This is a genomic window from Bombilactobacillus folatiphilus, from assembly GCF_023380265.1.
Lineage (GTDB): Bacteria > Bacillota > Bacilli > Lactobacillales > Lactobacillaceae > Bombilactobacillus > Bombilactobacillus folatiphilus.
Genome location: NZ_CP093366.1, coordinates 1,326,446 through 1,384,116 on the forward strand (window position 1 = coordinate 1,326,446; position 57,671 = coordinate 1,384,116).

The 57,671-nt window shown below is 39.4% G+C and carries 56 protein-coding genes, 1 tRNA gene and 2 pseudogenes (2 of these 59 running past the window's edge); 15 read left to right on the forward strand and 44 right to left on the reverse strand.

Going from position 1 to position 57,671, the window contains the following annotated elements; genetic code table 11:
- Window positions 1-292 carry the end of an asparagine synthase (glutamine-hydrolyzing) gene (gene asnB / locus MOO45_RS06710; RefSeq protein ID WP_249514147.1) on the forward strand. It extends 1,652 nt beyond the left edge of the window, so 292 of the gene's 1,944 nt are visible here — the last part of the coding sequence; the start codon falls outside the window, past its left edge; it ends in the stop codon at window positions 290-292.
- Between the two features lie 51 nt (window positions 293-343).
- Here asnB and MOO45_RS06715 read toward each other — a convergent pair whose 3' ends face one another.
- The 3 genes from MOO45_RS06715 to MOO45_RS06725 form a co-directional block, all read right to left on the reverse strand.
- On the reverse strand, window positions 344-1,735 hold the full coding sequence (locus MOO45_RS06715) for a DHA2 family efflux MFS transporter permease subunit (protein ID WP_249514148.1): 1,392 nt from the start codon (window positions 1,733-1,735) through the stop codon (window positions 344-346).
- Between the two features lie 2 nt (window positions 1,736-1,737).
- On the reverse strand, window positions 1,738-2,157 hold the full coding sequence (locus MOO45_RS06720) for a MarR family winged helix-turn-helix transcriptional regulator (protein WP_249514149.1): 420 nt from the start codon (window positions 2,155-2,157) through the stop codon (window positions 1,738-1,740).
- A gap of 117 nt (window positions 2,158-2,274) precedes the next feature.
- Window positions 2,275-3,582 (reverse strand): cytosine permease, encoded by a 1,308-nt coding sequence (locus MOO45_RS06725; RefSeq protein WP_249515184.1) that lies wholly within the window; start codon window positions 3,580-3,582, stop codon window positions 2,275-2,277.
- 272 nt (window positions 3,583-3,854) lie between these two features.
- Here MOO45_RS06725 and MOO45_RS06730 point away from each other — a divergent pair, with 272 nt between their 5' ends.
- Complete coding sequence (locus MOO45_RS06730) at window positions 3,855-5,261, forward strand: basic amino acid/polyamine antiporter (protein WP_249514150.1); 1,407 nt, start codon at window positions 3,855-3,857, stop codon at window positions 5,259-5,261.
- A gap of 71 nt (window positions 5,262-5,332) precedes the next feature.
- On the opposite strand, the gene MOO45_RS06735 is transcribed toward MOO45_RS06730, so the two are convergent.
- The 9 genes from MOO45_RS06735 to MOO45_RS06775 form a co-directional block, all read right to left on the reverse strand.
- Complete coding sequence (locus MOO45_RS06735) at window positions 5,333-6,070, reverse strand: amino acid ABC transporter ATP-binding protein (protein WP_249514151.1); 738 nt, start codon at window positions 6,068-6,070, stop codon at window positions 5,333-5,335.
- On the reverse strand, window positions 6,067-8,211 hold the full coding sequence (locus tag MOO45_RS06740; protein ID WP_249514152.1) for an ABC transporter permease subunit: 2,145 nt from the start codon (window positions 8,209-8,211) through the stop codon (window positions 6,067-6,069). Before MOO45_RS06740 ends, MOO45_RS06735 begins: the two co-directional genes overlap by 4 nt.
- Window positions 8,212-8,427: 216 nt before the next feature.
- Window positions 8,428-9,786 carry a threonine/serine exporter ThrE family protein gene (locus MOO45_RS06745; RefSeq protein WP_396022406.1) on the reverse strand — a complete coding sequence of 453 codons (1,359 nt, stop codon included), beginning with the start codon at window positions 9,784-9,786 and terminating at the stop codon, window positions 8,428-8,430.
- 116 nt (window positions 9,787-9,902) lie between these two features.
- Window positions 9,903-10,202 (reverse strand): glycine cleavage system protein H, encoded by a 300-nt coding sequence (locus MOO45_RS06750; protein ID WP_249514153.1) that lies wholly within the window; start codon window positions 10,200-10,202, stop codon window positions 9,903-9,905.
- A 55-nt stretch (window positions 10,203-10,257) separates the two neighbouring features.
- Window positions 10,258-11,385 carry a 5-methyltetrahydropteroyltriglutamate--homocysteine S-methyltransferase gene (locus MOO45_RS06755; protein WP_249514154.1) on the reverse strand — a complete coding sequence of 376 codons (1,128 nt, stop codon included), beginning with the start codon at window positions 11,383-11,385 and terminating at the stop codon, window positions 10,258-10,260.
- Between the two features lie 287 nt (window positions 11,386-11,672).
- Entirely contained in the window at window positions 11,673-12,821 is a 1,149-nt protein-coding gene (locus MOO45_RS06760) for an ArgE/DapE family deacylase (RefSeq protein ID WP_249514155.1), read from the reverse strand.
- A 12-nt stretch (window positions 12,822-12,833) separates the two neighbouring features.
- On the reverse strand, window positions 12,834-13,583 hold the full coding sequence (locus MOO45_RS06765) for an amino acid ABC transporter ATP-binding protein (protein WP_249514156.1): 750 nt from the start codon (window positions 13,581-13,583) through the stop codon (window positions 12,834-12,836).
- On the reverse strand, window positions 13,570-15,069 hold the full coding sequence (locus MOO45_RS06770; protein WP_249514157.1) for an ABC transporter substrate-binding protein/permease: 1,500 nt from the start codon (window positions 15,067-15,069) through the stop codon (window positions 13,570-13,572). Before MOO45_RS06770 ends, MOO45_RS06765 begins: the two co-directional genes overlap by 14 nt.
- A gap of 121 nt (window positions 15,070-15,190) precedes the next feature.
- Window positions 15,191-16,114, reverse strand: coding sequence for an NlpC/P60 family protein (locus MOO45_RS06775; RefSeq protein WP_249514158.1), 924 nt, complete (start codon window positions 16,112-16,114; stop codon window positions 15,191-15,193).
- 170 nt (window positions 16,115-16,284) lie between these two features.
- Here MOO45_RS06775 and MOO45_RS06780 point away from each other — a divergent pair, with 170 nt between their 5' ends.
- The 4 genes from MOO45_RS06780 to MOO45_RS06795 all read left to right on the forward strand — a co-directional run bounded on the left by MOO45_RS06780 (window position 16,285) and on the right by MOO45_RS06795 (window position 21,768).
- Window positions 16,285-17,310 carry a threonine aldolase family protein gene (locus tag MOO45_RS06780; RefSeq protein WP_249514159.1) on the forward strand — a complete coding sequence of 342 codons (1,026 nt, stop codon included), beginning with the start codon at window positions 16,285-16,287 and terminating at the stop codon, window positions 17,308-17,310.
- A 111-nt stretch (window positions 17,311-17,421) separates the two neighbouring features.
- Window positions 17,422-18,129, forward strand: coding sequence for a trehalose operon repressor (treR, locus tag MOO45_RS06785; protein ID WP_249514160.1), 708 nt, complete (start codon window positions 17,422-17,424; stop codon window positions 18,127-18,129).
- A 22-nt stretch (window positions 18,130-18,151) separates the two neighbouring features.
- Complete coding sequence (locus MOO45_RS06790) at window positions 18,152-19,801, forward strand: alpha,alpha-phosphotrehalase (RefSeq protein ID WP_249514161.1); 1,650 nt, start codon at window positions 18,152-18,154, stop codon at window positions 19,799-19,801.
- A gap of 2 nt (window positions 19,802-19,803) precedes the next feature.
- Complete coding sequence (locus tag MOO45_RS06795) at window positions 19,804-21,768, forward strand: glucose PTS transporter subunit IIA (protein ID WP_249514162.1); 1,965 nt, start codon at window positions 19,804-19,806, stop codon at window positions 21,766-21,768.
- A gap of 70 nt (window positions 21,769-21,838) precedes the next feature.
- On the opposite strand, the gene MOO45_RS06800 is transcribed toward MOO45_RS06795, so the two are convergent.
- The 3 genes from MOO45_RS06800 to MOO45_RS06810 all read right to left on the reverse strand — a co-directional run bounded on the left by MOO45_RS06800 (window position 21,839) and on the right by MOO45_RS06810 (window position 24,173).
- Window positions 21,839-22,186 carry an iron-sulfur cluster biosynthesis family protein gene (locus MOO45_RS06800; protein ID WP_249514163.1) on the reverse strand — a complete coding sequence of 116 codons (348 nt, stop codon included), beginning with the start codon at window positions 22,184-22,186 and terminating at the stop codon, window positions 21,839-21,841.
- A gap of 731 nt (window positions 22,187-22,917) precedes the next feature.
- Window positions 22,918-23,394 (reverse strand): hypothetical protein, encoded by a 477-nt coding sequence (locus MOO45_RS06805; protein WP_249514164.1) that lies wholly within the window; start codon window positions 23,392-23,394, stop codon window positions 22,918-22,920.
- A gap of 14 nt (window positions 23,395-23,408) precedes the next feature.
- Entirely contained in the window at window positions 23,409-24,173 is a 765-nt protein-coding gene (locus MOO45_RS06810) for a DUF6731 family protein (protein ID WP_249514165.1), read from the reverse strand.
- Between the two features lie 23 nt (window positions 24,174-24,196).
- On the opposite strand from MOO45_RS06810, the gene MOO45_RS08190 reads away from it, so the two are divergent.
- Window positions 24,197-24,397 carry a DUF6978 family protein gene (locus tag MOO45_RS08190; RefSeq protein WP_396022407.1) on the forward strand — a complete coding sequence of 67 codons (201 nt, stop codon included), beginning with the start codon at window positions 24,197-24,199 and terminating at the stop codon, window positions 24,395-24,397.
- A gap of 5 nt (window positions 24,398-24,402) precedes the next feature.
- Window positions 24,403-25,185 carry a DUF1828 domain-containing protein gene (locus MOO45_RS06815; protein ID WP_249514166.1) on the forward strand — a complete coding sequence of 261 codons (783 nt, stop codon included), beginning with the start codon at window positions 24,403-24,405 and terminating at the stop codon, window positions 25,183-25,185.
- Window positions 25,186-25,249: 64 nt separating this feature from the next.
- Here the strand turns inward: MOO45_RS06815 and MOO45_RS06820 are convergent, their stop codons facing one another.
- From MOO45_RS06820 to MOO45_RS06840, 4 genes and pseudogenes are all read right to left on the reverse strand, one after another.
- Complete coding sequence (locus MOO45_RS06820) at window positions 25,250-25,441, reverse strand: hypothetical protein (protein WP_249514167.1); 192 nt, start codon at window positions 25,439-25,441, stop codon at window positions 25,250-25,252.
- Window positions 25,442-25,551: 110 nt separating this feature from the next.
- Window positions 25,552-26,868 (reverse strand): MucBP domain-containing protein, encoded by a 1,317-nt coding sequence (locus MOO45_RS06825; protein WP_249514168.1) that lies wholly within the window; start codon window positions 26,866-26,868, stop codon window positions 25,552-25,554.
- A gap of 507 nt (window positions 26,869-27,375) precedes the next feature.
- A pseudogene (locus MOO45_RS06830) lies at window positions 27,376-27,896 on the reverse strand (alpha/beta hydrolase).
- A gap of 128 nt (window positions 27,897-28,024) precedes the next feature.
- Window positions 28,025-28,879: an aldo/keto reductase gene (locus tag MOO45_RS06840; protein ID WP_396022408.1), complete on the reverse strand. Its 855-nt coding sequence runs from the start codon at window positions 28,877-28,879 to the stop codon at window positions 28,025-28,027.
- 110 nt (window positions 28,880-28,989) lie between these two features.
- Here MOO45_RS06840 and MOO45_RS06845 point away from each other — a divergent pair, with 110 nt between their 5' ends.
- Window positions 28,990-29,388, forward strand: a complete 399-nt coding sequence (locus MOO45_RS06845; RefSeq protein WP_249515187.1) for a MerR family transcriptional regulator — start codon at window positions 28,990-28,992, stop codon at window positions 29,386-29,388.
- A 51-nt stretch (window positions 29,389-29,439) separates the two neighbouring features.
- On the opposite strand, the gene MOO45_RS06850 is transcribed toward MOO45_RS06845, so the two are convergent.
- Window positions 29,440-30,840 carry an MFS transporter gene (locus tag MOO45_RS06850; protein ID WP_249514171.1) on the reverse strand — a complete coding sequence of 467 codons (1,401 nt, stop codon included), beginning with the start codon at window positions 30,838-30,840 and terminating at the stop codon, window positions 29,440-29,442.
- A gap of 160 nt (window positions 30,841-31,000) precedes the next feature.
- Between MOO45_RS06850 and MOO45_RS06855 the strand changes: the two genes are divergently transcribed.
- Complete coding sequence (locus tag MOO45_RS06855) at window positions 31,001-31,702, forward strand: hypothetical protein (RefSeq protein WP_249514172.1); 702 nt, start codon at window positions 31,001-31,003, stop codon at window positions 31,700-31,702.
- A gap of 15 nt (window positions 31,703-31,717) precedes the next feature.
- Entirely contained in the window at window positions 31,718-32,929 is a 1,212-nt protein-coding gene (gene coaBC / locus MOO45_RS06860; RefSeq protein ID WP_249514173.1) for a bifunctional phosphopantothenoylcysteine decarboxylase/phosphopantothenate--cysteine ligase CoaBC, read from the forward strand.
- 119 nt (window positions 32,930-33,048) lie between these two features.
- Here the strand turns inward: coaBC and MOO45_RS06865 are convergent, their stop codons facing one another.
- From MOO45_RS06865 to MOO45_RS06900, 8 genes and pseudogenes are all read right to left on the reverse strand, one after another.
- Window positions 33,049-33,726, reverse strand: coding sequence for a fructose-6-phosphate aldolase (locus MOO45_RS06865; RefSeq protein ID WP_249514174.1), 678 nt, complete (start codon window positions 33,724-33,726; stop codon window positions 33,049-33,051).
- A 15-nt stretch (window positions 33,727-33,741) separates the two neighbouring features.
- A complete protein-coding gene (locus MOO45_RS06870) occupies window positions 33,742-34,125 on the reverse strand; it encodes a PTS glucitol/sorbitol transporter subunit IIA (RefSeq protein WP_249514175.1) in 384 nt (127 codons plus the stop codon).
- A gap of 39 nt (window positions 34,126-34,164) precedes the next feature.
- Window positions 34,165-35,166: a PTS glucitol/sorbitol transporter subunit IIB gene (gene srlE / locus MOO45_RS06875; RefSeq protein ID WP_249514176.1), complete on the reverse strand. Its 1,002-nt coding sequence runs from the start codon at window positions 35,164-35,166 to the stop codon at window positions 34,165-34,167.
- An 18-nt stretch (window positions 35,167-35,184) separates the two neighbouring features.
- Window positions 35,185-35,748: a PTS glucitol/sorbitol transporter subunit IIC gene (gene srlA / locus MOO45_RS06880; protein ID WP_249514177.1), complete on the reverse strand. Its 564-nt coding sequence runs from the start codon at window positions 35,746-35,748 to the stop codon at window positions 35,185-35,187.
- Between the two features lie 24 nt (window positions 35,749-35,772).
- Window positions 35,773-36,252, reverse strand: coding sequence for a transcriptional regulator GutM (locus MOO45_RS06885; protein WP_249514178.1), 480 nt, complete (start codon window positions 36,250-36,252; stop codon window positions 35,773-35,775).
- Window positions 36,253-36,254: 2 nt separating this feature from the next.
- Window positions 36,255-38,123 carry a BglG family transcription antiterminator gene (locus tag MOO45_RS06890; RefSeq protein ID WP_249514179.1) on the reverse strand — a complete coding sequence of 623 codons (1,869 nt, stop codon included), beginning with the start codon at window positions 38,121-38,123 and terminating at the stop codon, window positions 36,255-36,257.
- A gap of 12 nt (window positions 38,124-38,135) precedes the next feature.
- Window positions 38,136-38,940: pseudogene (locus MOO45_RS06895) on the reverse strand (SDR family oxidoreductase).
- Window positions 38,941-39,353: 413 nt separating this feature from the next.
- On the reverse strand, window positions 39,354-39,716 hold the full coding sequence (locus MOO45_RS06900) for a MerR family transcriptional regulator (RefSeq protein WP_249514180.1): 363 nt from the start codon (window positions 39,714-39,716) through the stop codon (window positions 39,354-39,356).
- Window positions 39,717-39,944: 228 nt separating this feature from the next.
- Here MOO45_RS06900 and MOO45_RS06905 point away from each other — a divergent pair, with 228 nt between their 5' ends.
- Entirely contained in the window at window positions 39,945-40,724 is a 780-nt protein-coding gene (locus MOO45_RS06905; RefSeq protein WP_249514181.1) for an SDR family NAD(P)-dependent oxidoreductase, read from the forward strand.
- 136 nt (window positions 40,725-40,860) lie between these two features.
- Here the strand turns inward: MOO45_RS06905 and guaA are convergent, their stop codons facing one another.
- Both guaA and MOO45_RS06915 read right to left on the reverse strand, forming a co-directional pair.
- A complete protein-coding gene (guaA, locus tag MOO45_RS06910) occupies window positions 40,861-42,408 on the reverse strand; it encodes a glutamine-hydrolyzing GMP synthase (protein ID WP_249514182.1) in 1,548 nt (515 codons plus the stop codon).
- Between the two features lie 80 nt (window positions 42,409-42,488).
- Window positions 42,489-43,160, reverse strand: a complete 672-nt coding sequence (locus tag MOO45_RS06915) for a CPBP family glutamic-type intramembrane protease (RefSeq protein WP_249514183.1) — start codon at window positions 43,158-43,160, stop codon at window positions 42,489-42,491.
- A gap of 162 nt (window positions 43,161-43,322) precedes the next feature.
- Here MOO45_RS06915 and MOO45_RS06920 point away from each other — a divergent pair, with 162 nt between their 5' ends.
- Window positions 43,323-44,027, forward strand: coding sequence for a hypothetical protein (locus MOO45_RS06920; protein ID WP_249514184.1), 705 nt, complete (start codon window positions 43,323-43,325; stop codon window positions 44,025-44,027).
- 44 nt (window positions 44,028-44,071) lie between these two features.
- Here the strand turns inward: MOO45_RS06920 and MOO45_RS06925 are convergent, their stop codons facing one another.
- Window positions 44,072-44,503: a MerR family transcriptional regulator gene (locus MOO45_RS06925; protein WP_249514185.1), complete on the reverse strand. Its 432-nt coding sequence runs from the start codon at window positions 44,501-44,503 to the stop codon at window positions 44,072-44,074.
- A 97-nt stretch (window positions 44,504-44,600) separates the two neighbouring features.
- Between MOO45_RS06925 and MOO45_RS06930 the strand changes: the two genes are divergently transcribed.
- Window positions 44,601-45,461, forward strand: a complete 861-nt coding sequence (locus tag MOO45_RS06930; RefSeq protein WP_249515188.1) for an aldo/keto reductase — start codon at window positions 44,601-44,603, stop codon at window positions 45,459-45,461.
- A 62-nt stretch (window positions 45,462-45,523) separates the two neighbouring features.
- On the opposite strand, the gene MOO45_RS06935 is transcribed toward MOO45_RS06930, so the two are convergent.
- The 3 genes from MOO45_RS06935 to MOO45_RS06945 form a co-directional block, all read right to left on the reverse strand.
- Window positions 45,524-46,528, reverse strand: a complete 1,005-nt coding sequence (locus MOO45_RS06935) for an aldo/keto reductase (protein WP_249514186.1) — start codon at window positions 46,526-46,528, stop codon at window positions 45,524-45,526.
- A 127-nt stretch (window positions 46,529-46,655) separates the two neighbouring features.
- A tRNA-Thr gene (locus MOO45_RS06940) sits at window positions 46,656-46,728 on the reverse strand.
- Between the two features lie 62 nt (window positions 46,729-46,790).
- Window positions 46,791-47,306, reverse strand: coding sequence for an HdeD family acid-resistance protein (locus MOO45_RS06945; protein ID WP_249514187.1), 516 nt, complete (start codon window positions 47,304-47,306; stop codon window positions 46,791-46,793).
- Window positions 47,307-47,407: 101 nt separating this feature from the next.
- On the opposite strand from MOO45_RS06945, the gene MOO45_RS06950 reads away from it, so the two are divergent.
- Window positions 47,408-48,058, forward strand: coding sequence for a metal-dependent transcriptional regulator (locus MOO45_RS06950; RefSeq protein ID WP_249514188.1), 651 nt, complete (start codon window positions 47,408-47,410; stop codon window positions 48,056-48,058).
- Between the two features lie 31 nt (window positions 48,059-48,089).
- Here MOO45_RS06950 and MOO45_RS06955 read toward each other — a convergent pair whose 3' ends face one another.
- The 10 genes from MOO45_RS06955 to citE all read right to left on the reverse strand — a co-directional run.
- The gene (locus tag MOO45_RS06955; protein ID WP_249514189.1) at window positions 48,090-48,836 is read right to left on the reverse strand and encodes a DUF975 family protein; all 747 of its coding nucleotides are present in this window, start codon (window positions 48,834-48,836) and stop codon (window positions 48,090-48,092) included.
- 27 nt (window positions 48,837-48,863) lie between these two features.
- Window positions 48,864-50,126 (reverse strand): tyrosine--tRNA ligase, encoded by a 1,263-nt coding sequence (tyrS, locus tag MOO45_RS06960; RefSeq protein WP_249514190.1) that lies wholly within the window; start codon window positions 50,124-50,126, stop codon window positions 48,864-48,866.
- Between the two features lie 21 nt (window positions 50,127-50,147).
- Window positions 50,148-51,104 (reverse strand): glycosyltransferase family 2 protein, encoded by a 957-nt coding sequence (locus MOO45_RS06965; RefSeq protein ID WP_249514191.1) that lies wholly within the window; start codon window positions 51,102-51,104, stop codon window positions 50,148-50,150.
- On the reverse strand, window positions 51,097-52,545 hold the full coding sequence (locus MOO45_RS06970; RefSeq protein WP_249514192.1) for a hypothetical protein: 1,449 nt from the start codon (window positions 52,543-52,545) through the stop codon (window positions 51,097-51,099). The genes MOO45_RS06965 and MOO45_RS06970 overlap by 8 nt, the downstream gene beginning before the upstream one ends.
- 5 nt (window positions 52,546-52,550) lie before the next feature.
- Window positions 52,551-53,726, reverse strand: a complete 1,176-nt coding sequence (locus MOO45_RS06975) for an aminotransferase class I/II-fold pyridoxal phosphate-dependent enzyme (RefSeq protein ID WP_249514193.1) — start codon at window positions 53,724-53,726, stop codon at window positions 52,551-52,553.
- A gap of 87 nt (window positions 53,727-53,813) precedes the next feature.
- Window positions 53,814-54,605 carry an alpha/beta fold hydrolase gene (locus MOO45_RS06980; RefSeq protein WP_249514194.1) on the reverse strand — a complete coding sequence of 264 codons (792 nt, stop codon included), beginning with the start codon at window positions 54,603-54,605 and terminating at the stop codon, window positions 53,814-53,816.
- The gene (citG, locus tag MOO45_RS06985; RefSeq protein WP_249515189.1) at window positions 54,602-55,450 is read right to left on the reverse strand and encodes a triphosphoribosyl-dephospho-CoA synthase CitG; all 849 of its coding nucleotides are present in this window, start codon (window positions 55,448-55,450) and stop codon (window positions 54,602-54,604) included. Before citG ends, MOO45_RS06980 begins: the two co-directional genes overlap by 4 nt.
- On the reverse strand, window positions 55,450-55,998 hold the full coding sequence (gene citX, locus MOO45_RS06990; RefSeq protein WP_249514195.1) for a citrate lyase holo-[acyl-carrier protein] synthase: 549 nt from the start codon (window positions 55,996-55,998) through the stop codon (window positions 55,450-55,452). The genes citG and citX overlap by 1 nt, the downstream gene beginning before the upstream one ends.
- A gap of 113 nt (window positions 55,999-56,111) precedes the next feature.
- Window positions 56,112-57,611, reverse strand: a complete 1,500-nt coding sequence (gene citF / locus MOO45_RS06995; protein ID WP_396022430.1) for a citrate lyase subunit alpha — start codon at window positions 57,609-57,611, stop codon at window positions 56,112-56,114.
- Between the two features lie 28 nt (window positions 57,612-57,639).
- Window positions 57,640-57,671 carry the 3' end of a citrate (pro-3S)-lyase subunit beta gene (gene citE, locus MOO45_RS07000; protein WP_249514197.1) on the reverse strand. 883 nt of this gene lie beyond the right edge of the window, so 32 of the gene's 915 nt are visible here — the last part of the coding sequence; its start codon lies beyond the right edge, outside the window; the stop codon is at window positions 57,640-57,642.

Genomic DNA, 57,671 nt, shown 5'->3' on the forward strand with positions numbered 1-57,671 from the left:
GAAGCGACCGAAGCTGGGCTTCCCAGTGCCAATTAAAAGTTGGTTACACGAAGAAAAGTATTACCAAATTGTTAAAAATTTGTTTTCCCAAGATTGGGTTGCACAATTTTTTGATCAAGATAAAATTTTACAATTATTGCAAGATAATTATGAAGATAAAGTGGACGCGCGACGCCAAATTTGGAACATTTATACATTCTTAACTTGGTATCAGTTATACTTTATTGATTTTGACCAAACCGTGCAGCAATACAATCATCTCCAACCAGATGTTGAAAAAATTTATGGTTAAACTTCATCTATATGTAAATAGTCAGTGTCGACAGACGCTGGCTATTTTAATTTATTTTGTTTGATGAGGAACTGATTTAAATAACAAAACAAGCACTAGGATAATCAAAATCGCTAAAATCCAAAAGGCATGTTGTGTCCCGATTGTCGTGGCGTGCATTGGGCTAACGTGGCCTTGCCCCTGGCTTTGAGCCACAATTGCTGCTACCAAGGACGTCCCTACTGCTCCAGCCAGCTGTTGCAAAGTATTCAAAAAGGCATTGCCATCAGCCTGTTGTTGCTGATTTAATTGCTGCAACGAGCTCGTCATCACATTGCCAAAACAAATTCCGACGCCGCCCATGTAGAGTAAATACAAACCAACGATGAGTCCCGAATGCAACTGAGCGGTCAACAGACTAAAACTTAGCAAACTCAAGGTTAATAAAATTGTTCCAGTTAAAATCGGAATGCGCGCGCCCAAGCGATCCAATAATTGACCGCCAACTGGCGACAAAATTGCACCCAATGCTGCCCCTGGCAATACTAACAAACCTGCAATTGTCGCTGTTTGCTGATTCACTAATTGAATATAATTTGGTAAAAGGAACGAAACACCTAAACTGGAAACTTGAATCAAGAAAAAGCTGACAATTTGACCGGTAAAGGAACGATTTTTGAGTAAACTCAAATTTAAAATGGGATTAGAGACGCGGCGATAATTCCAAACTAATAGAATTAAGCCAACACAGGCTAACAACCAAGCCCCGCCAACTGACCAACTCCATAGACTATGATTTCCCAAGTTGCTAAAACCGAGAATCAAGCCAACAAAAAAGATAATAATCGCTAGCAAACCCATCCAATTAAAGGCCGTCTTTTCAACCTGACTGATTTGTTGAATGCAACTCAAACCTAAGAGCAATGACAGCAATAAAACGGGAACCAATAACCAAAATATATAACGCCAACCAAGCGCATTCACCACAATGCCACCAAAAGTCGGGCCCACTGCTGGCGCAACAGCTGTGATCAGCGAACCAATTCCCATCATCACGCCAATTTTTTGCCGAGGTGACTCTTCCAAAATAATGTTGAACATTAACGGTAACGCAATCCCCGTGCCAATTCCTTGGATCATGCGTCCCAGCAGTAACAACCAAAATACTGGCGCACTTGCATCTAAGACTACACCAATAATAAAGAACAAATTCGCCGTGACAAATAACGACTTTGTTTTAAAATTGCGTTTCAAAATCGCCGACAACGGCACCACACAAGCGACGACTAATAAATAAATTGTGGTCATCCATTGTACGGTTGCGGTTGGTATGTGAAATTCTTTCATCAAAGTGGGAAAAGTAATATTCATCGCAGTTTCAATAACCACGCCACAAAATGACAATAAACCAGCGGCGACAATCGCCCCAATAAACCGTCCTGTAATTTTCTTTTCAGATTGCATATTTAATTCTCCTGTTGTTGATAATAACGTAAAATTTTTTCAAAAATGGCAATTTCTGCTGTACTAAAGTTATATTCTAATTTTTGTTGCTGTTGCTGCATATAATTTTGGACAACCGTTACGATTGCTTGACTTTGATCAGTTAAACTCACTGCTCGTTGCCGTGCATCTTGTTTTGCGGGTTGCCGCTTAACCAGCGACTTTTTTTCCATTCTTTGCAAAATCAAAGTTGCTGTGGAACGCTGAATATTAAATTCTTGTTCCAAATCGCGTTGCAAAACTTCCGTATCACAATGATCATTTAAATAATCAATAAAAGACATTTGCGCACCCGTTAGTTGATAATGTTGAGCAAACAAATCAAAGTTATGGGTCAAATTACGAGCCGCAATTTTCAAATGACGCGCAGTATCTTGTTTCATAATTCGCCTCCAAATCGTTAGCTAACTAACTTTACAATCAATATATTGTACGCAAGAATTTAATTTTGTCAACAAAAAACACGGTAACTGAACAGCTACCGTGTTATCATTATAAGTCTATTGTTTCTTGTGAAAACTAAGCATCCACTGCCAATAAAGCACGGCGGTCACAAGCATCGCTGGAAAAGTCGCGCCCAACGTCTGATTAATCACCGGTAACTGACGTAATAAGAAATAAAGCACCACGCCAAGAGCCCACGAAGTGATTGCCACCAAATTAAAACCATGGACATACCAATAAGGTCCTTGCGGCTGATCAAACGCATCTATTTGATAGTTTCTTTTTTTCAAGACAAAATAATCAATCAAAAAGATTGCAATTTCTGGTCCCAAAAACATTCCGACACCGTCCAAAAACAGTTCAAAAGTCTCTAAGAAAGTGGCTACGTAAGCTGGAATAAAAGTCACTAAAGTTGCAATCAACGTTACGATCCATAGCGCCGGTTTTAGCTTCAGCTTCTTAAAAATATTCGTCGCTGCCGAACCCGCCGCCATCAAATTCACTGCATTCGCCGTCGTGCTTGTTAACATAATGACAATTAACGCTAATGCCCCCAAGCCTAATTTGGCTGCAATCGTACTGGGATCAGAATTATTCGGATCAAATTTTTGCAATGTAATCGCCGTGGCAATCGTCGCAATGATTCCCATCAGTGCAAACCAGATTAAGCCTAAATTAGCGCCGATAAACGACCAAATCGTAGCACCTGATTTTTTCTTCGCAAAGCGACTAAAATCGGCGGCCGCCGTCACCCACGCCAAGTTAAAGGCAGCCAAGGTATCCACTGCCATTCCCGCGGGCAAATGTAAATGCTTGGGTGGCTGCCAAGTCATAATCTGATGTAAAGGCACCATTTTGAGCACAATCACGGATTCCCAAAGTACAAAAATAGTTACTAAAACAATGCCAATACGTTCAATCCACTTGACTGATTTTTCACCTAAAGAAATACTGATTAAATGCAGAATCGACATAATGATAATACCAGCAAATAAGCCGATGCGATCCATCGTTTGATTCTTTGCTGACCAACCAAAGACCTCGCGTAAAACCAAACTCACTGACACGGCCGCAATATACGTATTCACTGCTGCCCAACCAACAAATTGCACTATATTGATTAACGATGGGACAATAGAACCTTTGACCCCAAAGGAACCGCGCATCAACGACATCGTATTCAAGCCCGTTTCATAACCAGAAATGGAAACTAAAGCCAAAAAAACGTACGATAAAAGACCAACAATCACTAGTAAGGTCGAAGAGGTAACAAAACCACAAGCTGCTATTACGCCGCCAACATACCACGTCCCGTTATTCGCATTGGCACCAATCCAAGTCGCAAATAGATCCCAATTCGACATATTACGGGCTGAATCTTGTATGACATTTCGCTGTTTAAATCCCAATTTTTTAGCTCCCTTGCTAAATTTGCCGACAAAAAAAGCCCGCAGGCTACACCTCGAGCATCATTTTCCTGCTCCCTTCTTAACCTCACAGGATTAAGTTAAAAGGCTTCAACTTGATACTTAGACTACTGATTTTCAGTATAAAAGTCAATACTGATTTGAAACAGCGTCCCACTTAACTTCAAAGTTTGTTATTATAGATAAGAGTTTTTAGGAGAATATTAGTAATGAACACAAAACACAAAAAAATTAATGGTTTTACTTTAACAACTTTGGTTGTCACCACCGCTATCGGTTCCGGGATTTTCGCTTTAAGCAGTGATCTCGCCAAAGCTGCCGCGCCTGGTCCCGCTTTATTAGCCTGGCTCGTGATTAGTTGCGGGATTTTGCCGTTAGCCGCTACTTTCAATAATTTATTGCGCCGACATCCTGAACTGGAAGGCATCTACGCTTACGGTCAACAAGGTTTTGGTGATTTTGTCGGCTTTATCAGCGGTTGGGGCTACTGGATGTCAGGTTGGTTGGGGAATGTGGCTTTTTCCACCGTTTTTATTAGCACTTTGGGATATTTTTTCCCTATTTTTCAACAAGCCAATGGTTGGCCGGCTATTCTCGCCGCTAGCGTCTGCTCCTGGTTTTTAACTTGGTTGGTGAACCAAGGTCTTGAAAACGCCGCAATTATCAACTCCGTGATCACCTTATGCAAATTAATTCCAATTATAACTTTTATTATCTGCAGTCTATTCGCTTTCCGATTATCTGTTTTTACGCATAATTTCTGGGGCAATTTTCAAAATAACTTTACTTGGAGCAGTGTTCTTCTCCAAATTAAAAGCTGTTTCATGGTGATGATGTGGCTCTTCGTCGGTATCGAAGGGGCCACTGTCTTGTCATCGCGTGCCAAAAGTCAGCGCACAGCGGGTCGTGCAACCATCATTGGCGTCATCTGTTTACTGCTCATTGATACCCTCGCGTCCATCTTGCCTTACGGCTATTTTACACGCGCACAACTCATTCACGCACCACAACCAGCAATGGCCTATCTCTTAGCCAAATTAGTTGGTCCTTGGGGTGGTCGTTTCATTAGTATTGGCTTGTTAATTTCAATTTTTGGAGCTTGGATTTCTTGGACGATGCTCCCTGCCGAAACATTGAGCTCCATGGCCACCCAAAAATTACTACCAGCACGTTTAGGCAAAACTAATCACCATCAAGCTCCCACCTTAGCACTCGTTATCACCGGCGTGGTGGTCCAAATCTTTTTAATCACACTTCTCTTTACCAAGCAAGCTTACGAATTAGCTTATAGTCTCAGTACCGCCGCAGTCATTGTTAGCTACATCATCGTGGCCGCTTACCAAATTAAAGATGCACACAAAAACCATTTGACAGGTGCTTTATTGTTAGGGATCGGCACCTTAATCTTCGAACTGGGTGGCATGTTGTGCGCTGGGATCAAATATTTGTTTTTGTGTACCATTATCTATTTGCCGGGAATTTACCTCTACTACCGCGTCCAACATCACGAATTACAGCAAGACTTAACTAAACACGAACGTTACAGCTCCACTGGCATTATTCTTTTGGGAACCTTAGCGTTGGTTTTAGTCTGTAGCGGTCAATTAAATTTTTAGAATTCAAAAAACGGTCCATAACAAAAAAGCTCAGTAATCTTAAAATAGATTGCTGAGCTTCTTTTCGTGAATTAAACATTTAATACTTTATTCAAAAATTCCTGCAGACGTGCATTTTGAGGATGGTCAAACACCTGTTGCGGTGTACCTTCTTCTTGAATCCGACCATCGTCCACAAAAACAACCCGATCGGCAACTTCTTTGGCAAAACCCATTTCATGAGTCACCACAATCATTGTCATCCCTTTTTTAGCTAAATCTTTCATGACAGCTAGTACATCACCGACCATTTCTGGATCTAGTGCGGAAGTTGGTTCATCGAACAACATAATATCAGGATTCATCGCTAACGCACGGGCAATGGCGACCCGCTGCTGTTGTCCCCCAGACAAGGATTGTACTGTTGCGCCAATTTTATCAGATAAGCCGACTGTTGCCAACAATTCCTGAGCCTGCTGATACGCTTGCTCTTTAGTGGCTTTTTTTAGTTCTACGGGAGCTAAAACAATATTTTGTCCCACCGTCAAATTATTAAAAAGATTGAAATGTTGAAAGACCATACCAATATTTTCGCGGACATGATTCAAGTCTGCTTTACTATCCGCAATATTGACACCATCAACAGTCACAAGGCCTGACGTTGGCTCCTCCAGTTTATTCAAAGTACGCAACAAAGTACTCTTACCAGAACCAGACGGACCAATAATAACAACCACTTCATTTTCTTGAACAGTGAGATCAATTCCCTTTAACACTTCATTCGTGCCATAAGTCTTGACTAAATCTTTCACTTCAACTTTTGCACTCATCCTTCTGTTCTCCTTTGTACCCAATTTGAAGCCCAAGTTAACAACGTAATCACCACAACATAAATCACAGCAATAATTGTCCAAACTTTAAAGCCTTCCAAATTTCGTGCAATGATGATTTTACCAGTTTGCGTCAATTCCAAGATGCCGATTACCGAAAGAATTGACGTATCTTTTAGCGTAATAATAAATTGGTTAATAAAGGACGGGATCATAATTTTCATTCCTTGCGGCAAGATGACCTTGCGCATTGCTTTTCCAAACGGCAAACCCAGACTGCGGGCTGCTTCCATCTGGCCTTGATCCACGGCTTCAATTCCCCCTTTGACAAAGGCCGCAATATACGCACCTTCATTCAAAGTCAGAGTAATTGTTCCTGCCACAAAAGCCGGGATCTTTTGGCCCGTCAAACTCGGAATTCCCGTGTAAATAAAGAGTGCCAAAACTAGTAAAGGCATTCCGCGGAACAAATAAATAATAATACTGGATAGCCAATTAAAGAATTTCACCGGTACTACACCCATTAGTCCCACAATAATTCCCAAAATTGTCGCAAAGATGATGGATATTACCGTCAGCCACATGGTTTGTACAAAACCTGACCATAAAGCATCTTTGTTTTGTTTAATTAACCCGATAAAAGTCCGATCCTCATTACTTTGCGGTTCACTCACAGACTTTTTCTGCTGATCTTCCCCCAGATATTTAGCTTTAATATCATTATAAGTGCCACTAGCTTTGATATTACTCAACCCTTTATTAAAGGCCGTCAATAATTCTTGATTTGTTCCTTTCTTGACAGCAAAGCCATACGGAGCTTTCAACTGCGGCTTAGTCACAATCTTCAAGTTCGTACCTTTTTTGATGGCATAACGCATTACGGGTTGATCCTCGAAACACGCCGCTGAATTACCCGTCAACACATCTTGATACATATTATTGGAGTCATCAAAAGTGACTGTCTTAAAGCCGTATTTTTTCTTAATACTATTAGCGTATTGGGCCCCTGCAGTTCCTGTTTTTATCGCAACTTTTTTGCCACGTAACTGCTTTAAGTTTTTCACTTGTCCTTTTTCTGACGTTGCCATAACTACCCCAGAGGTAAAATAAGGCTTGGAGAAATCTAATTTGGCCTGGCGCTCTGGTGTAATCGACATTCCTGCCATGACCGCATCAATTTGACCCGATTCCACAGCTTGGACAGAAGAATTAAAGCCTAAGGGTTTAACTTTGACATGAAAGCCTTGATCTTGGGCAATTTTTTTCAATAAATCAATATCAATCCCGACATAACGATTATTTTTATTCGCAAATTCAAACGGTGGGAAAGTAACATCCGTCCCAATTGTGAAGGTCTTGCCCTTAACTGCCGACTTACCATCATTGCCTAAATACTTAGCAACAATTTTATCGTAAGTACCGTTTTTCTTAATTTTTTTGAAACCAACGTTAAATTGCCGAATCAGCTCTTTATGTGTACCCTTTTTGACAGCAAAGCCATACCAACCACCATTAGCTGGTTTAGTCACAATCTTCAGTTTCATCCCTTGATTAATCGCATATTGCATTACGGGTTGATCTTCAAAACACGCTACTGAATTGCCTGTCAGCACATCTTGGTACATATTATTCGAATCATCAAACGTAACCGTTTTGAAACCATACTTCTTCTTGAGACTATTCGCATATTGGGCAGCCGCCGTTCCGGTTTTTAATGCTACCCGTTTGCCCTTAAGTTGCTTCAAACTAGTAATAGAACTATCTTTGCCAACAGCCATGATCACACCAGTTTTAAAATAAGGTGTACCAAAATCAAATTTAGCCTGCCGATCTTTAGTAATTGTCATCCCAGCAATAATTCCATCCAATTGTCCTGCTTGTGCAGACTGAACAGCTGCGTTAAAACCAACTTGCTTGGTATTGACTTTAAAACCTTCAGCTTTAGCCACCGCATTGATGATATCAATATCAATCCCGACATATTTATTCTGATCATTCGCAAATTCAAACGGTGGGTAAGTAACATCCGTGCCAATCTGATAAGTTTTGGCTTGCGTATTAACTGTTGTCAACAACCAACTCATGACCAACAGACCGATTAAACAGAATCTACGACCCCATTTTACTAACTGACTTTTCATATGCACCACTCCAATATTTATCAAATTATCCTCCGGTTCTAACGGTCAGTAAGTTACTAAAATTAAAATTTGTGACATAATCCTCATGCGGCTCACGTCTATGAAATAACTTAAACTCTAATTTTACCGCAAAGATACAAAATTGTCATTAAAAGTTATCATTAACAATAATATTCATATTAAAATATATTAACCAAGCCATATCAACTAAATTTGCTAGCTCGAATAACGCCAATCCGCATCCATTAAAATCCGTGCGAAAATCAATCCAAATGGTAAGAAAACAAAAATCATCAACGCATTCAATAACCACTGTGCACCTGAGGCAATCGAACCCACGCCTAAATAATAGGCTGCACGATACATGTATAAGCCGGGAACCATGATCACAATCGCCGGTACAGTCAAACTAATTCGTGGATAACCGATTTTTTTATGAACCACCGACGCCAATAAACCGGCTGTCAATGCTCCAAAAAATGCCGCTGCTGCGGGCGGTAATGCCGTCAAATCGACTAATTCCAATCGCAACGTATTGGCAATCGCCCCCAAACATGCGGCACTAGCTGCCATTTTTTTGGAACTATTAAACATGACGGAAAAACCGAAGACGCCCACAAAACTAGCTGGCAAGCGCAACAAACATAATTGCCACGGCGTTAAATTCAGTGGCACGAAATTATCTGGACGCAAATCACTGGCTAAAGCAACTAGCCAACCAACTAATGTTGCGACAATAATGATTGTCGCCGCGTGCACCATGCGTTCAATTCCCGAACGCATATCAGATTTAGCAATGTCTAAACCACTAGTAATAAATGGAAAACCAGGGATGGCAAAGAGCATCGACCCAATATAGCCCGCTTCATGTGCCACATTAATTCCCAACGAAAATTCCAACAAACGTGAAACTAATAAATAGGTCAAACAAGCCACTGCCACACCGGTCGCCAAACCTGCAAACAATGTGAGATGATGTTTATTCATTGTTGCCCGCGTATAATTGCCTAAACCAGCGCCTAAAAAAGTACAAAACATTTCCACTGGACCCCCGCCCAACAAAAATACGAACGCGCTACAAGCACAAGCCGCAGCCAATCCTAATAATAATGGCGTATAATTTGTCGGTTTGTTTTGAATTTTATCCAACAAATGATGAACTTCTTGCACACTTAAAAATGCTCCTTCAGATTCAAAGAGCGTAATAAAATTTTCCATTGCTGCCAATTTATCCGTGTTGACACCACTTTTAGGTAATGACAATGCTTCCGTCACACTATGATGTTCTTGCGCATCAAAGCAGCTATATGAAAGCGAAACCAAGCCAATATCAGCAGAACAACTTACTTGCAAAATCCTTGCCATTGTATTCATTGAATCTCGAACGCGCCACGCCCCGGTTCCACAAGCTAACATGATCATTCCAACGCGCCCAATCACAGACGACTTTTCTGTCAAAGTTGCTTGGGTTACCGGCTGATGAGCATCTGGTTTGATCACCTTAGACCAAGGTATTTCCATGTGATTTTGCATTTTGAAGTGAAATTTTTGCTTTGATTGTTTCGTTTTTGCCATTAAATTGCTTAACCTCTAATTCTTTTGCATTCCTGACTTTTAATTATAGCATATCTAATTTTCACACTTTTTCAGACCAAACAAAAAGGCAGCCCTTCAGCTGCCCAGCAAATTAATTACGCAATTTCAACCAACCAATTGGCCTGGTGACTATCCTGATTTAATTGTTCAGGATGCTCAACCAAAGCTTGATTAAATTTGACCACGGTTCCAGACTTTGGTGTATGCAATTCCGTAACCGCTTTTTCACTTTCCACGGAAAGTAATGTATCTTGAGTTCTCAACTCCTGCACGTTCGGAAAATCCACAAAACTGGCCTCCCCAATCGCCTCTTGACCAGCCGGCGCCAAACCAATCACCGTATGCCCGTTAGTTAAGACTTCTTGCCAAAAATATTTTTGTTCTGTTTCATCCATTACTGCCACCTCAAAGTTGTTAACGTTTTACTATATTATAACGCATTTCAACTTTTTAGTGCCATATTTCCCGGGCAATATCTTCAATCAGACGAATTTTGGCCCATTGCTGTTCGGCAGTCAAGACATTACCTTCTTCGGTTGAAGCAAAACCACATTGTGGACTCAAAGCCAAATTTTCTAACGGAATATATTGACTAGCTTCGTACACACGTTGAATAATCGTAGCCTGATCTTCTAAAGTACCGTCCTTGGTTGTAATCAATCCTAAAACTACCTGCTTTTGATTACCAACTTGCTTCAAAGGCTCAAAACCACCTGAACGCTTGGTATCATATTCCAAATAATAAGCATTAACATGTTCACTTGTAAACAAAGGATCTGCGATACTATCATAACCACCAGCGGCAGCCCAAGTCGAATGATAATTACCGCGGCAAACGTGTGTATTAATTGTTAAATCTTGCGGTGCTTGATCAATCACCGCATTATTCAAAGTGACTAAAGTTTGTTTTAATTGTTGAATTTGGTCTGGAGTAATATCTTGCGTATGATTCTCTTGCCAATCAATCAACGCGCCCCAAGTACAATCATCAAATTGAACAGTCCGACAACCAGCCGCCACCAAATCTTGCAAAACCTGCAAATAAGCATCTGCAATATCTTGCAGTAAATCGTCTTCATTAGAATAAATTGCCTTCACATCAGCTTGATTTTCCGGACGTTGTAATTCAAATAACAACTGGCCTGGTGAAGGCATTGTTTGTTTAACTTGCACATTCGGACTAACATGAGCTTTTGTAAACTTAAAATGCTCCACAAAAGGATGATTGTTTCCCTTAATTTTGCCTGTCAACTTGACCGTTTCGTTGCGCGTTTCTTCATCATGAAATTGATAACCATTAATAGCTTTAGCCTTATTTAAGCCCTCAAAGCCCCAAAAGAAATCTAAATGCCACCAACTGCGCCGAAATTCACCATCCGTGACCGCTTGTAAACCCACTTGTTCTTCTTGACGCAATAAGTCAATGATCGCTTGATCTTCAACTTGTTTTAAATCTGCTTGACTAATTTTACCTTGAGCCAAATCGGCACGGGCCTGCTTTAGCTCTTGCGGGCGTAGGAAACTCCCAATAATATCATAATAAAACGGTGATTGTGTTCTTGGTTTAAATTTTGTCATTTTTGTTCCTCCCTAAACTAAAAAACGCCCTTGTCAATTAAGACAAGGGACGTTTCCACGCGGTACCACCCAAATTCAATAATATTTTGCAATATTATCCTCTAAGATCGTTAAATCCAACAGTTCATCAGCTGTTAACCGCCAACAATAGATGCTCCCAGACCATCTTCAATACTCGTTTCTCATCACCTTCTCAGCTACGGTGATTCTCTGTGCAGACGTGGTATTTACTCATCTTTTCTCAGCATTTTTAATTGTGATTATCCTAAAACTCTTATTTGCTTTTGTCAACATTTATCATTCGCCCAAAAGCGCCAAATAAGTTTTTGATAAAAAGCACAAGCTGTCAAATAATTATCAACACTCACCCATTCGTTCACTTGATGATTAGTCTCCTGATTCCCCGGTCCGACGATAATAATCGGTAAATTGGCCACTTTAATATATTCCGAAGCTTCGGTGGCACCCGTGCCTGCCAATAATTCACCCGACAATTGAAAATCCTGCTGTAAAATTTGTTGTGCTAACTGAACCAAAGCACTATGTGCTTGATTAGGTAAAGGTGCCTCAGGATAACGATAAGTGATTTTGAGATGCGCGCCCGCTTGATTCAAGCTCGCAATTAAAGCATCTAATTCTTGATAAATTTGTTCATTAGGATAGGCAGGAATCGTTCGAATATTGCCACACAAAGAAGCTTGTGCGGGCACAGTATTAATCTGCTCGCCACCAGCTATTTGACTAATGACATGCGTCAAGCCACCTAAAACAGGATCAAGTTCTTGTTTTTGTGCAAATAATTGTTGCGCTTGCTGCGCAAATTCAACTAATGGTAGAATCGCATTTTCACCAGCTTCTGGCGTGGACGAATGCGCAGCTTTTCCTGTCGATTCCACACAATAGTCAATTACACCCTTATGCGTAACTTCCACTTTCAGATCACTCGGTTCGCCAATCACCATGCCCGCCAAGTCATCGGCATAACCTAACTTCACCAATTGGCTGGCACCGTATTCACCAGTTTCTTCACCAACTGTGGCAAATAAGCGCACCCGTCCCGGTAAGGACTGCTTGGATTCTAACAAATTAAGTAAAGCCACCACCATCGCCGCTAAACCTGACTTCATATCACTGGCACCACGTCCGTACAACTTGCGATCCACCGTCTGAGTTCCTTGAAAAGGTGGTGTTTGCCATTGACTCAGATCGCCGGATGCCACCACATCCTCATGACCGCTGAAGCCTAACATTTTACCTCGTTTGCCTACCGTCATGACCAAATTATCGCGCTGTGGTGCAAATTCAATCCGTTCAATTTGGACATCAAAATTGCGAAACAAATCCACCAAATAATCTGCTACTTGGCTTTCTCGATCATTAACTGTTTGCAACGAAATCAGATCCGTTAAAATCTTTATTGCTCGTTTATTTTCCATTATTAGTCCACCCTATGATTCCAAAATCTTCGCCAGAAAATCTTGTGCACGTTTTGTTTGTGGATGATCAAAAAATTCTTGAGGCGTCGCAACTTCTTGAATACCACCGTCAGCCATAAACCAAATTTGATCAGCAACATTCCTTGCAAAACCCATTTCGTGTGTGACAACAACCATGGTCATGCCTTTATGTGCCAAATCTTGCATAACTTTCAACACTTCGCCTACCATTTCTGGATCCAAAGCTGATGTTGGTTCATCAAATAGCATCATCTGGGGATTCATACTTAACGCCCGCGCAATGGCTACCCGTTGTTGTTGACCACCAGATAAGCTTTCTGGGTAAGCCTGCTCTTTATCCGACAAGCCCACTTGCTCCAATAATGCAACCGCCATGGCTTGAGCTTCTGAATCACTCATCCCTTTAACTCTCATCGGCGCCAATTTTAAGTTATCCACAATTGACATATGGGGAAACAAATTGAACTGTTGAAAAACCATCCCCATTTGCTGGCGAATTTCATCTAATTGTTTTTCTGATAGTTGGGTTAAATCTTGACCTGCAAATAAAACCGCTCCTTTGGTCGGTTGATCCAATAAATTTAAGCACCGTAAGAGGGTGCTTTTCCCCGCCCCAGACGGTCCAATCAAACAAATGACTTGCCCCTCATGGACTTGCTCATTAACATCTTGGAGCACTACATTATCGGCAAAAGCTTTATTTAAATGTTTGGTTTCTAATAGAACTTTATTTGGATTCATGGGCCATCTTCCTTTCAAAATATTTCATCACACGCGATAAACTAAAAGTAATCACAAAGTACAAAATCATTGTAATGACTAATGGCATGACCCCTCGATAAGTGTCCGCTTGGACTAAACGTGACTGATAAATTAAGTCTTTGACCCCAATGACTGACACAATTGAACTTTCCTTAATTAACGACACGAATTCATTTCCGAGTGCTGGCCAAATGTTCTTCATAGCCTGTGGAAAAATAACATACCGCATCGTTAACCGCTTAGACATTCCTAGTGACCGGGCAGCTTCAGTTTGCCCAATACTAATCGAATTAATACCCGAACGAATGACCTCTGCTACATAAGCCGCCGAATTCAGCGAAACAGCAATGATTCCGGACAACAAAGCAGGAATATTCACGACTAAACCTAAACCAAAATAAATAAATAATAACTGCACCATCAACGGTGTACCCCGTACGAATTCAACATAAGCACTCGCTAATTTATCCAAAATTTGATTGCCACTTAAGCGCATCAAGGCTAAAACGAGTCCTAATAAGAAACCAAAAAACACGGAAATCGCCGAAATCATTAAAGTATAACCAACACCCGCTAAGAAGAAATCCTTATAAGCCCACATTGAATTGGCTTTTTTGGAAGCTTTCTCGGATTTATGTGAGCCTAAATACTTTCCAACTTTTGGTAGATACTGTTTATTAATTAAATTATGCTTGTGAACCTCATCAATTGATTTGTTAGCAGCTTGTACCAACGATTGAGCCCCTTTGGGAAACGCAATCGCCGAGCCTGCAGAATCCACTTTAAAACCTGAAGGAATTTGCGCTAAACCTGCTGTGTTGTCCACAAAAGCCTTGGCCGTGGCTTTATCTAATGCCACTGCATCAACTTTTTTAGTTTGCAACCCCAACACTAAATCATTATCCTTATCCATTCCTTTAATCTTAGACTTTTTAGCCTGCTTTTTAATCAAATTATATTGGATGGAACCTGTTTGCGCGCCGATCACTTTGCCTGAGAACGATCGGTAATTATGAAACCTATGTACATCAGCTTTCCGAATTAACAAATCTTGTCCGGTATGATAATAATCTTCACTAAAATCAACACTTTGTGCCCGTTCTTTAGTCCGATTCATGCCCGAAATGACCATATCAACTTTGCCAGTTTCTAATGCCACTAACAATGAATCAAAATCCATCCGTTTAACAACCAATTTCACACCCAAATCAGACGCAATCTTCTTGCCAACTTCAATGTCCATGCCCACAACAGTTGATTTGCCATGAATATTTTTGACAAATTCATACGGTGGAAAATCTGGGCTTGTTCCCATAACCAATTCTTTTTTTGCCTTAACTTTTTGAACATAATTATCTTGCGGTGCCGTCTGCGCAGCTTGCCATTGTGAATCTGTGACGAAAGCGCTTAAAAAAATAATAAATGCTAATAAAAGTACTTGTAACCACGATTTATACTTCTTCATTCGTAAAACCTCCCATAATTGATAAAAGACATTATAAATCACTAATTTAGTTTTTACAATCTTTTAATTTTAAAAAAGAGGACAAAAATAGCCTTAAGCTAAAAGTTTAAGACCACGAGGATTACTGATGAATAGGACGTGCAAAAGTTAATGTATAATTACCTTGTAATAAACTTAAGAAAGATGTCGCAAAACCATCTTCATTGACACCCTGGGCAGTTGTGCGGCCACCCATCTGAATAACAGGTGTCATATTACTTGCGGGTGCAACATTTTGCCAAGGGCCTTCTAAAATTGCTGTATGTCCATTTTGCCCCGAACCATAATTGGTATTCACAATGACTACGTCACCAGCTTGTGCTTGACTAGGATCAATGGCTTGCAACCACTGGTGGGCACCTTTTGCATCATCTTCCATAGACTTTGTGTACCAGCCCATATTAGCAGGCACACGATCTCCCGCTTTGGCCAAAGCTAACCAAACAAAGCCAGAACAATCCGTGACCCCGTTAGGATTGGGATTAGCGACCGAACCAATATTGCCGACTCCGTGAGTAGCTCCATAATTAAAATCACCCAACATACTGCGCGCAGTCGAAACCGCATCACCATTATTCACAACTGGAGCAGTTTGTTGGCTCGAAGCAGCTGTATTAACTGGAGCTGTCGGTGCTGCAGTCGTCTGCCCACTATCTAAATTGATTGTTGGCACATCCACTGGCGTCACATTTAAATTACTGTCTGCGGCAGGCAACCACTCATTGCGCGCAACTTGATACATTAAAGCATGTTGAAAATTCTGACTACCGCCATCAAAATAGGCAACTTGCCCGACCAACCATTGTGTATTGACTGGCAAGATCCGCTTCGCTAAAAATTCACCTTTACTATTATATAAATTAATTGCATGACTTTGTTGCGTGGTCGTGGCAATTTTAGTTGCTTGTGTATCTGCTTTAGCCATTGTCGGCCGACTTGCCATCAAAGTCACCCCAGCAACCGCCAACGTACCGACTGTCAAAACACCATTCATTTTATTCATCATTATCAAATCCTTACTCAAACAATTGAACAATCTCTACAACTAATAATGTACATCTGTTTGTCCCAAATGTGAAGCATTTGTGTTTAATAAATTCTTAATAGTTACTTGAAAGGCACTGCAATATGAGACCAAAACTACTATAATAAGTAAAAACATTGAAGGAGAAACAAATGATCTCATTTGAAAATGACTATCTGGCTGGGGCACACCCTCAAGTTCTGCAAGCGCTAAACAATTATAATTTACAGCAAGAACCTGGTTATGGTCAAGATATATTAACGCAAATGGCCATCGAAAAATTACAACAAGTAATGAATTGCCCAGAAGCTAATATTTATTTTTTAAGCGGTGGGACGCAAACTAATCAAGTGGTCATTGATACCATGTTAACCAAATATCAAGGCGTGATTACAGTCCAAAGTGGGCACATCAACGATCATGAAGCGGGTTCTATCGAATTCAGCGGTCATAAAGTTTTGCCATTGACCAGTACAGATGGCAAAATTAGTGCCAAGCAATTACAAACTTATATGGAGGCTTGGCATGTCGATCCGAATCATGGACAAATGGTTATTCCCAAAATGGTTTACTTATCTTATCCGACCGAACTTGGAACGATTTATTCGAAAGCCGAACTGACAAAGATTGCTCAAACTTGCCGTCAAAACGACTTGCTACTATACATTGACGGTGCGCGCTTAGGCTACGGTCTCATGAGCCCGCAAGCCGATTTAACTTTGGCTGATTTGGCCCACTTAAGTGATATTTTTTATATTGGGGGGACCAAAGTAGGTGCTTTATATGGAGAAGCCTTAGTATTCACGCACAACAATGCTCCTGCACATTTTTCCTTAGCATTGAAACAACACGGGGCTTTACTGGCTAAGGGACGCGGAATCAGTACCCAATTTTTGGCTTTGTTTACAGATGATTTATACTTTCAAATTAGCCAACAAGCGGATAACTTCGCCTTACAGATTAAAGCGGCCTTGCAAGCCAAACATTATCAACTATTTGTGGATTCGCCGACCAATCAGCAATTTTTTATCATGCCTAAACAACAGATGACTGAATTCCAAGATAAGCTCAAATTCAATCATTGGTCCACTTTTGACAGTGAACACGACGTTGTTCGTTGCGTAACTTCTTGGGCCACTACCGCACAGCAAGTCGAATTCTTAATTGCTCAACTTTAAATTACGTAAAATAAGCTGATCAAAATTTGATGAGCTTATTTTTTTGTTTGACAACTTGTCCGTACAAGTTTTAAAATTAAATTAATCAAATGATAAGAGTGAGTTGATGCTATGCACAAGATAAATTTTATTTTTAATAAACTCAAGCACCAAATTATCCACCAAATTTATCCACCAAATAGTTTGTTACCCAGCGAAAACAAGCTTACGCAACAATACCAAGTTTCGCGTGATACTGTGCGCAAAGCCTTGCAATTACTACAAAATCAAGGCTACATCCAAAAGCAAAAGGGTCGCGGTTCCATTGTTTTGACGCAACCCAAGTACCCATTGAGCGTGTCAGGAATTATTAGTTATCAAGAATTCACCGAGAAGTTACATTTGGACAATCAAACGCAACTCATCAGCATTGAAAAAACTACTTTGCCGACGGATGAATTCATTAGTTTAGGGGGCGTGGAACCATTAGATGTAATTGCCGTCAAGCGAGTCCGTTGGATCGAAAATCGTGCACGAATTTTGGATATTGACTATCTGAACGCCACTGTAATCCCCCATATTTCTAAACAGGTCGCACAAACTTCATTGTATCAATACATTGAACAAGAACTGGAACTAAAAATCAGTTACGCACAAAAGGAAATCACGGTAGCTCAAAGTACTCAGCAAGATCAACAATATTTGGATTTAAAACCACATGAACCGGTAGCAGTTGTCAAAAGTATTACCAACTTAGCCGACACTACACCGTTTCAATACACTATCTCGCGGCATTGTGCATTTGAGTTCCGCTTTCAAGACTTTGCACGGCGCTATTAAACTATGAGAAAGGAAGTCGATTATGAATTGGCATGACAAAGTAGTGTACCAAATTTATCCCAAGTCTTTTTATGACAGCAATAATGATGGCATTGGCGACTTACAGGGCATCATTGCCAAAATGGATTATCTCAAGCAACTGCATATTGACTACATTTGGTTCAATCCTTTTTTTATTTCGCCTCAATATGATAGCGGTTACGACGTGGCTGATTATTGTCAAATTGATCCTAAATTTGGTACCATGGCCGATTTTGAGGAATTGGTCGCCCTTTTAAAAGAACAACAGATTGGTGTCATGTTAGACATGGTTTTTAATCATACCAGCACACACCACGAATGGTTTCAAAAAGCATTAGCTGGCGACACAAAGTACCAAGATTATTACTATATTCGTCCTCCAAAAGCTAATGGAGCACTCCCCAACAACTGGCAATCTAAATTTGGTGGCAACGCTTGGGCACCGTTTGGCGAAACAGGCAATTATTATCTCCATCTTTATGATCCCCATCAAGCCGATTTGAATTGGCACAATCCACATGTCAGGCAAGAACTGGCGCAGATTGTCAATTTTTGGCGACAAAAGGGTATCAACGCGTTTCGGTTTGATGTCTTAAATGTGATCGGCAAAAGCTTGGATCTCAAAAGTGCCCCCCCTGGTCAGAGCGGTAAAATGATGTACACGGATACCCCCTTGGTCCAACCTTGGATTCAAGAGTTAGCGCAGAATAGTTTTGATCAAGCACCGGCAGCTTTAACAGTTGGCGAAATGTCATCCACTACTATTCCTAGTGCCAAAGCTTACACGGATCCTAACAATCATGAACTGTCCATGGTGTTTCAGTTCCATCATCTCAAAACTGATTACCAAAATGGGCAAAAATGGACCAATGTACCTTACGACTTTCATCAATTGCGACAAATTTTTCATCAATGGGGACAAGGTTTGCAACCCCAAGGTTGGCAGGCGTTATTTTGGAACAACCATGATCAGCCTTGGGCCATAAACCGCTTCGGATCTGCTAAGCAATATCGCGTCAAAAGTGCGCAAATGTTAGCGGCTTGTATGCATCTCAACCGTGGGACGCCTTATATTTATATGGGTGAAGAAATTGGGATGATTGATCCCGATTATCATAGTATGGATGATTACGTGGATATTGAAGCTCACAATGCTTATCAAGCTTTACTGCAACAAGGAAAAAGTCCCAGGGAAGCGTTCGCAATCATTAAAACCAAAGCGCGCGACAATTCACGAACGCCCATGCATTGGGACGATAGCGCCCAAGCTGGTTTTACTAAGGGCACACCTTGGCTCAAAGTAACGAATCAAGCGCAAATTAATGTTGAAGCCGAACTGCAGCATGGGCAAATTTTTCCATTTTACCAACGGTTAATTGCGTTGCGCAAACAATACCGCTTGATTCAAGATGGCGACTACCAGCCTTTTGGTCAAGAAATTGATTGGTTGTACGCTTATCAACGCAGCTTGGATAATGAACAATTATTAGTTTTAAATAATTTTGCCGACCATGAGATCCAAGTTGCGCTACCAGCCCCCTGGTTAAAAGCTGCAATCTTAATCACCAATGAACCAAAGATCAAATTACAAGCAACATTGACGCTCAAAGCTTTTACAACTTTAGCATTATTCAAACAAGAGGAGGATTAATTATGTCCGATCAGATTCAAATTTTAGCTCCGGCCACGGGAACTGTTATTCCCATGAAGCAAATTGCCGATCCTGTTTTTGCTCAAGAAACGATGGGTCCGGGCTTTGGATTAGAACCCACAAATGATCAGATTGTGGCGCCGGTGAGTGGCAAAGTCGTGACGGTCGCCCAAACTCAACATGCCATTGGTTTAAAAACAGCTTCCGGTATGGAAATATTGTTACATTTAGGAATTGATACAGTTAATTTAAACGGCGCACCCTTCACATTGAAGATTGCGACAGGTGAGCAAGTCACCGCTGGCCAAGTTTTAGGCCAAATGAACCGCCAACAAATTCAACAAGCTGGCAAAAAGACCACAATCATTGTGGCTATCACTAATGCAAACGATTCTATCGATAATTTACAGATTAAGCCGGGCAAAATTAAACAAGGTCAATCGGCCGCCACGGTGAATCTCAAAACGAATCCTGCAACCGTAACCAAAACTTTATCCAAAAAAGACCAGTATCAAGTCACGGCTCAAGACGTCATTAAGGCGGTTGGCGGTGCTGACAATATCGACAGTTTGATTCATTGTTTCACGCGTTTACGTTTTACATTGAAAGATGACCAGATTCCTGATGACGCCCAAGTGAAACAAATTAAAGGCGTGCTTGATGTTGCTCGCGCCAATGGTCAATATCAAATCGTGATTGGACAAACAGTCGACGATGTTTATGATGCTTGCGAACAAATTCTTGGTCATGCGGTGACCCAAGCTCAAGCACCCAAAGCAGTTGCAACAACCCCGACTACTTTTGGCGGTAAAATTAAAAGCGGTTTCTTCAAGCTAATCAATATTATTACAGGCTCGATGATGCCCGTGATTGGTTTGCTGGCGGCCAGCGGCATGCTAAAGGGAATTTTGAATATCATGACGACCTTTTTCCATATGTCAAGCACCTCTTCAACTTATATGATTATCAACGCGATGGGTGACGCCGCCTTTTATTTCTTACCATTGATTGTCGGTTTCACTGCTGCTCAAAAACTTGGCTCTAACCCGGTCATTGTTGCGATTATTGGTGGCTTTTTGATTTATCCTGATCTGGTGAAAGTTTACGCTTCAGGTAAATTTAGTTCCTATTTATTAGGCGTCGGGATTAATTCGTCTTTCTTCGGTATTCCCATCCACATTCCTCAATATACCTATTCCATTTTCCCAATGATTTTTGCTGCTTGGATGGCTGCTAAGCTGGAGCCTTGGATTAAAAAATGGATGCCAGTAACACTCAGATTAATTTTCACCCCGTTAGTCGAAATTTTCTTAGTTGGAATGACAGTCTTAATCATCGTAGGACCATTGATTTCCTTCATCTCCACAGGCATTGCAGACGCCTTGCAATGGTTATTAACTGTGAATAGCGCTTTGTCTGGCATGATTATTGGTGGAATTTATCAAGTGTTGGTCATCTTTGGACTTCATTGGGCTGTCATTCCGCTGATTGCCAACGCCATTGCTTCCACTGGGCACAGCGTTTTAAACGGCATCGTATCTGTGACCATGATTGCCCAAGGAGCTGGTGCGCTGGCTGTTTGGTTTAAAACAAAGCATAATCCTGAATTAAAGGGTTTGTCTTTGAGTGCCGCCATTTCCGCAGCCGTTGGGATTACTGAGCCTGCCATGTACGGAATTAATTTAAAATATGGACGTGTGTTCCTGACTTCCAGTCTTGGTGCCGCAATTGGTGGTTTAGTTAACGGCTTACTCAAAGTGGATATGTATGGTTTTACCGGTAGTTTGATTGGTTTTCCATCATTTGTTGCCAAAGCTGGCCACGGTAATCCAAACAATTTGCTGTATTTCTGGATTGTTTCTTTAATTACGATTGTCGCTGCTTTCTTATTAACTTATTTCTTTGGTTTTAAAGAATCAGATATTAAGAAACCGAAGCAAGCACCCCAGAAGAAAAGTTTAAATTAATTGAATAGAATCTAAAAAGCGTCATGACTGAATGTCATGGCGTTTTTTCGCATAAGCAAAGCTGAAACTGTTAAATTTTAAGCAAATCAACATGGCCATCAATCAAACCTGCGTGAGCTCCTGACAAACTCAAACTACCATTGGCAGTAAGGTCTAACGTTAATTGGTCGTCCAAGTAAGTCGCCGAATAATCCTTAATCCAAAAATCACCCATAGAAGTTGCTAATTTTTGGTTAAACGCCGAATCGGCCGCCAACTGCTGAACGATTAGCAGTTGAAAATCAACGTCTAAACTACAACTGGTTTCGTCATGCGCAAACTCACCTACGCCATCATTAAAATTCAATAGTAATGTCAGTTTTTGATCAACGTAAGGTTGCAACTTAACTTGCGCTGCTGGTGTAATTGTGAGAAACATTGTGGTCATCTCCTTTGTAGTGAATAACTTTTTTACTTTATACCGAAACTCACAAAATAATTTATCATCAGATTTAATTGTAAGTTCATTATAGCTCATGTATGTGGAACAACTTAACATATAATGAAAAATAGAATTAGCAATTGTTTGATAGGTAAAATATATGACTATAACTGATAATATAACCATCCCGTACACACCACAATACACAAAAGTTTTCAATAAAGCGTATACTTCTGTAAAATCATGCAGTTGATTAATAGTAAAAGACGTATATTTCAAACCAAAAGAAAAGTACAACGACGCAATTGCTATAACAACCGATACAAAAGAAATAATAACAGAAATTGTTGATGTATTTGCCGATTCTTTTTCCAACTGTTTAAATATTTCCATATCATATCTTCGTATTTCCTTTAAATATTCAATAGATTTTCTATTATGTAGACGAACAATCTTAAAAGACAGAATTGAAATACAAATTAGTAAAAATGTTATAAATTTCATGCATATAAAACATTTATTTATATACTACATAAATATAAAGAGAAAATAGTCATTAAAATCATAAATATCAGCCAGAAATAAGAACAAATAGGCAAACAACTGTTTCTTATTTTTTTATAGCTTAAATTTTTTATATTACTATTAAGTTGATTTTTTATTAGTCACCATGCAAATTCACTTCCTAAAATTTTCACGTAGATAATTGAAATACTATTTAAAACAAATTAATTATCGAATTTCTTTTTTTTCTTAGGTTTTTTTTCACCGTAAAAAATCAAAAAAATTGAAAGTTGTGCAACAATGTAAGCATAAGTTATACAGACCACCAATATAAAAGCCCATAGGAAATAAAATAATAATACTATCCGATTTTTATAATAAATAAGCAGCTGAAATATAATCGTTAAAATCAAACTAAAAAATGAATATCCTATACACCTTTTTAAGAGTTTAGGTAATTCATCTTTATCCTTAGAATCCATCAATTTTTTCATTAGTGAAGATTTCATTTCAGAAATAATAATTCCGTAAAAAGCCGTATAAAAACCAATGATAATGGACAAAAATCCTACAATTGAATCAAGAGCACTACTCATACCATTGGAAGTATAATCAAAATTCAAATAATACTTCAACAGTAAAAGAACAATATCAACTATTACGCCAAAAAAATAAGGTTTTATATATACGGACCGTTTCAAAATTAAATCCCCTTTTATACATTGTCACTTAAAATACTTCTAAACGACATACCTTCCACGCCAAAATAATTCTCAATTAACTTATCTAAAACTACGTCTTTTCTTAAATGTTTTTTCTTTCCTTTCTCCCTATTAACAAAATTAATTGTTCTAGTCAATTTTTCATTAAGTAAATCGTATGGTTCCACTCTTTGATTTCCTATTTTTCCCCTTAACTTTGCTCTTTTAAAGCTAGACTTATGGTCTTGAACCAGTTCACTTATTTTTTTAGTCAATTCGCGCTTTAAAGATTTCTTTTGTGAATGACCTACGGATATGACAACAGAAATTTTTTCTCCATCTAAATCTTCTAATACTTTTTTAAAATAAGACAGTCCCTGATAAGCATACGAAGGGATATCTTCATTTCCTTGCGCATATGATAATTCGATACTTCTATAATTATCTATATCCTTCAATTTTTGTAATTTTTCTCTATCTGCAACAGGTTTAAAATATATATCAAGTTCATGAATACCAGATTCATCTTTATCATTCATTTTCTTGTACATCTCTTGAAAATACTCCGTAATACCTGTTATAGATAAACTATGAAAATTTCTCTGAATACATAATGAACAGAACTGTGTATCAAAAATCATACCAATGTCCTCAGCTACATATTCGTCTTTATCCAAATCTAATTCTTCCAAAGAATCGTCAGAACTTTTAGTTAAAGCTATTCCTTCATCTCTAAGTCTAGTAAAATGAGCGTAAAATAAATTATAACCACCCATCATCTTTAACTGTTCATCAGTTAAAGATGGTTTACTTAAATCGTACAGATAATACTAAAGTAAGTGGCAATCATCTACACATATATAAGCTTGATTCTAGTGAAGACAACAATCACACATATGCTTATGATTTAAGCAAATACGGTAATTTTATTTCTACAGACAGCTTAGAAGAATCATTCGAAAAATTTATTAGTTTCATAAATATCAAGTATGAAAGGTCGTGAATTTTATGGCTAATGCCAAAGAGTTAAGTGAAGCTTATATAAAATGGGTAAAAGAATCCTATAAATATCAACAAATTTCTAATGAGACTGTTCGCATTGATTTACCATTTTTAGACAATTTTTCTGATGAAATTGTTATGTATGTAATATCTGAAGACGCTGATAATTTAAGAATAACTGACGATGGTTGGACATTAGACAATTTACAATCTTTAGGACTCAATATTCTGCACTCACCTAGTCGCAAAAAATTATTGAATACACAATTAAATGCCTACGGTGTTCAGCTTCAAGATGATGAACTATATATTCAAACCCATATTGACAAATTTGCTGCAGATAAGCATCGTTTTCTGCAAGCAATTTTATTTATTAATGATATGTTCATGTTAAATCACAAGAAAACAACGGATATTTTTCTGGAAGATGTCAACAATTTTTTTACCAAAAACAACATTCGAACATTCAAAAATATTTCTTATATTGGTAAAAGTGGTCTGCCTCATAAATATGATTTTGCCATTTCGGGAATTGCAAATAAAATCCCAGAAAAATTAATTAAAACTATGTCGAGCAAAAACAATTCACTGTACGCCAAAGCAATATTGGCTGATATCGAACAAACTAGATATGTCACCGAATCGGACACCAATTACTATGTCTTTTTAAACGATCAAGATGGCCACAAGCAAGTTAAAACAGAAATCATCAAGCTTTTTAAAGATAACCAAATTGAACCGGTTTTATATAGTCAAAAAAAACAATATATTAAAGAATTTAGCGCATAATTACTAATTTCATGCCCATAAAAAACAGAAAGCCCAGCATAAGCCAGACTTTCTGTTTTTCATATCAATCAACACTATTTATCATATTATACGTCATCGTGGCGCCATACTTGCCTGCTTTGGTTCCCAAAATGCCATTCGGCAAAACTAACTCTACTTTGGAATAATAAATTGTCTGATTTCCCGGAGTTGTCGAGTGCAATAACTGCGTGGCCGAACTAGCGCCTGCTTGATCTAAACCTGTTTGATTTGTCATTTGGCCCACATCATCCACCAAATGAAACGGACTGAGCCGAGCACTGATAAACTACCGTCGCTGAATTCAAACTATAAGAAGCGTGTGCACTACCCGTAATCACTTTGGGATTAAATAACCGTTTTGGGACTAGTCTGATAAGCCGTATCAATCACACCCGTGGTAACTTTGTCAGGCGCAATGGCTTGCTGATTTTTATCAACATATTTCACCGTCACTTGCCCTGTCGGCGCCTCAAACTGTACGGAATCAGTATTCCCCGTGGATTGACTCCAACTATCCGTATTCATTTTATCAAATTCCGTCGGTGTGCCCGCCACCTCAATCACATTCTGCTCATTCATTTTTGGTAACCATTTCGAACTATCTGGCACTAAATGGCCATTGACGTGAATCCGATACAAGCGATTGTAAAAAGTAGCCTGACTCAAAACACTTGACTTGGCCGTGACTCCCAACTGATTGTTAACTAATTGGATATCAAAATTCTTGGTCACATTGGTTCCATTCGTATCGGTTACTGTTGTCAAACTCGGATTCACTATGATCAAGGGATCAATCGGTAACGACACTTTCCAACCAGTAAAATAACCACGCACATTTTCATAAGGCACAGTCTGATTGATTTCATACAAAGAACTATCTTGATAAGCATTGGCCACAGGTAAACCTTTAATTGCCGGCGGTGGTGCTTGAATATTACTAAACGAATCCTGCGTGTAATCAACTGTTCCCCCACCATTCGGTGTCTTGGGATTAGGTCCAAACGAATAAGAAAAATCTGACACCCGATCATACGTCAGCGTCAAGCCCGATGATGTAGGACCAGTCCCTGATGGATCCGTCCCTTGAAAAATTTGATCGTGAAACGATAAATGATTTTTGGCTGGCGTCATCGTAATCAATTTTTGAATCGGTGTATTGACCGTCACAATTTTCAATTCATTAATTTCCAGAAAGAACCAGTATCCTGATAAAATGAGCGGCTTTTGTGTAGCATGATCTAAAAAATGAATATCAACCGAAATCGTATAATCATCGTTAGAGGAACCCGAGTTCGAACCGCATACCAAAAAAGAATTAGTATCTATCCCCAAATCAATCAAACCAAATTTAGTTTTCACTGGCTGCTGCTGGGCAACATCTACTTTAACATCAACATTTTTTCCTTGATAAAACCCGACGTTCGTATACTTCGCCCAACTTTGTATAACATCATTTAGCGGTGCCCGAAACACAACATAATCAGATGATGGATGTTGAAACAAAGTAGCTTGTTCAACTTGATAATTCACATTAGGATCATCCGAACCATAGCTAACTTGCGTCTGATCCGTGAACATGGGGCGAAACGAATGTGCTGCATCCACTGCTGGCGCTCCGGATCCCATCTCAGAAACTAAATTAACCCCAGGATATTTATCCATCGTTTGCCAAGTAATTGACTTTGGAGTCAAATTTTTTTAGAATGGTTGGATCGCATTCGTGTCAGCACCCGTAAGTAATTGAGCAGATTTAATTGTTTCTGCAAAATTTGTTTTAATTGACGCGTTGACTGGCATACTGAAACTAATTTGGAATAGAAAACACAATCCTAAAAGGAGTGACCCCCAAGAATTTTCTTATAGTTACTATTAGTTTTAGCTAAATAAAAATAATCGCGCATTTTATCATACTTCCTCTAATTTTGCAGACAATTACACTTGTGAAATTGATTTCAGTATAAAACGTTTAATTTACTTCTGCAAATAGTCTAGAAATACAAATAACAATTTATGTTAATTTTTTTGCGCAAAAACAAAATGATATATATTTAATTCATTAAAATTATTCCTAATGATTATGATTTATACAAAATTTAATATTTTTATAACTGATAATTAATCATTTTATTATTGATAAGATTTTTTTATAAATCGTTTGTTATTAATATTTCAATACTGTTCCAATAACGTCAATAATAACGGCTGCTGCTTTTGCGTGAAGTGTCCATCATTGCGTAAAATCAGTGTTCCACCCAAATGCTCAAATAAAATTTGACCCTGTTGTTCATTGCAATTGAAAGGATCGTTGAACGAATTAAAAATATAAAACTCATTAGCGTTTTGGCTAATCGTTTTCCAGTCATAAGCATCCTTTAAAGTCGTATGGTGCATGCCATTTGGTTGACAATAGCCAGCTAACAAATAAACCGCTTTGACGGGCACTGCCTGTTGTTCTAACAAAGCAAAAATAATATTGGTACCCGCCGAATGACCAATCAAAATGGTTTCTTGATCAATTTTCAAGTGCATTCCCTGAATAATGTCTCTGTCAATGGTTCTTGATCCAATCTCGGTAAATCCGCAACAATTGTGGCAATCCCACGTGAATTCAAATTCCGTGAAATATTTGGATACCAAAACTGCTTTGCAGTAGCATGCGGTGCTGACCCATGAAAAATAATTGCATTCACGCCAATGACTCCCGTTCTATTAATTTTCGTATCCCTTATATACTTTTTTCACATAACGTATGTACAAAATAAAAAAGCCTGGCGCCAGCCAAACTTTCTTATCTTGCTTTCTGCATTCATCAATCTTTTTAAAGCGTGAATTGCGTAACTGACTCCACCCTTTGAGGATCTGCATGGTCAAAAAAGAGACTAGTTTTAGTATCTAAAGCTGTAATTTGTTCGATTTCAGCAGCGGTTAATGCAAAATCCCAAATATCTAAATTCTCTTGCATGCGCTTTTGATGGGTTGATTTAGGAATAATTACCACGCCTTCTTGAATTAAGAAGCGTAACGCCACTTGAGCGGCCGTTTTGTCATGCTCAGCGCCAATTTCTTTTAACGTCGCATTATTGAAAAAGTCGTTGCGTCCTTCCGCAAATGGTCCCCAAGATTCAATTTGCGTACCATATTTTTGTAAATATTCCCGATCAATTTGGCGCTGATGAAACACATGCGTCTCTAACTGATTAACGGCGGGAACAATCCGATTAAATTTTACCAAATCAACATAACGATCTGGATAAAAATTCGACACTCCAATCGCGCGAAGCTTCCCCTCCTCATACATATCTTCTAAAGCGCGATAAGCACCATAATAATCACCATAAGGTTGATGTAATAACACCAAATCCAAATAATCGGTTTGTAATTTGCGCAAAGATTCCTCAACTGAAGCTTTTGTTTGCTCATAACCATAATTGGAAATCCAAACTTTTGTCGTCAAAAAAATATCTTGGCGATCGACTGAACTTTCGGCAATTGCGGCACCCACTGCCTCCTCATTATGATAGGCCTGCGCGGTATCTAAAGAACGATACCCAATCTCTAAGGCATCCTTGACTGCTTGTTTGCAAGTTTCTAAATCATCAATTTGGTAAACTCCAAAACCTTCTTGGGGCATTTTGACCCCATTATTTAACGTCAAAGTTGCTATTTCTGCCATTATCTTTACCTCCATCAATCCTCAATGTATACTTAGTCTAGTTCCTTCGAGTTACACGAAGTCAAGCTGGAATCAAAATTTTTTGGAGGAGAAAACAAAATTTGCTAACTGTGAAAGAGGCGGCTACCCAATTAAATCTGACCGAACACACCATTCGTTATTATACTGATCAAGGACTGGTACCCAGTGTCCAACGTGACCAAAATAATCGCCGGCTATTTGACCAAAGTGCCCTCAATTGGCTCCAAGGTTGTCACAATTTACGTTTAACCGGGATGAGCATTGAAAATGTTAAACACTATGTCGATTTATGTTTGCAAGGAGCTTCGACGATTCCTGAACGCTATCAATTAATCGAAGAACAATACCAAAATGCGCAACAACAATTAAAAGACGTGCAAACCCGCATCAAATATTTAAAACACAAAAAGCAATTATATGAAGATGAACTCAAGAATGCGCAAACAGACGTGATGAATCCTGACACTTGGCCTGTAAAAACTAAATAAAAATGATCTAATTTCTAAAGTCCAATTAACTTTAAAAACCAGATCATTTTTTTAATTCAAACTTTGTTGTTTACGATAATGTTGACTAATTAATGTCGTCGCCAATGCCACCGCGCCCAACACGACTAAAAGTCCAAAATCAAATTGACTGCCTTGTGCTGTTGCTTGAGCAAAATGCGTATGAGCAGCTGTCAATTGTTTCGTCGAAATAATCGCCGATAAAATACCGGTGCCCAAAGAGCCAGCATATTGTTGCAAAGTATTAAACAGCGAATTGACATCCGGTTTAGTCATTACCTCAACATATTGACTAGCATCGGACATCGTATTCCCATAGCCCAAATTAAAGCCACCGCGCATGAAACAATAAAAGAAAACAATCAGCAGCAAATTCAACTGATGTGTCCACAGCGTAAAGAGCAAACTGCCGATGATAATCGCACAATTAGAAAGCAACAGCGGAACAAACGCACCCAAATGGTCATACAAATTGCCAGCAATCGGGGACATCACCGCTCCCAGCAACGATCCCGGTAACAAAATCAAACCGGCAACCATCGAATTAGTGCCTAAAACTTGCTCCGAGAAAATCGGAATCACAAATGAAATTCCAATATTGATGAATTGTAAAATAAAAAAGTTAATTGCCCGGTTAGCAATAATCGGATTTTGTAAAATTTTAAAATTCAGAAGCTGATTTTGACCAACCTTTAAATGCCAGCCGAACAATCCTGCACAAAACAAGGTAATCACTAAAAATAAGCCAAACTCCCAGCTCAAAAAGCCGTGCGCCCCAGCTTGATCAAAACTAATAACGAATGCCACTAGCGTTGGTGCCAGACTTAATAAGCCGAGCCAATCAAATTTTTGGGGTGTAGCTTGCGATTTCACATCAATCGTCAGCCAACCTGTGATCATAATGAGCACAATCAGCGGCAACACCCCCATAAAAATCCAGCGCCAAGACGTATAATTATTCACAATACCGCCGTAAGTTGGCCCTAACGCCGGTGCAAAAGACGTAATCATCGTCGCAAAACCTGTGTACGTCCCCATTTTGTTGGCCGGCACTTTGGACATAATAATATGGAATAAAGTTGGTGTTGATAAGCCAGTCGCCACCGCTTCTAACAAACGCCCAACCATTAACACAATAAAATTCGGCGCACTGGCGCAAGTTAAAGTTCCAATTAAGCACATCAACGTGGCCGTCAAAAATAATTTTCGCGCAGCAAAGCACTTGATCAAATAAGAAGTCGTACTCATCACTAACGTCACCAACAGTAAATACCCCGTGGTAACCCACTGAATCGTCGCCAAATCAACTTGAAATTCCTTCATTAAATTGGGGAAAGTCACATTCATGGAAGTTTCCACTAAAATCCCAATAAAAGTCAATAAACCAGCCGACACAATCGCTACTTTAGTTGACCAAGAAACTTTTTGTTGCATTAATCAAACCTCGCTTCAATAATTAAACACTTTTTATTTTACCACTAAGTTAGAAATGTTTTTTACACGCCAAAATCAACTAGAAAACATTTGGCAAATGTGACAAAAAATTATAAAATCTTTGATAGTTACTGGTTATTAGATTAGGGGGGATCTTTTAATGAATCAGACACAGTTACATAAGGCCATCTACGATTGGTCTTTAGACAAAAAAGGAAACATTCAGGCACCTGAGCAAGGATTACCTGATGTCTTACAAGCAAGAAAGCAATATTTCACTAAATTTAATTTACAACCATTCACATTGATGACGTACATTTTTCCTGTACAAGAACAAATCAATGATATCCAAACGAGTTTTGAAGAACAATGGAAGCAGCCTTGGTTGCCAGTTGAGCCTGAGATTTGGCAATTTAAAAGTAGTCCTGAGCAACCACTTTACGAACAAACGGTCATGGTGGCAGTCATTGATTACTTTTTACAGCAAAGAGGACCTAATTTCTACCCCAGCTCGTCCGAACAACAAAGCTTATGGCAGTCAATCACTGACTGGCAGTTATCCTCAGATCAGCAGTTATTGTGTCCCAACAGTCAACTGCCGCCCATGGTGCAACAGCGCGTTCAAGCTTTTGCTGCGCTGGATCAACAAAAAATCACACCTTTTGAACGCTTAATGTACATTTGGCCCGATCCGAAACAATTAGCGATTACCGAAAAATTTTTTATTCAACGAACAGGTCAAGCTTGGCCGCCAGTTGATGACCAACTTTTGGCTTTACGCCAAGGCAAATTATGTACAGATTATGAATTAGCAATTATAATCGCTGTGATTTTTGGCTTACAAGCTAAAGTCGTTGCTTAATTCGAGGTGAGATGTATGCTCCAAGATAAGAAGATTACACTTTACGTCACTGGTAGTATCGCGGCGTATCGCGCTTTAGAATTAACCCGCTTATTGATCGAACAAAATGCCCAAGTTCAAGTCGTGCTAACCAAAGCAGCTGGTGAATTTGTCACACCGTTAAGTTTTCAAGTGTTATCGCAACGACCAGTGTACACGGATATGTTTGACGCCAAAGCCGATAAAGTTTTGCATGTCAAACTTGCCAAGTGGACTGACTTAGCAATTGTCGTACCTGCCAGTGCGGATTTTCTGTGCAAGATGGCGCAAGGCGTTGCTGACGATCTTGCAAGTTTAACCTTGTTAGCCACCAATGCTCAAAAAATTGTGGCACCTGCGATGAATGATCAAATGTGGTACAACCCCGCAACTCAACGGAATCTCCAAACTTTACGTGCTGATGGTGTCCAAATCATTGAACCGACTGTCGGCTTTTTGGCAGAAGGCTATTCGGGCAAGGGACATATCGCCGAGCCTGAACAAATTGTGCAAAATATCTGTTCGGCTTTTCAGACTAGTACGACTTTAGCTGGTAAAAAAATTGTGGTGACGGCTGGTGGAACACGCGAACGGATTGATCCGGTACGCTTTTTAGCCAATGATTCTTCCGGCAAAATGGGCTACACTGTAGCTCAATCCTTACAAAAACGGGGCGCCACGGTGATACTCATCAGTGGTCCAACCAATTTAACACCACCAGTTGGTGTTCAGTTGGTGCCCGTGAAAACTAGTGCGCAAATGCACGATGCTGTCTTAGAACAATTCGCCAATAGTGACGGCTTAGTGATGGCAGCCGCCGTAACGGATTTTCGACCGGTCCAAGTTGCCGCACAAAAAATCAAAAAAACTGCTGCCGCAAAATGGTCCTTAGAATTAGAAAAAACGCCGGACATTCTAAAATCGGTGGCGAAAATCAAACAATCGCAACAAATCACCGTGGGCTTTGCTGCCGAAACTCAAAATTTGCAGGTCAATGCGCAACACAAATTAGTCAGCAAACAGTTAGATTTGGTCGTAGCTAATGATGTTTCACAACCCGGCGTTGGTTTCAACGGCGATACCAATCAAGTCACAATGTTGTCGCAAAATCAGCCACCAATCACGACAGAACTTCTGCCTAAAACGGCCATTGCGGATTTGATCGTAGAGCAAATGGTACAATTATTGCCAAAAATTAGTCTTAAATAATCATGTTTTTTAGATGTTAAAGATCAATTTTATTTTGTTTAAATAGTTTAATTATAAAATGCACCTCCAAAATTGTCATAATTTGGAAGTGCATTCTTTCATTTTAAACTTATCTGTTATCACAATGTCGCAATTGTTGTATTGCCATAGATAGACTGCCAATCTTTAGTAAAATCATTGACTGCTGCACTAATTGCCGAAACTCCTAAACCAGTATCTAATATTTCTGGTCCCATAGTGACAGCTTGGGCTCCATGCACTAAGGCTGCATTAACTTGCTGCACCGTGTGAAAACTAGCTGCTAAAATTTTAGTTTTTGCTCCACACTGCTTAATTTGTTGCGCCATATCCGCAATCACTTGGTCAGCATTAATATTCATATTGACCATCCGGTTATAATAAGGCGCTAAATAATCAGCGCCTGCCGCTGTCGCTAAAAAGCCTTGAAACTCGGTATAAATGGCCGTAGCGGTAATGCCAAAGCCATCTGCTTTTAAAATTTGCATTGCTGCTAAACCTGCAGCTGTCGTCGGAACTTTTACATAGACATCTGCCCCGATTTCTTGGCGAATTGTCTGCGCATCGGCCACCATTTCTGCTGTTGTTGTACCGACAACTTGAATATGAAAAGTCCGCTCTGGTCCTAACATTTGTTTAATTTGTTTCATCCGTGCAAAGAAATCCACTTTGCCTCCTTTTTTAATGATAGACGGATTAGTGGTAACACCACTTAAGGGAATAATGGTTGAGTACTTTTGAATTGCTTGTAAGTCGCTTGTATCCAATAAAAACTCCATGATAATACCTCCACTCTAATCAGCAATAATTTGAATGCTATCACCTACATGGACATCCGGATATGGTGCATTTTCCACATACAATGTTCCCGGCAACTTGGGTTTAGTTAAACCATCAAAGCTAATCGCAATATGACCCAAATTACCAAGATTAGTTTGTACTTCACTCCCGACGGCGGTAATAGTATAATGATAGTTTTTAATTTGTAAAAACATTCCTGCTTTAATTGTTGAATTGACAGTATTCAATTCGATGATATAACAAGACGAACGTAAAGCATCTGGCGCTTTGGAACCAAAAAGAATCATCATTTTAATATCTTGGAATTCTTTAGCTTCCGCCCCGATTTCTTTTATCGTTGTTACAAAAATAATTTTTTTGGGATTCACACCTACCATAACTTTTCACTCCAATAATGCATTTTCTCTCATGCTTTGTTATCTACCCGAATACAAGCCAAAACTGGCCAACCATGCAACGAAAACACGTGGCACACCATTTAAAAAGCGCGAATACAAAACTGATGGTACCCCAACTTCCACGGTATCAGCATCAGCTTCTTCTAATCCTAAACCCACTGGAATAAAATCACAGGCATTTTGGGTATTAATCGCAAACAAAGCCGGTAAGGCATATTGCGGGGGAATATGCCCTTTGCCAATCTCCACCCCAATTAAAGTTCCAATAATTTGCCCAATCACCGCACCCGGTCCCAAAACAGGCGATAAAAATGGCAAGGAACAAATAAAACCAATAATTAAAAGTCCCCAAATACTACCAGCCATCGGTACCATCAATTTGGCAAACCATTTACCTAAACCTGATCCTTCAATCAGGCCAACTAATAACGAAACAAAGGCCATAAACGGTAAAATTGTATTGATCACGGTTTGAATAGCATCTTTGCCTGCTTGGTTAAAAATCGCAATAAATTTACCAGCACCCATTCCAAATTTAGCTAAAAGACTGGTGCTGCTTTTTTGTTGTGTAATTGTTTGACTGCTATCATATTTCGAATGTTTTGTCTCGGTATCATCTGAAATGGTTGTTGATGTGGTCGCTACTTTCTCTGTTGCTTGCACTTGATCAACATTAACCGCTGATACATAAATTTCTGGGGTAATAAATTGAGCCAATGGACCACTTTTACCGGTCGCCAGAACATTGACGGTAGGAATTCCTTTTTTAGGGTAAATTCCACATCTTAAAGTTCCCCCGCAATCTATGACTGCTAACGCGGTCTCATTATCAGGAATCGATGTTTTAAAACCATCAATTGCTTGCATCCCCGTGATTTTTTCAATTTTATCCACAATTGCCGGTCGACTGCCACCTGTGACGTAAATAAATTTGTGTTTTTCAGGCGTGGGAGTAATGATTAAGGGCCCCCCAAATCCACCAGAACCTTTTTTGATTTTGACACTTTGCCATTTAGCCATCAATCTTGCACCTCCTAATTATGATTCAGCAACCTTACCTGTATCAGCCTCTTTAGATAATTGAATGCCCGAAGTTCGACATACATAAGCAGTGGTGTAGTCTGTTACCCAGCCGCCAATAAAGTTCATCACTAATCCCACAAGTAAATAACGAATCGCTAATTCCATTGTGTCTAATCCTAGCTTCTGAACCCCTTGTGCAATACCCATCCAAATAAACAATTCCGCCGGGTTGATATGGGGAAAGACTCCGTTACTGGTATGACAAAATTGGGCTTGGGAAGCATAATAACTCGGCTTATAATATTCTGGTAAAAAACGGGCCATCGTAAAAGCCATGGGATTACCTAACATAAAAGCTGAAACAAAAGGCAAAACTAGATAACGCATAAAGATATTACTGGATGCAGCGCGCGCAAAATGATTCATTCGCTCTTCACCCACCAAGGCCACAATCGCATTCATTAACACTAACAACATCAAAACTACAGGGACAATTGAACTCACCCAATCCGCAAATTGTTTGCCTCCTAATTGAAATAAATGCATAAAGCCTTTGGCAAAACCTGCAACATATTTCATAACAATTCATCTCCATTTTTGAATTCATATTTTTTGTTTTAATTTGGCTACCCAACTACGTAACTGCACAAACATCGGCAGCGCAAAAACATTAATCTGGGTATCATATTCTGAACTAGCCAGTTGCCCAGTCTGAAAATCAACATAATTTTTATACGCATTTTGAATACATTGCCTCGTGAGAGTATCGTATTGATGTAAACTGTCATAATCAGTAGCAACCATCGCCAAATTCTGATTTCTTAATGACGTTAGATCTTTAAATTTTGCAAAAACAGTTACTCCCTTCATTAGTTTGGCATCTTGAATTTGACCACTTTCATTCATCGCTAACAATAACAATGTTCCTGACCGTATTTTTTTAGGATTTTTCCCAATGAGAACTCGTTGACCTTGTTTGCGTAATAGCCGATAATTCATTGAAAAATTTTTAATTTGAAAAAATCCTAATAAGCCTTGTAACAAAAAAGCGCCAACAAAGATTAACCCAAACATGATCATCATTGTTAAATCCCCTCCATTAATTTGGTCAATGGTGCACCCGGTGTTAAGTGTAAAAGATTTTGGTAAATTCCTTCATTGTGGGAAACAATAAAAATAAAATCATAAATTTCTGACAATGTTTTATTCAAAGCAGTATCTAATTGTTTGGGAATGCCAATTAAAAAAATGATTTTTACCTGTTTGCGTGCGTAAACGATTGCTTGATTATAAAGACCAATTTTTAATAAAACTTGCTTGTGTCCTGTATCATCGACAACATGTGGAATGGCAATTCCATGACTAAAAACATTGACCGTCTGCTGTTCTCGTTTTTTCCACAAATCTAAAAAATTTTTGCTGAGACGTCCACGGGCTATCTCTTCTCGAATCATAGCTTCGGTAGCTTGCAAATAGCCTTGTTGACCATTCAAAGGACAGAGTTGCAATGTACAATTTCCCGCTTCGATTTGCTCCATCAACAAAAAAATTTTTATCTTGGCTTGTAATTCTTCTTTACGAAAAATGCTGCTAATCCGAACAACAGGGGTCTGACTCTTTACCATTTGCAATGGATAGTTAGAAAAAACTAGTAAAAAATGTTCCTGCGTACGCCTAAAAGCTGCATCATCTTCAAAACTCACCATTTGGATTTTATCTGCAAAAATGTCATTCATTTGTTCGGCGACAAAATGACGAATACTATTACTAACCGGTCCCACAATGGCAACTTTATTCTCAGCAGATGAACTTTTTTGTTTATTTAAAGCCATTTGATAATCAATTGTCAGATAATCTAATTCACTTTTTGAGATGGTCAAGTCTAACTGTTGTTCAAAAATATGCGTTGTGATCAACGCTAATTCTGAAGCAATCGGATAATTGGCAGCAAGTCCTTCGCTTAAAAAAGCATCTTCTTGAATTTTAAAAACCGACCGATTGATCATAAAAATTAAGTGATATTTAATTTGTTCATAAGCAGAAGCAAAATCTAACGTTACATCCAGTTCTTGACCAATATTCGTTAATGTCAACGAGTAAATTTTTTGCACCTGCATTAACGCTATCTGTAATTTAGAATTACACACGAAAGAATTGGCGTAAACACTGAGTATCTGCAATAAAAAATAAATTTCAGTCTTGGTTAAGCAACAACCTACCCCCTGATTACAAGCAACAATCAGTGGTTTTAATTTGGTCAAATCAAGCACATCCAAATAATTGGTAATCATTTCTTTCATGCGAATATTGGTCTGAATTAACTTCTTTAAAATCACAAAATTTTTCAAGATTTCCGTTTTGCTATTTTCTGTTAACTTTAAGTCATCCAGTGCTTTTTGAATCTGCTGTCCAGCCTTAGTCTGTACATAGTAATTTTGATCCAGTCGATAATAATCACTCACAAAATTTTTTAACAACAAACCATAAACATAATTATGATCTACCACCAAACGAATTCCCCGATTGGTAGCAGATATTAGTTTGGCTGGATATTTATCTTGATACAGGACTTGCCTAAAACTTTTCAAATCCGAATTCAACGTTCCCTTGCTAATACTCAACGATTCAGCTAAATCGTCTAAAACAATGTAACCTGTGGAAAAAATCAATTGTAAAACAAGCTTGGCTCTCCGCTTAGATAGATCATTTAAATCTAGTGATTCTTTTAATTTTCCTGACTGCAAATTATTAATATATTGAAAATCTTGAATAACCAGATAAAACCGGACACCATGATGACGGATGATTGCTCTTTGTGATAAATCTTCATTTAATTTTTGAATCCGCTTCAAGATTGTCCGTTTTGAAACATTAAACTCTCCCATTAGCTCTGATATTGACACAGAATCATTTTTTAGAAAAAAGTTTAATAATACGTAATCCTGATCATTCATGGCTTCAATTCCTTATCCGCGAGATTTGCCTCCAGCGACGTTGGTCGTAATTCCAGTAATATAACTAGCTTTATCTGACAAATAATAGGCCACCAAATAAGCTACTTCAGATAAACGACCACTTCGACCTAAAGGTGTCGTACTTTTACTCTTGTAACCGGCTCGAATGTCTTTCACAGTTTGATGACGGGTATAGGCCAAAGCTTCTTCATATCTTAATGTCCGCAGACCAGTCGCCTCCATAATGCCAGGAGCTACCCCCACAACCCGAACATTGTATTCACCTAATTCCTTTCCCCCATGATCTAGTGAAACCATTAATGGCTCCTTTGGTAGCTGCATAAATACTTTGTCCCACAGAACCTTCTAAACCTGCTTCGGAGGACATATTGATAATTACACCATTATGTTGTTTGATCATTTGACGTGCGGACACTTGACTTAATAAAAAAACACTCTTGACATTCACGCTAAACATCTTTTCAAAATCTTGTGCTGTAAATTCATATGGACCATGGGCATCTTTCGGATCAGCCAATAATCTAGGCAAATTAATGCCAGCATTATTGACAATACCGTCCAAATGTCCATGCTTATCAACCACCTGTGCCACTAATTGAGTAATGTCATCTTGAGATGTCACATCAGTTTTTTGATAAATATATTTGGGATTCTTCACTTCAGACGCCTGTAAATCAGCATTATAGACATAAGCACCATCAGCCAATAATTCTTGAATAATAGCGGCACCAATGCCTGAAGAACCTCCTGTTACAATAAAAATTTTATCTGTTAATCCTAACCAATTTGTTGTCATATTCGCTAACCTCCTTAACAAGGATAGTAAAGCAATCGTTTACATTTATTAATACAATCTTTTGCACACCCGAGTGCAATTTGTTAACTTAATTTGAACCAAAATTCTGTTTCAGAAGCTGGCAGAATTAGAAATTGTCATTAATCGTTGATTTAAAACAAACTAAAAGGATTGACACCGATAAAATATCGACATCAATCCTTTTAGTTGACTTTGATTTAATTGAAGATATGACCTAGAGTGCTGCCTAGACAAATTAATAATTTTTTTCTTTGATTGATTATTATTCGCTACTAAAAAGAGAAAATTAACGTGATACCAACGTCTTCAAAAAAATTAGTCAGTAAAGTTAAATCTTATTTGACATGGAGTTTTGTTCACCATCTATCATTATGATAAAGAAAAGCAATGAGTTATTGGTCTTCAAGCATTGATTGGTATACCTCAATTTTAGCTTTAAGAAAACTTAAACTTTTTTGAGTGTGCTCCAATTCGATGAGCAATTCACCATATCTATCTTGTAGTAGTGATAATCGGAGCGGTATCGTTTCGTCTCCTTGATATCTAAGGTTAGCATATTCTCGCATATCTGATATTTTCATACCTGTTTTTTTGAGGCGCTTGAGAAACTCAATCCAAACAATATCTTTATCGTCATAAACACGTCTGTTATTCGAATCCCGGGCGGGAATAATTAAACCTTCCTTTTCATAAAAACGTAAGGTGTCAATTGATAAATGTTCTTTTTGGGAGATTTCTCCAATTGTATAATTCATTTTTATTCCTCGCTTCTATTTTTTATTGTACCAAAGCTCATTTCATTGTAAGAGAAAAAGGAGGTGCTTGCCCCATTGTGTAGGACATTAGTTTCTTTTTGAAAGGAGGGGAAGATAATGAGACTGTTGCTTCACAAGTACTAGTGGTTCCGTTACATGAGGACATCCCCTAGATGTTTCTGGACACAGACTGTTCTGCATTAATTAAATTATACGAGGAGAAATATAATGAATAAATATGTAATGATTACTGGCGCGAGTTCAGGTATCGGTTTAGCAACAGCTAAAAAAATGGTGTCCCGCGGGAAAAACTTGATTCTTGTAGCGAGGAGAAAAGACAAATTATTAAATTTAAAAGATGAACTTAAAAGCAGTTATCCTGAAATTGATGCCGTAATAAAAACATTTGATTTAACAAAAACTGATGCAATAAACAGTTTTTGGGAAAGCTTATCAAATTATGATATCGAAACATTAATCAATAATGCAGGTATGGGAATGTATTCGCTTATAAAAGATCAAAATGATGAACGGACGCAATCTCTATTAAAATTGGACGTTGAAGCTCTAGCGCTACTGACCACTTTATTCGTCAAGGACTATTGGAATGTTGAAGGAACTCAAGTTATCAACATCTCATCGGCTGGTGGTTATGAAATTGTGCCAAACGCAATCACCTATTGCGCTAGTAAATTTTTTGTCAGTGCTTTTACAGAAGGTTTGGCGCTAGAATTGAAAGAAACTGGCGCCAAGATGCGTGCAAAGGTCCTAGCTCCTGCGGCCACGAAAACCGAATTTGGTAAAGTGGCAAATAATGTGGAAGACTATGATTATGATCAGGCTTTTCCACAATATCATACTGCCGAACAAGTTGCTTCATTTTTAATGGATTTGTACGATCATGATTCAATTCTAGGTTTTATCAATCGTGATAACTTTGAATTTGAAAAGAAGAATAATTATTTTGAAAATGCTTATGGTAAGGGAACTAATCAAACTTTAAAGTGACTTACTATTTCTTTATGTATCAAAATAGAATTCAAAAATCCTGTCAATTAATCAATCGACAGGATTTTTTTGGTAGGGAACTATCTATACTGTTAACTGTTGCGTTATCAGTTCCCCGTTATATTTTATTAGCTCTTTATTCCCACTCAATGGTTGCGGGTGGCTTAGACGTAATATCATAGACAACGCGGTTCACGTGTGCCACTTCATTGGTAATGCGCGTGGAAATCTGCGCCAGCACATCCCATGGAATTTGCGCAAAATCCGCGGTCATGCCGTCAATAGAGGTGACTGCCCGAATTCCGACCGTATAATCATAAGTCCGACCGTCGCCCATAACGCCAACGCTACGCATCCCCGGCAAAACGGTAAAGTATTGCCAAATGGACTCGTCTAAGCCCGCTTTTTTAATTTCTTCCCGCAAAATATAATCACTATCGCGCTCAATCTGCAACTTATCAGCGCTCACTTCACCTAACACCCGAATCCCTAAGCCGGGGCCTGGAAACGGCTGCCGCCAAACCAAATCGTGAGGCATCTCCATTTGTTCTCCCAGCTCACGAACTTCGTCTTTAAATAAAGTCCGCAACGGTTCGATCAAGGTAAAATGCATTTCTTCAGGTAATCCGCCCACATTATGATGTGATTTGATCGTTTGCGCGGTATTTGTCCCGCTTTCAATCACATCTGTGTATAAAGTTCCCTGCGCCAAAAAATCAATGCCATCTAATTTTTGAGCTTCATCATTAAAAACTTCAATAAACTCGTTCCCAATAATTTTCCGCTTTTGCTCAGGGTCACTAACACCCTTTAACTTATCCAAAAAGCGTTGTTGAGCATCAACTTTGATGATATTCAAGCCAAATTTGCCTTCTAAACTAGCCATCACTTCATCAGCTTCGCCTTTGCGCAACAAACCATGATCCACGAAAATACTAGTTAATTGCGAACCGATCGCTTTATGCAATAACACGCCGGTCACTGAAGAATCCACACCGCCTGATAAACCTAATAACACTTGCCGGTCACCAACTATCGCACGAATCTTTTGAATTTGCTCATCAATAAAATCTTTCATGCTCCAATTAGCCTGAGCTCCACAAATTTGAAAAGCAAAATTGTGCAACATTTCCAAACCATGATCGCTATTGCGAACTTCCGGATGAAATTGCACACCATACAGTTGCCGCTGTTCATCAGCCACCACCGCATATGGCGTATTATCGCTAATTGCCACCGTTTCAAAACCATCTGGGATCGCTGTTACCCGATCACCGTGACTCATCCAAACAAATTGTCGAGCCGGTAAAGCTTGTAATAACGGATTTTGAGTTTTTTCAATCGTAATTTGCGCCCGACCATATTCCGGTGCACCGGCAGCTTGTACCTGTCCGCCCAAACTATGCATCATTAATTGCATACCGTAACAAATACCCAAAATTGGAATGCCTAATTGCCAAATTTGCGGATCAATTGTTAACGCCTTATCATCGTAAACACTATTGGGACCACCAGACAAAATAATCCCCTTGGGTGCCCGTTCTTGAATCTCTTGAGCACTCATTGTATGTGGCAATAATTCTGAGTAAATGCCCATATCGCGAATGCGCCGCGTAATTAATTGATTATATTGACTACCATAATCAAGCACGATAATGCTATCTGCTTGAACTTGTTCACCCACTGAGCTTTCACTCCTCTAAATAAATTGTTTTACTCATTGTACAAAAAAAAGCCGCCGGTGTATAGCACCACCGCGACTTCCTAAATTAAAATCACCCGCAAAATTGCCACAAAAATTCCCAAGACCACACTAATCCGAAAATTTTGCGTAGCTAAGTACACAATCGCCAATAAACAACCGACGGCACCATAAATAAAGAAATTTATGAAATTAAATGTTTCCATATTTAAGATGCCATATAAGATACCACTCACCAAAATTCCTAACAAAGCACTGGTCAAATTATTACGGCGCCAAAAATAATTAAAGAAAAAGCCCGTCGTCACGAATTGTTGTTCAACCGCCACTAACAAAGCGGAAGCTAATAATTCAAACCAAAAAACAACCGTTCCCCGAGCCAAGTAATCTGTTTTGACTTGTAAACTGGGAAAACGTCCCTTTGCTTTTAAACCACTGATGATTAGCAAAAATAAGCCAATCGCAACAACTGTAAAAGCCACTAAACCAAAAAAATTGCCAACTCCCTCTAAGAAAGTTGGATTTTGAGGTGTGAAAATTTGGCTTTCATAGCGATAACGTGCCACCATCGCTACCAAAAACAATACCGCACTAATTAAAAATAAACTGGCATAACTCCAATTAATCTGTTTTACCGAGTAACTCATTTTCAGTAATTGTTGCGAAATCACAACCATAATTATCCAAATGGCATACCAAATCCGGCTTAATGTCGGTGATTTCAATGCGTTCATATCTATCTCCACCTATATCTTTTCCTTAGCGAATTATAACATTAACTAAGAATAGACACCACTAGTTATCAATCTGTGACTTTTCAGTGAATTCATATGACTTCAATATGAAAACTGTTATAATATGAGTATTGATAATTCAAATGAAAGTGTGGTTAAAACATGTTTAATAAAAAATTGACAGTCGCTATCGCTGGGGTCGCCTTATTGGTCACTGGTTGTTCCAATAGCAACTCTGGTAAGGATAGCGCCAAGCCATTTTCGGCACAAACAACGAAGAGTACCCAAGCTTTCAAACAAGAGATTACGGGTAATTCTGACAAAGGCAGCAAAGTTTATTATCAAGTTGCCAGCAACAAACAAAAGAGTGTCACCGTTAAAAACCAGAAATATACGATTAAATTACCAATTGCGACCAAGAATCAAACTGTGAAGGTTAGTCAAAGTAAATCTTTGAAAAAACCAATTACAGTGAATGTGAAAAAGCCAACTGTGATTGCCAGTGGTAAAACTTTTGCCAACAACTTCAATGCTTCAGGTAAAGTTAAGGGCAAAATGGCTAGCCAATTTCCAAAATTATCACAACCACTAAGCATTCTCTTTAGCCCAACAACCACTTACAAATTGTTGACAGACGGTTCTAATATCTATCGGATGCAATTAAGCATTGCCGACGTCAAAAGTAACGAAGTAAAACCGAATGTGGCAGCTTTAGCTAGTGGCTTAAAAGTGAAGAACGCTGATTTAACTAAATTAGTGAACCAAGCTAAGAATAAACCGAATAAAAAGCAAACTAAGTCGTTGAATAAGTTACAAATCACCGCATTAGTCAAAAACAAAAAATTAACCTTAGATATTGTTAAATAATTAAGTTTTGAGAAGTCTTGATGATAAAATTCATCAAGGCTTTTTTATATTTCATGACCCAATCGCGCCAAATAATCCCGAAACACTTCATTTGGATCAACTTGGCCTTGTTGGCGCTGATGATACCAAGTGATTTTGTCATTTAAAAGCTGCAAATGATGTTGAATTTCATCAGCCTGTTGCGTCAAACGTTCATGTGCCTGATTCAGTAAAGCAATTCGTTGCGTAATGGTTTGATCACCTTGTTGATCCCAATACACATACTGCTTTAATTCATCAATACTCAAACCAGCCTCCTTCAAACACAATAAAAATTTAATCCAATCAGCATCCGTTTGCGTGTAATATCGTCGATTATTAGCTGTGCGTAATGGTTTGATTAAGCCCTCGTCTTCGTAATAACGTAATGTTGATGGTTTGACGTGAAAAATCTGACTAAATTCACTAATTCCATATTGTTTATCTGCTAAAATCATAATCTTTTATTCCCCCAAGCGTTGACTTAAAGTCAACTCGAACTATTATACTAACATTAATTCTGATTATTGTAGCAAAGGAGTGTCTTAAATGAACATTTTAGAATCCACTTATCAATTAAATAATAGTGTGCAAATTCCTCGATTGGGCTTTGGTACTTGGCTAGTTGACAACCAAAACGTCGCCGACGCTGTGCAAAGTGCTATGGAAGCTGGTTATCGGCTCATCGACACCGCGCAAGCTTATGGCAATGAAGCGGGCATTGGGCAAGCACTGAAGCAAACTCAACTCAATCGTTCTGAATTATTTATTGCCACTAAATTAGCCGCCGAAATTAAATCTTACGACCAAGCTCAAACGGCCATTGATAAATCCCTGACCAGACTGGGGCTAGATTATGTTGATTTGATGATTATTCATAGTCCCCAACCTTGGGCCGATTTTCGTAATGGTGAACATTATTTTGAAGGTAATTTAGAAGCTTGGCGGGCATTAGAAAATGCTTACCAAGCTGGTAAAATCAAAGCCATTGGTGTTTCTAATTTTGAACGAGTTGATCTCCAAAATATTTTGGATAATGGTCATGTCAAACCTGCTGTTAATCAAGTTCTAGCCCATGTCAGCAATACTCCATTTGAGCTAATTGATTTTTGTCAACAAAACGATATTTTAGTCGAAGCTTATTCACCCATTGCCCACGGCGTGGTCTTAGCTAATCCGACCGTCCAAGCTTTGGCCCACAAATACCAAGTAGAGCCAGCGCAATTGTGCTTACGCTATTGCCTGCAATTAGGCTTATTACCGCTACCCAAATCCGAAAATCCCCAACATATCCAAGCCAACACACAACTGGATTTTGTCATTAATGACTCTGATCTGGAACAATTAAAACAAATGGCGCCGATCAAAGATTATGGCGCTGCCAACCAATTTCCGGTTTATGACAAGGGAATTTAAAGACGGTGTCAAAAAGAACGTTTGATGTGAATCTAATCATTAAACGTTCTTTTTATAGACTATTATTTTTTCTCATCAATCAAAACGGTGCCTGTTGGCGGGTTCTGTGATAAAGCGCCGACAATCGGATGGGGTAGATACAATTCTTCTAAATAAGCTTGATCTGCTGGCGTAAGCGACAACTCTAATGCCGAAACGGCTTCATCTAAATGTGACAACTTGGTCGAACCGACAATCGGTGCCGTGACCCCCTTGCTCCACAACCACGCCAAGGCAATTTGGGACATTGTCGTATGATATTGTTGAGCTAATTCACTAACTCGTTGCACGATGCGATAATCTTGATTTTTCGTCTTATCATATTTACCCATGGCCACCCGGTCCGTTTGACTGCGTAAAGTATCTGTTTGCCACCCCAAATGACTTAAATGACCGGCTGCCAACGGACTATACGGCATCAACGACACCTGCATTTGTTGACAAATCGGAATTAACTCCCGCTCATCTTCGCGATAAAGTAGATTATAATGATTTTCCATTGTCTGAAATTGCGCCCAACCGTGGTCTTTAGCAACCTGTTGCATCTGCATAAATTGATAACCATACATTGCTGAAGCCCCGATAGCGCGGACTTTTCCCACTTTCACCAAATCGTTTAACGCGGACATGGTTTCTTCAATTGGCGTCTCATAATCAAAGCGATGAATGATGTATAAATCTAAATAGTCCGTGCCTAACCGTTTAAGCGTTCCCTCAATTTCGCGATTAATTGCCGCCTTCGACAATCGTCCCGGATTAAAATAAACTTTAGAAGCAATCACAACTTGTTCCCGCGCGACATTCTCTGTGAGCGCCTGTCCCAAATATTTTTCACCAGTACCTGCCGAATAAGTGTTAGCGGTATCAAAAAAATTAATCCCTAACGCTAGCGCATGCTTAACCACTTGCCTACTTTGTTGAGCATCTAGCGTCCAGTCATGCATCGTCTTGGGCTTGCCTAAACTCATTCCACCAAAACAAATTTTAGAAACCTTTATATTCGTTTGACCCAACGTTGTATATTGCAATACTATCCCTCCCTAGTTGCCTTTATTGTAGCTCTTCAAGTTAACTTGAACACAAGGAAAATCCTGAATTCCATCATTCTAAAAAAATAGACCGCTACGAATTTCGTAACAGTCTATTTATTAATTAAGCCATCTATCGGATTTGAACCGATGACCTCCACCTTACCACGGTGGCGCTCTACCTGCTGAGCTAAGATGGCAATTGAGCACCTATATATATTAGCAAAATAATTCTTGTTTGCCAAGCCCAATTTATTATCTCTTAAAATGCTTCGATAATTTCCAAAATACCCGCCATAAAGAAATAAACAGCGGCAAAAACCACAATCAATACAGTGGCCATCATAGGTTCAAATAACAAAATAATGCCCGCAATAATACTCAAAACAGCCAAGATAATCACCAACCAATGATAACTTTTGCCAGCCAGATGATACAATGGCGCAATGCTCAACTCAGCAATCCCGTCAATAATGAACCAAAATGCAAAAATGTAGATTAATGTTGGCACTGCCACACGCAGATTGAATAAGAAGACAAAACCCAAAATAAGATCCACAATCGCCGAAAAAATCAGCCAGCCGGTTCGCTTGTTTAACCGTTTATGAAGCTGATAACTCAACCATAGTTGATAAATTCCGCGCAACAATGCAAAAATACCGATAATCACCACAATCGACAACAAACCCGTTAATGGGTGGCTCATAATCAAATATCCGACATACAGAGAAAAAATCCCAATTATTAAACTTAAAAAATCAAAGCGACCTGTTCGCATTCCACCAAACTCCTCATTTATACTTACAAAATTAAATTGCACGTTATTCTGAAACACTTTATACTAAAATGGTATCTTAAATCGGAAGGGGTCGCAAGCATTTGTCACCGAGCCAAGAAAACTATCTTAAAAACATCTTTGAATTACAACAAAGTGCCCAAAAAGTAACCAATAAAAAATTGGCCAACATGATGCAGGTTAGCGCTCCTTCGGTGACCGAAATGTTGTTAACTCTGAGCCAGAATGGTTATATTGAGCATACACCGTATAATTCCATTGAACTAACGGATACTGGGCAACAACTGGCTGAAAAATTGGTTCAGAAGCATCGACTTTGGGAGGTTTTTTTAGCAAACAAATTACATTATGCTATCACTGATGTCCACCCCGAAGCCGACGCTTTAGAACATTCGACTGATGAACGATTGGTTCAAGCTTTAAATCATTATCTGGATTATCCGCAAAAATGCCCGCATGGCGGCATCATTCCCGGCAATGGTCAAGGTGAAAGCGATGATGACGATTTGATTTTGGCCGAAACTATTCCACCAATGCAGGTCAAAATTGTCCGCATCTTAGATAACCATGAATTTTTAGCCTATTTTAGCGGCTTAGGTTTAGAATTGAACCAAATTGTCACTGTCAAAAAACGTTCTAGCTTTGATAACTCGGTTTTGGTAGAAACCAAAGAGCACAAACATATCTCGCTGAGCCATGAGGCCGCCACTTATATTTTTGTAGAACAATGTTAAAAGACCTCGCCAGATTGTGGCAAGGTCTTTTTTACTTCTGATAACGAGCTTTCATTTGTAAATTCAAAATATCTTGATAAAACGCCGCGTAACAAGCAGCTTTATACGGCGCCACATACAGATTCGTTAATCCTAAAGTCAATAAATTCAATAAATCCCAACCTAAAAAACTCAGATCCAGCATGAACAAACGGAATTTATGACCATGCATCATTTTCCAACTATACCACAAAGTCTTAAAAGTTTGCTTCCACGTAACTTTTTGACTTTGCGTCAAATCCATCAAAATCAAATAGGTTAACCGCAATCCGTAACTAAAGTACAGACCGAATAACCAAAATAATTGCAATCCCAATTCAAACACCAAGTAATAACTCAGCCATAAGACAATGACGCGCAAAAAATACGGTCGTGAAAAAACTTGTAAACTAGCGCTAATCTGAGCTTGCTGCGGTTTGACGCGTCCTCGCAATTCGTCTAACAAACAAAAACTCACGCCAATGCTGACCAAAGCATACGCCAATTGTCCTTCCAAACTATACCAAAAAATTTGTGGACTATTAGCCAACGATTTTTGAATCCAAGTATACAGTTGTTCATAATTCAGATTAGCCGGCATTTGATTCAACAAGTTCGTCGCCATTTGCATAATAAAATAAAGTAAAAACATCAAGACTAAGGTGGGAATCAAACCCATCACCCACCAATTTCTGGGATTTCGTCCTAAGGTCTGGCGAGCTTGCTTTTTTAATTCATAAATTGTTTTTGGAAATTGCAATCTCTTTTCTACCCGATCTTTCTTTGACTAATGTTGTACACGCACTAAAGTATACTTCTTCTTACCTTTGCGAATAATCACAAACCGACCATCAAACGCCTGTGTAGGATCTAATTGGTAGGCCACATCTTGTTGACGTTGACCATTAACATAAATTGCCCCATTTTGAATATCTTCACGTGCTTGTCGTCTTGACGGCTCAATTTCGGTTTGATCCACTAAAAATCCAACTAAATCACACGAACCACCTGCATAATCCACAGAAGGTACCGAACTGAAGCCTTGTTCAATTTCTTCAGTGGTCAAACTTAACACATCGCCCGAAAATAATGCCGCCGAGATTCGTTCCGCTTCATCCACAGCCGCTTGCCCGTGTACAAACTTGGTGACTTCTTGAGCTAAAACTTTTTGTGCGGTCCGTTGTTCCGGTTCAGTTGCCACTTGCTGGGCTAATTGCTCAATTTGTTCTTGATCCAAGAAAGTGAAGTACTTCAAGTATTTAACCACATCACGATCATCGGTGTTGAACCAGAATTGATAAAATTCGTACGGACTAGTCTTCTTGGGATCTAGCCAAATCGCGCCACCTTCAGTTTTACCAAACTTCGTGCCATCGGCTTTTAACAACAATGGCACGGTTAAACCGAATGCTTTCGTCTCATTACCTTCAATCCGGTGAATCAAATCAATGCCCGCCGTAATATTGCCCCACTGGTCGCCACCACCAATTTGGAGTTGAACATCATGTTCACGATATAAGGTCAAAAAATCGACTGCCTGTAAAATCTGATAAGTAAATTCCGTGTAAGAAATCCCCACTTGTAGTCTAGAAGCGACAATCTCTTTGTTCAGCATTGTATTCACGTTGAAAACTTTACCGTAATCACGCAAAAAACTTAACAAATCAATTTTGGATAACCAATCATAGTTATTCACAATCTCAAAGTTTTCTGTGCCAAACAAATTAACCATCTGTGCCGTTAACGCAGTTTGATTCTTTTCCACTTGATCCATCGTTTGAAGCACCCGCTCCGCCTTTTTCCCAGACGGATCGCCAATTGCACCTGTGGCTCCTCCAATCACAATCACCGGTTTATGGCCCAACAGTTGAAACCGTTTCAGAATCATAAACGTGACTAAATGACCAACATGCAGAGAATCACCCGTTGGATCAACACCACAATATAGAGCAATCTGATGATCCTGAACATATTCTTTGAGTCCTTGTTCATCGGTCTGTTGATTAATAGCGCCACGCCAGGCTAATTCATCAATAATATTCCGTTTCATAAGCTCGCTCCTCCAAAAAAGTTATTTTTTCTTCCTATTATACAGATTTTTCTCAATTGTGAAACGGGGACGTTGCTTTACTTCACTAAAAATTTTGCCTACATATTCACCAATCACACTAATGCAAATTAATTGTACGCCACCTAAGGCCCAAATCGAAATCATCAATGACGACCAGCCAGTCACTACTTCGCCACGAATTTTTTGGACGATTGTATATAATAATAATAAAAAGGCCACCAACACAATCGAAAAGCCCAAGCCCATAATTAACTTAATCGGTGCAATCGAAAATGAGGTAATGCCATCCATAGCTAGGCGTAACATCTTGCGCAATGGATATTTGGATTCACCGGCGGCTCGCTCTTGGCGCTGAAAATAGACTTTGGCGCTGGAAAAGCCCACTAACGGTACTAATCCTCGCAAAAACAAGTTACGTTCGGGATAAGATAATAACACCTGCACAGCTTGTTGGCTCATTAATCGAAAATCGGCTGCATCAGGAATCATTTTGACCCCCAGCCAATTCATCAATTTATAAAACAGTTCAGCTGTCCCCCGTTTAAAGCGACTGTCTGTCGCCCGATTATTGCGGACCGCATAGACAATTTGCGCACCTTCCGCAAATTTTTGAACCATTTCCAGAATCACTTGCGGATCATCTTGCAAATCTGCATCAATAGAAACCACCAATTGCGCATCTTGTGTCGCACTCAAACCGGCCAACAACGCACCTTGATGCCCAAAATTGCGACTCAATTTAATCCCTGAAACATTGGGATCTTGAGCACTAGCCTGCTCAATCAATGACCAAGTTTGATCAACACTGCCATCGTCAACGAACACCAATTGACTATCCGAACTAACCTGACATTGATCGATCAATGTCAACAAAACCTGTTTGAGCACCGGCAAAGATTGAGGCAAAACTTCTTGTTCATTGTAACAAGGCACCACAATACTTAGTTTGTTAGCCATCAACTTTTTGCTCCTTTATCGTCAATCCCTTTAGCAAGCCCGTAGCCGCAATCATTGCCAAAATTGGAATAAATTCGATACGATAGCGACCTTGCACCTCAATCAACAATTGCGCGCACGCATATGCAAACAAGGGCAAAACCAATAATCCAAAATTCCTCGACCAGTGTCGTCGCAATAAGACAATTGCCCCACAAAAGACGGCACCAATTTCAATCACCGTAACTCCATAAGCTAGACTCGTTAGGCGATCAACTTGTTTAGGCGAATGATTGCGTTCAAACAATGAAAATGAAATCGTATTGGAGGGATTCGACCACAAAACAAAGAATTTTTTGACAAATAATTTGAGCCACAAATGATTTTGATTCAAATCTTGAATATGCTCTTGGGTCACCCGCTGTTCTTTTTTGAGCATCGTTTGCCGACGATCATGCAAATTAAATTTTTGACGTACCGCGTTATCATAAGCTCCCGCGCTAGGGTAATTCAGACCCATCACAAATTTCCATTCACTGTCGCGATTACTCAAACCGTATTCATTGAGACCTGACAACTTGACCGCGCTCGACAAACTCACTAAAACCAACCAGTAGACCACAATTAACCCCGCCAAATGTCCTAAAGCTTTGCGCCAGTCAGGCTGTTGCCAACAACGAAAGACGAGCCAAAAAACGACAATGCCTGCTAAAAAGACAACACCCAACGGACGCAACACGTTGCCCAAAGCCAACGTAATGCCCGCTGCTAGCCAGCTAAACGGTCGTTCGTCAATAATCAAAATGAATGTCAATAAAAATAAAATCAATGCTAAATATTGACTGGTCACCCGGTTATTTAACGCCGACCATTCCAAATTAATGCCCACTAAAAATAAACTGAGACGACTCAGCTGAACTTTGTGAAAAACTTTTTGTGCTAAGACATATGTTAATCCCAGTACCACCAACTGTTGCCCAACTGTCAACAATTGAAACAGCCGCAGATTGGCTCCAAATAATTTCAAAAAACCAATTACATAGACTAAAAAGCCCGTCTGATAAGCCCATTTTGAAAAATAACTGTTATCCGTATGATAAATCGGCTGTCCGGCTACCGCCTGTTGCCCGATTTTCCAAAATTTCTTATAATCGCTCAATTGTTTGGTGGGCGTTTGATACAACCATAAGCAAAATAATATGGCAAAGATTCCTAATAAGCCAAGCACAATCCAGCGATTCATGCGCGGATTATCAGGAAATTTGATGAGCAGCCAACTAATTCCCAAAATCAAGACCGCTAAACAAAACCAGCTAGCGGGTAACAACCAACGATCCAAACCAATTTGAACTCGCCATAAGTGCCAGCTAGCTAAAAGAGCTCCAATGAACATCAAGGACGCAAACAGTACCAACGCCCCTTTTAAAATTTTAATAAAAAAAACTTGAATCTTATTTCTCATGCACTCTAATTTACTCCTACTTTTTGCAGGTAATCGGCTAATTTTGTCACTGCCAACTTAATTTTTTCCATGCTGGCAGCGTAACTAATCCGCAAATAGCCACTGCCACCTAAGCCAAAAAAACTGCCGGGCAACAACGCTAATTGTTCTTGTTCTAACAATTCATTGGCCACCACCACATCATCTTGGTTAACCTGCGCTGGTAATTTCATGAACATATAAAAGGCTCCCTGTGGTCTAGAGGTCGTAATTCCCAATTCTTCCAGTTGTTGCTGCAAATAATCGCGCCGTCTTTGATATTCAGCTTTCATCGCTTGCGGATCATCTTGTCCCTTGGTCAAAGCATCGATCGCCGCATCTTGCATGGCTTCTGGCAACGAGGTCGTCACTAATTCATGCACATGTAATAAATGTTGCATGACATTTTGGGGACCACAAACATAGCCGACACGCCACCCCGTCATCGCATGGGATTTGGACAAACCGTTCATCAAAATTGTCTGTTCTGGCAATAATTCTGCAAAACTGACGTGTTGACCCGCAAATGATAATTCACTGTAAATTTCATCACTTAACACAAAGATCTCAAATTGTTTCAAAACTTGGGCTAAAGCGGTTAATTCTTGGCGATTATACGTAACACCCGTGGGATTATTCGGATAATTTAAAATAATTGCTTTCGTCTTAGGATGCTGCTGGAGCAACTTTTGTAAAGCCGCTGGATCCACCCGAAAATCTGTTTGTGATGTATTTAAATAAACCGGTGTCGCTTGATTCAACAAAATATCTGGCTCATAGATAGTGAAGCAAGGCGTCGGCAAAATCACCTCGTCACCCGGATTCAAAATGGCCGTCAAAGTGGTAAAAACACTTTCCGTGACGCCAATCGTCGTCACAATTTGGGTTTGGGGATCATAATGTAAATTATATTTCTTGTTCAAAAAAGCCGCAATTGCTTGTGTTAGTTCCGGTTTACCTTCTGGAATCGTATAGTGCATACCTTCATGCAAAATTGCCTGACTTGTTGCATTGCGAATATGTTCCGGCGTCAAAAAATCCGGCTCACCCACGGTCATATTGATCACACCAGGTGTTTGATTAGCTCTAGCGTTAAATAAAAAAATATCTTGCGGTTTTAACTTCAAAGCATTGGTGTTCATCTTAGTTTCTAAATCACTCATCTTGTCTGCGTCCTTTCAGTTAATCCCAATTTATCTGTACTGTAAGCCTCTATTATACAGCTAAACTAAAGATCAAGACAATCACAATCAAGATAGCGTTTGTAAAAAGTTAAAGACCCATTGATTGAATAAATCTGGTTCTTCCAAATGCGGCAAGTGCCCCGAATTTTCAAAAATGTGTGCGGTACTCGTTGGCGCTTTGGCCTGACAAAAATCTAAGTAACCGGGCTGCCAAATAGGCGAATGCAAACTGCCTAAAAATAGCTGCGGCACTGGACTAGTGCTTACTACATCCCGCCAATCCTGCAGCAAATGATCCGTCAATAACGGCGCATTCAATGCATGACTAAAGGGGTGTGCTTGGCGCTGTTTTTTCAAAGATTGCCACACCTCAGTATTCACTTGGCCCCAAGTCATTTTGGTTAGCGCAATCTGTTTTTGCTGCTGGCGTACATTTTCCCAGGTCAAATCCAGCGCTCCGTAAGGCCAATTAACATTATTGAGCGTCAAAGGTGACTCATCAACATCCACCATCGCCGCCAAACGTTGATAACCAAACAACGATTCATATGCCCAACAAACTCCCGCTCCCATGGAATGCCCAATCAAAACTGTTTGCCGCAAGTCTAAAGTGGCAATTAATTGCGCACAATCCACAGCTAAACGGGCGATTCGCAAGTTTTTCTTGGTTCGAAAAGATTGCCCATGATTACGATGATCCATTGTCACAACTTGATAACCTCGTTCCACAAAAAAAGGCACCTGTTGTTGCCACTCTAATTGACTACCGGAGTAGCCAGCTAGAAATAACAACGGTTGCCCGTTTCCTTGCACATGATAACTTAATTGCACCCCATCATTCGTGGTTAATTGCATCATAAACTCCCCTCTAATAACGCAAAGTAAATTGTCAAAATTAATAAATCCGCACAACCGCCTAAACTCAAATTACGCTGAATAAAGCTTTGATTCAAGTCAGTTAAAAAATCTTGGCCCGCTGAACTCCTTGCTCCACCTAATGCAAAAAAGTGTTCCACTTGTTGTTTGATCCATGGCAAAACCGCAACTGATTGCGCCCGCTTGATCAAATTGGAATCAGCCGTTTGCGCCGCTAGAAACATCAATGTGTTTAACAAACGTTGCTGTCGGTAACCGGTTTGTCGGCGTAAAAAAGGTAGCGAACCTTGCACCACACTCGGAAAACCCGCTTCGGCTTCCCCACGCACACCAGTCATTCCATATTGCCGATATTGTTTTTGCCCTGCTGTCAAAGTTTGTGAAAAATCGGTCGTCTGCTCATTAAAATCATGTTTGGTCAAACCTTTCAACATATTTCGAACCACTTGTTGAACACCCAAAACGGAAAAGTCGTGTTGCTGACAATAATATGCGGTGGCGCCGACAGCAATCCCTAAGGAAAAAATCGCCCCCTTATGCGTATTAACTTGGTTAGTCGCCAAAAACATAGTCTGTTCAGCATCTTGCCCCAATTGACGTAATTGCTGAAACAATTCCCACAAATCAGTGCCTGCAAAAGTCTGCCCAGCTTGTCCGGCTGCTTGAAAATATGGTAATAACGAAACTGCACTATTCATAAATGTGAAAATATCCATATCTTGATGTGATCCAGAGTCTACCGGGTCCACTAGGCCCGGCTTTGGCCAAACGATCACTTCGTACAACAAAGCCGTTTGCGCGGTTTGGGCAAGTTTTTGCGCCGCGATCAACTTTGAGCTCCAAAATATTCATGATAATATTGATCGATCGCAGATTTTAAATCATCAATCGAATGCGTTTGATTACGGGCACATTGCTTAGCCGGGCGACCACAAACGTAACATTTTCGTGGTGGTAGACCCAAATCCGTACGCGATAATTGATTGGTGACTGACTGTCCTAAAACATCCACATCAAATAACCGACCTAAAGCAAATTGTTCTTCAAATTGAATCATTTGGCGCTTCACTAAGACAACATTTTCGGCAATGACCATAAAGCATTCTGGACCTGTTAAGCGGCGCAAATATTGTTTCCAAAAAACTAATGGTAAGTCGGCCACTCGACAAATTCTTTGGATTTCTTTGACACCCGCTGTAAAAATCTGTTGAATCTCCTCGTTGGTCTTGATTTTTCCCGGAATATTTAATTTAATTCCTAAAACTACATCCATGCGATAATCGCTCAAAAGTCGTTGCTGCTGGTTAGCACGCCAATCCTTATTATGCAAAATAGCAATAATCGATTGTTCTTTTCCATGATCCAGTATGGTCATTTTTACATCCTCAATTAATCTCCTGACAACAAAACCCGAACAGCCTTGGGCTATTCGGGCAATAGTGTAACATAATATTTTGTCAGCGCAAATCACAATTTCATCAAATCTAGCTAATCTTTCACAGCATTAATTGCATCAATAATTGTACCATCACGATATTCCACTAAGGCCACCGTTTGATCGGTAAATTCTAATGGTTGAGCTTGACCAACAATTTGTTGAGCTTTTTGTTGTAATTCTTCAATGGTATAGAGCGCCAAGTTCGGCACTTGTTTGAAAATATCCAGTAAATCTTGCCGTTGTGGATTAACTGCAATCCCAGCTTCAGTAACTAAAACATCGACCGAAGCACCTGGAGTGACCTCCGTGGTTACTTCAGGAACAACTGTTGCAATTCGCCCACGAACTAATGGCGCACAAATGATCGTTAATTTGGAGGTAGCGGCATCTTGATGTCCACCGACAGCCCCACGAATCACACCATCCGAACCGGTCATAACATTGACATTAAAGTTCGTATCAATTTCTAAGGCTGATAAAATGGACACATCCAATTGATCAACCATAGCACCTTTATTAGCAGGGTCAGCATACCAAGAAGCATCAATTTCTTGTTGATTTTTATTGGCGTGCATTGAAGCAGCTGCACCCTTGTCAAAATCTTGAACATCCATAACCTTAGAAACCAAACCTTCTTCAAGTAAATCAATGGTCGGTTTGGTAATGCCACCTAATGCAAAGGAAGCTTTGATATTTTGATCGAGCATTGATTGACGTAAAAAGCGCGTGACAGCTAAAGCAGCCCCACCAGAACCGGTTTGGAAAGAGAAACCTTCTTTAAAGTAAGGTGAATTGACAATCACATCATTAACCATCTTGGCAATTTTTAGTTCCTTCGGATCTTTGGTAAAACGAGTTGCGCCGGAACCAATTTTATCAGGATTACCAACTTGATCAACTTTGACGACGTAATCAACTTGTGTCTGTTTGATCGAAGCGGGCGTATTAGGATACGGCTTCAATTCATCAGTGATCAAAACGACCTTATCGGCATATTGAGCATCCATCAATGCATAACCCAAGGAACCAAAAGCCGCTTTGCCGTCCATTCCATTGGCGTTACCCATTTCATCAGCATTGGGAACACCTAAAAAGGCAACGTCAATCTTAATGGAACCTTCTTCAATGGCACGAGCCCGGCCACCGTGGGAACGGAAAATAACTGGATTTTTCAAAGCTCCATGTGAAACAGCTTCCCCCAAGGAACCTCGCATTCCTGACGAGGTAATATTAGTCACAACGCCCTTTTCAATCGCTTCGACAACAATATCGTTCATGACATTGGTTAAAGAAGATGGTGCTAATGTCAAATCTTTATAACCAGCATCGATAATCAAGCGCATGACTTGATTAAAAATATAATCCCCTTCACGGAAATGATGGTGGAACGAAATCGTCATTCCATCTTTAACCGTTTGTTCAACGACTTCTTGTAAAGAAGATGCCAATTTGTGTTGACCTGTCGTGGCCGTCACTTTCGGTGCCGTCCGTTGAATCGTCGGTTCACCAAAATCTGTTGATGCAAATGGTTCTTTGTCTAATTTTTGCATTACATCTGTGGGTAACTGGCGCTTAATTTTATTCTCCAAGATAATTGCCCTCCTGATCCA

Excerpts from the sequence above, each read along its gene's own strand:
- MOO45_RS06765 (WP_249514156.1), bottom strand. The coding sequence starts at position 13,583 with ATGAATCCAAATAAAGTTCTATTAGAAACCAAACATTTAAATAAAGCT.
- MOO45_RS06915 (WP_249514183.1), bottom strand. The coding sequence starts at position 43,160 with ATGAACGCATTGAAATCACCGACATTAAGCCGGATTTGGTATGCCATT.
- MOO45_RS06735 (WP_249514151.1), bottom strand. The coding sequence starts at position 6,070 with ATGAGTGCAAAAGTTGAAGTGAAAGATTTAGTCAAGACTTATGGCACG.
- MOO45_RS06850 (WP_249514171.1), bottom strand. The coding sequence starts at position 30,840 with ATGCAACAAAAAGTTTCTTGGTCAACTAAAGTAGCGATTGTGTCGGCT.
- citF (WP_396022430.1), bottom strand. The coding sequence starts at position 57,611 with ATGCAAAAATTAGACAAAGAACCATTTGCATCAACAGATTTTGGTGAA.
- MOO45_RS06760 (WP_249514155.1), bottom strand. The coding sequence starts at position 12,821 with ATGGAAAATAAACGAGCAATAAAGATTTTAACGGATCTGATTTCGTTG.
- MOO45_RS06970 (WP_249514192.1), bottom strand. The coding sequence starts at position 52,545 with ATGAGAAATAAGATTCAAGTTTTTTTTATTAAAATTTTAAAAGGGGCG.
- MOO45_RS06715 (WP_249514148.1), bottom strand. The coding sequence starts at position 1,735 with ATGCAATCTGAAAAGAAAATTACAGGACGGTTTATTGGGGCGATTGTC.
- MOO45_RS06920 (WP_249514184.1), top strand. The coding sequence starts at position 43,323 with ATGTTTAATAAAAAATTGACAGTCGCTATCGCTGGGGTCGCCTTATTG.
- MOO45_RS06810 (WP_249514165.1), bottom strand. The coding sequence starts at position 24,173 with ATGATGGGTGGTTATAATTTATTTTACGCTCATTTTACTAGACTTAGA.
- MOO45_RS06905 (WP_249514181.1), top strand. The coding sequence starts at position 39,945 with ATGAATAAATATGTAATGATTACTGGCGCGAGTTCAGGTATCGGTTTA.
- MOO45_RS06740 (WP_249514152.1), bottom strand. The coding sequence starts at position 8,211 with ATGAAAAGTCAGTTAGTAAAATGGGGTCGTAGATTCTGTTTAATCGGT.
- srlE (WP_249514176.1), bottom strand. The coding sequence starts at position 35,166 with ATGGCTAAATGGCAAAGTGTCAAAATCAAAAAAGGTTCTGGTGGATTT.
- MOO45_RS06795 (WP_249514162.1), top strand. The coding sequence starts at position 19,804 with ATGTCCGATCAGATTCAAATTTTAGCTCCGGCCACGGGAACTGTTATT.
- MOO45_RS06820 (WP_249514167.1), bottom strand. The coding sequence starts at position 25,441 with ATGACAAATCAAACAGGTTTAGATCAAGCAGGCGCTAGTTCGGCCACG.
- treR (WP_249514160.1), top strand. The coding sequence starts at position 17,422 with ATGCACAAGATAAATTTTATTTTTAATAAACTCAAGCACCAAATTATC.
- MOO45_RS06780 (WP_249514159.1), top strand. The coding sequence starts at position 16,285 with ATGATCTCATTTGAAAATGACTATCTGGCTGGGGCACACCCTCAAGTT.
- MOO45_RS06755 (WP_249514154.1), bottom strand. The coding sequence starts at position 11,385 with ATGACAAAATTTAAACCAAGAACACAATCACCGTTTTATTATGATATT.
- MOO45_RS06885 (WP_249514178.1), bottom strand. The coding sequence starts at position 36,252 with ATGATGATCATGTTTGGGTTAATCTTTGTTGGCGCTTTTTTGTTACAA.
- MOO45_RS06965 (WP_249514191.1), bottom strand. The coding sequence starts at position 51,104 with ATGGCTAACAAACTAAGTATTGTGGTGCCTTGTTACAATGAACAAGAA.
- MOO45_RS06790 (WP_249514161.1), top strand. The coding sequence starts at position 18,152 with ATGAATTGGCATGACAAAGTAGTGTACCAAATTTATCCCAAGTCTTTT.
- MOO45_RS06975 (WP_249514193.1), bottom strand. The coding sequence starts at position 53,726 with ATGAGTGATTTAGAAACTAAGATGAACACCAATGCTTTGAAGTTAAAA.
- MOO45_RS06720 (WP_249514149.1), bottom strand. The coding sequence starts at position 2,157 with ATGAAACAAGATACTGCGCGTCATTTGAAAATTGCGGCTCGTAATTTG.
- MOO45_RS06800 (WP_249514163.1), bottom strand. The coding sequence starts at position 22,186 with ATGTTTCTCACAATTACACCAGCAGCGCAAGTTAAGTTGCAACCTTAC.
- srlA (WP_249514177.1), bottom strand. The coding sequence starts at position 35,748 with ATGAAATATGTTGCAGGTTTTGCCAAAGGCTTTATGCATTTATTTCAA.
- MOO45_RS06900 (WP_249514180.1), bottom strand. The coding sequence starts at position 39,716 with ATGAATTATACAATTGGAGAAATCTCCCAAAAAGAACATTTATCAATT.
- MOO45_RS06725 (WP_249515184.1), bottom strand. The coding sequence starts at position 3,582 with ATGTCGAATTGGGATCTATTTGCGACTTGGATTGGTGCCAATGCGAAT.
- citX (WP_249514195.1), bottom strand. The coding sequence starts at position 55,998 with ATGACCATACTGGATCATGGAAAAGAACAATCGATTATTGCTATTTTG.
- MOO45_RS06980 (WP_249514194.1), bottom strand. The coding sequence starts at position 54,605 with ATGATGCAATTAACCACGAATGATGGGGTGCAATTAAGTTATCATGTG.
- MOO45_RS06815 (WP_249514166.1), top strand. The coding sequence starts at position 24,403 with ATGGCTAATGCCAAAGAGTTAAGTGAAGCTTATATAAAATGGGTAAAA.
- MOO45_RS06945 (WP_249514187.1), bottom strand. The coding sequence starts at position 47,306 with ATGCGAACAGGTCGCTTTGATTTTTTAAGTTTAATAATTGGGATTTTT.
- MOO45_RS06890 (WP_249514179.1), bottom strand. The coding sequence starts at position 38,123 with ATGAATGATCAGGATTACGTATTATTAAACTTTTTTCTAAAAAATGAT.
- MOO45_RS06750 (WP_249514153.1), bottom strand. The coding sequence starts at position 10,202 with ATGGATGAAACAGAACAAAAATATTTTTGGCAAGAAGTCTTAACTAAC.
- MOO45_RS06825 (WP_249514168.1), bottom strand. The coding sequence starts at position 26,868 with ATGGATAAATATCCTGGGGTTAATTTAGTTTCTGAGATGGGATCCGGA.
- MOO45_RS06730 (WP_249514150.1), top strand. The coding sequence starts at position 3,855 with ATGAACACAAAACACAAAAAAATTAATGGTTTTACTTTAACAACTTTG.
- MOO45_RS06870 (WP_249514175.1), bottom strand. The coding sequence starts at position 34,125 with ATGGTAGGTGTGAATCCCAAAAAAATTATTTTTGTAACAACGATAAAA.
- MOO45_RS06925 (WP_249514185.1), bottom strand. The coding sequence starts at position 44,503 with ATGATTTTAGCAGATAAACAATATGGAATTAGTGAATTTAGTCAGATT.
- MOO45_RS06775 (WP_249514158.1), bottom strand. The coding sequence starts at position 16,114 with ATGATGAATAAAATGAATGGTGTTTTGACAGTCGGTACGTTGGCGGTT.
- MOO45_RS06745 (WP_396022406.1), bottom strand. The coding sequence starts at position 9,786 with ATGGCAAAAACGAAACAATCAAAGCAAAAATTTCACTTCAAAATGCAA.
- tyrS (WP_249514190.1), bottom strand. The coding sequence starts at position 50,126 with ATGAAACGGAATATTATTGATGAATTAGCCTGGCGTGGCGCTATTAAT.
- MOO45_RS06865 (WP_249514174.1), bottom strand. The coding sequence starts at position 33,726 with ATGGAGTTTTTATTGGATACAAGCGACTTACAAGCAATTCAAAAGTAC.
- MOO45_RS06840 (WP_396022408.1), bottom strand. The coding sequence starts at position 28,879 with ATGGCAGAAATAGCAACTTTGACGTTAAATAATGGGGTCAAAATGCCC.
- MOO45_RS06770 (WP_249514157.1), bottom strand. The coding sequence starts at position 15,069 with ATGAAGAAGTATAAATCGTGGTTACAAGTACTTTTATTAGCATTTATT.
- MOO45_RS08190 (WP_396022407.1), top strand. The coding sequence starts at position 24,197 with ATGGTTTACTTAAATCGTACAGATAATACTAAAGTAAGTGGCAATCAT.
- coaBC (WP_249514173.1), top strand. The coding sequence starts at position 31,718 with ATGCTCCAAGATAAGAAGATTACACTTTACGTCACTGGTAGTATCGCG.
- MOO45_RS06855 (WP_249514172.1), top strand. The coding sequence starts at position 31,001 with ATGAATCAGACACAGTTACATAAGGCCATCTACGATTGGTCTTTAGAC.